Raw genomic sequence first — 55,808 nt, 5'->3', positions numbered from 1 at the left:
GGCGGCCTCGTCGTCGGCCAGCGGCACCCCGCCGGGTCCGAGCATGTCCGGGTGCCAGGACGAAATGCGGCTGAAGATGGCGCGCGCAGTCTGGTCCTGCGCCTGCGTCTGCAGTTCCTGCCAGACCCGCCTCAGCAGGTATCGCCCGACCTGCCGGGCGTTCTCGATCACCGGCCACAACCCTTGCGGGTCGAACACCGTCAGCATCAGGTTGATGCGCCCGCTGCCCTGCTCCAGCGTGGACGGCTCGCGGCCGTCCAGCAGCACGCGGATCATGTTGCGATAGGCCTGGTTCGCGTCGAGCATATTCCAGAACCGGTCCAGCACCACCGCCGGATAAGGCTCCTGCTTGCTGAGGATCAGCGCCACCGCCTGCTGCACCATCTGCAGCGCAGGCGCGCCGAGGCCGTGCTCGCTATAAGCGGGGGCAAAGCCGCCCGCCAGCAGCAGGCGGTTGCGCTGGCGCAGCGGCACGCCGAGGCGGTCCGCCAGCGACAGCACCATCTCGCGGCTCGGCCGCGCGCGGCCGGATTCGAGGAAGCTGATATGGCGCTGCGACACCCCTGCCGCCAGCGACAGCGCGAGCTGGCTGTAGCCGCGCCTGGCACGCCAGTAGCGCAAGAGCCCGGGGAAGTCGGTTGCGGTCTCGGAGCTGGGGGTCAAGGTATCCATGACGGCATTACAGCACGGCCGCCGCCACGCAGCCATTACCTGCAAGGTAATCGTCGCCGGGCGCGCTACGGCGACACGCTCGTCCACAGGCGCTGCGCCGGCACTGGCACCCATGATAATCTTCGTTATTTATCAATGTGTTATATCGACAATTTCAAGTAGAACACCGACTTCAGGAGGCGGGTCCGTCCGAAATCCGAAGGGCGCAAACGTCCGGATTCCGGATGCGGCGCGGCCGTGCCGCATCGGCACATGGCCCTGGCTGAAAGAGAAGGAAGGGGCATGAAGGACAGCATGCAGCACACCGGCCCGGTCTGAAGCAGTGCGGACACACAGCAATGTTATGCTTTGGGCCTCGATAACTCCTGCGCGCACAGGGCGCGCACCCTGATGGAAATTGCCATAATACTGGCGCTGATTTTGCTCAACGGCCTGTTCGCCATGTCGGAGATCGCCTTGGTGACAGCCCGCAAGGCCCGTCTGCAAAAGCAGATCGAGGAGGGCGACCGCGGCGCCATCGAGGCGATCAAGCTGGGCGAAGATCCCACCCGCTTTCTGTCGACCGTCCAGATCGGCATCACCTCCATCGGCGTGCTCAACGGCGTGGTCGGCGAGTCCACGCTGGCGCAGCCGCTCGGCATGTGGCTTCAGGGCTTTGGCATGCAGGTGTCCACCGCCGGCTATGTGGCGACCGCCATCGTGGTGGCGGGCCTGACGTATTTTTCCATCGTGCTGGGTGAGCTGGTTCCCAAGCGACTCGGCCAGATGGCCCCCGAGAGCATTGCGCGCCTGGCGTCGCGCCCCATTGCCTTCCTGGCGGTGGCCTCGACGCCGTTCGTCAAGCTCCTGTCCAGCTCGACGCGCCTGGTGCTGCGCCTGCTCGGTGTGAAGAGCGGCCGTGGCCCGGCGGTGACCGAGGRAGAAATCCACGCGCTGCTGGTGGAAGGCTCGGAAGCGGGCGTCATCGAGCAGCACGAGCACACCATGGTGCGCAACGTGTTCCGCCTCGACGACCGCCAGCTCACATCGCTGATGGTGCCACGCGGCGACGTCGTGTGCCTGGACGTGGAAGTGCCGCTGGAAGAAAACCTGCGCCGCATCGAGGAATCCGACCATTCGCGCTTCCCGGTGGTGCGCGGCGGCATGCACGACATGCTGGGCGTGGTCAGCGCGCGCCAGTTGCTGGCCCGCCGCCTGCGCGGCGAGCCCACCGATCTGACCGCCGTGCTGCAGTCCCCTGTGTTTGTGCCGGAGAGCGTGACCGGCATGGAGTTGCTGGAGAACTTCCGCGCCTCGGGCGGCCAGATGGCCTTCGTCATCGACGAGTACGGCGAAGTGCTGGGCATCGTGACGTTGCAGGATCTGGTCGAAGCCATCACCGGCGAGTTCAAGCCGGACAGCGCTGGCGAGGAATGGGCCGTGCAGCGCGAAGACGGCTCGTGGCTGCTCGATGGCCTGATTCCGATCCCCGAGCTGAAAGACCGTCTCGGCCTGCGCCACGTGCCGGAGGAATCCAAGGAACGCTATCACACGCTGTCCGGCATGCTGCTGCTGTTGCTGGGCCGGCTGCCGCAGACTGGCGACACGGTCCGCTGGGGCGACTGGAAGTACGAGATCGTCGACATGGACGGCAAGCGCATCGACAAGGTGCTCGCCTCCCAGGTGCCGCCCGAGGACGGCGCCGACGCGGAAACCACGGGCTGACACCCCGCCTTGCCCGGCGCGCGGCAGGCGCCCTGCCGCGCGGCCTGCCCTGCCCGCCCCCGCCTGCTGCGCCCGGTCCGCCACCGCGGGCCGCCGGGCCTTCGAAACTTGATCTCCGTCAAGTCCTCGCATCTCCGCACAATCCCTGTATCCCGCGCGCTTCGGGGCGTGCCCGGTCTACCGTATGATCGGGTCTGATGCCGTGCCGCCCACGGGCGCCGCGCGGCAAGACAGCGCTATACGCCATACACAGGGACCCCCCAATGCATCCAGACGCAGACGGCACCGTCGGCACACCGGAGGTGGACCCGCTCGAAACCGGTGATTTCGCCGCCATGCTGGCGGCACGGCGACAGCAGGCGCATGCCACCCAGCGCTTCGCGGTGCTGATGATCCACCTGGACAGGTTTACCCACGCCAGCGAGTTGCTCGGCCCGCAACTGGCGGGCGGCGTGCGCGCGCAGGCGGCCGCGCGCGTCGCCGCCCACGCGCAGCCTGCCGATCTGGCCTGGCTCGGCAACGCTGATATCGGCGCCATCGTGGCGCTGCCGCCGGGGGCCGACGCGCCGGAAGCGGCGCTGCGCCTGGCTCGCGGCATCGCCACCGTGCTGGCGCGGCAGTTCCGGCAGAACGGCTTCGAGCTCTTCTTGTCGTGCAGTGTCGGCGTGGCGCTGGACGATCCCCACAAGCCTGCCGAGCGCAGTGTGCACGAGGCCTTTGACGCCATGCTGCGCGTGCGCAAGCGCGGCGGTGACGGCGTTGCCGGCTGCGCGGTTGCCGCGCCCGCGCCGCTATCCTCCCCGCTGCTGGCGGCCTTGCCGCAAGCGCTGGCGCGCGGCCAGCTCACGCTGAACCTGCAGGCGCGCGCCTCGCTGCACACCGCCCAGGTTTCCGGCTACACCGTCCGGCTGCGCTGGCAGAGCCCGGAGTTCGGCCGCGTGGCCCCGCACGACTTCCTGCCCGCGCTCGAAGCGCTGGGACTGATGGGCGACGTGGCGCGCTGGATGATGGAAACCGCGCTGCCGCTGCTCGATTGTCCCGGCATCGCCGATCCTGTCCAGCTGGGCTTCCTCGTCTCGAGCAATCAGCTGCACGGCACACCTTTGATCGACACCCTGCTGCGCACGCTCGAGCGCCAGCATCTCGACCCCACCCGGGTCTGCATGGAGATTCCCGCCGCAGCCGTGCCCGAGGGTGACGCCGTGGCCGCCGGCAAGCTCCACACCCTGCGCCGCGCCGGGCTGCGCTTTGTCCTGAGCGACTTTGCCGGCGGCCCGGGCGAAAGCGCCAGCCGCGCAACCCTGGAGCGGCTGCAGCCCGACCTGGTGACGTTCAACGCGCGCAGCATCGGCATCAGCGACCGCCCCGACCACGAGAACGCCGCCGTGGCGCGCTTGCAGGCCGCCTGCGAACTGGCAAACCGGCTTGGCGTGCCGGTCTGCGCCAAGGGCATCGAAACCCGCCGCCAGCTGGCCGAGGTGCGCCGCTGGGGTTGCAGCAGCATGCAGGGCTACCTGCTCGCGCAGCCCTTTCCCGTTCAATGGCTGGCGCAGACGCATGCGGCCATCTGCGCACGCGCGCGCGAATTGATGGACCAGTCGTAGGCCGTATTTTCGGCGTTACCCCGACTGCGTTGCGCAGCGAAAAAGTTACAAAAAGCCATGCAAGGCACTGGGATGCTTCGCCGCAACAACTGTAGAATTGCGGCGAACAAATCGACCGAAAGGAGTCTGGCGTGAAAAAAGGATGGATCTTCTGCGTTCTGTTTGCCACCCTGCTTGCTGGCTGCAATACCATGGCCGGCCTAGGACAGGATATTCAGAAGGGCGGCCAGAAGCTCGAAGGCGCGGCTGACCGCAGCAAGTAAGCCAAGCGACAGCGCGCAGGCGCCCGCATGGTCGCCTGGCGGCAAAAGGCCGGCGTCAGTGCACGCCGGCCTTTTTTTGCATGCGGGCCCGGGACCGCACGCCCTTCACAGAAGCTCTTCGGGTGTAAACGGCCCCATCACATCGATCCACAGCCGCCTGGACCAACTGGTATCCGGCTCGGTGTCCAGCACCACCATCTTGTCCCCCCTGCCATCGACCCATTGCACCGCGCCCGCATCGGACAAGCGCAGCAGGTAGCTGTTGTCGTCGATCGCGCCGGCAAACAGCTGCGCCACTTGCTGCGCCAGCCGCGGACTGTGGATGATCAGGCCGGTTTCGGTATTCTGGCTGGCCGAGCGGGGATCGAAATTCATCGAACCCACGAACAGGTTGCTGCGGTCCGCCACTGCGGCCTTTACGTGCAGGCTGGCCTGCGATGAAGAAAAGTCCCCAACGGCTTTCTGCGGCCGGCCAGGGTGCGCCTTCAGTTCGTGCAATTCCACGCCGGCGCGCAACATGGGTTCGCGGTAGCGCTTGTAGCCCACGTGAACGATCGGCGCATCGGTGGCGGCCAGCGAATTGGTCAGCACCCTTACCTTCACACCCTGCCTGACGAGCTTGGCCATCCATGCCACGCCGGCATCGCCAGGCACGAAGTAGGGCGAGATCAGGATGATCTCCTGGCGTGCATCGCTGAGCATGCGTCCCAGCTCCTCCACCATGGTATCGGTGCCTTCGGGCGCCTGATCGGGCGAGGCCTTGTTCGGGGTATCCACCATCACGCTGGCGGCGGCCCACTCCAGCGGCAGCTTGCCGCCCCCGGCGAGCTGGCGGCCCAGGAAGCTGGCGCGCGCATCGATGCGGCCCGGGGGCGTCATGCCCTGGGCCTCGAAGCGCTTGCGTTCCGTTTCTTCGTCGACCAGGGCTTGCTCGGGCCTGGCCGCGCCCGCTGCGCTACCCGCGCCGGAAGCCGCTGCGGCGCCGGTGCCCGTGGATGGCTGCGATGCTGCCGCCAGCTCCTCGCTTGAGGCCAGTTCCTCCACCGGCACCGCCAGCGGGCTGTTCCAGTAGCTGTCGAACGCCGCCGACAGCCGCCGCACGGCCGGCCCGGCGGCGATCACGTCCAGGTCGACGAAATTGGCGTCAGGCGCGCGCAGGAAATACGCGTTGCCGATATTGCGCCCGCCCGTCATGGCCAGCGCGTTGTCTGCGATAAAGGCCTTGTTGTGCATGCGCCGGTTGATGCGGCGGATATCCCCCGCGGACGACAGCATCCGCGTGAACTTGGAAAACCGTCCGGCCGGGAATGGATTGAACATCCGGACTTCGATATTCCGGTGACGCGCGAAACGAAGGAAGGCGCGATCCTTGCCGTCGCTGTGCAGGTCGTCGACCAGCATGCGCACCCGCACGCCGCGTTCAGCCGCGGCGCGCACACGGCGCAGGATCTCGCGCGAGGATTCGTCGGCATCGATGATGTAGTACTGCAGGTCCAGCGTGCGCGTGGCGCGGTCCGCCAGCGTGATGAGGGTGCCGTACGCTTCCTCGCCGGAGACGACCACGTGGAAGCCGGACAGCGCCGGGTCGGGCGAGCTCTGCGCCACCAGCCGGCCCAGCGCCGTGCCGCCGGAATCGGCCAAGGCAGCGCTCTGCTGGCGCGGCACGTCTTGCGGCAGGCTGGCGCAGCCCTGGGCGAACAACGCCAGTGCGCAGGCCAGGGCGCGGCCGAAGCGGCGTACCCATGCGGCGCCAGGCCGCAGGCCGCAGGCCGCGCGCTCTTTATCCGGAGCCGTTGCCGCCGCCGTCACCGCAAAACGCGCCAGCATGCTGACTCCGGCTGTCGGGATACCCCAAGCTTAGAGCCTGGCGCGGCGCGCGGCTATCCGCCTTTGTCCGACGCAGGGGACAAAGGGAGTGAGCGCACCGGCCCGTTCTTGCGCCCCGGGCCTGCTCAGGCTGCCTTGCGCAGTGCGGCGGCCTCGCGCGCCAGGGTACGCACGCGTTCCCAGTCGCCCTTGGCCACGGCGTCCTTCGGCACCACCCACGAGCCGCCCACGCACACCACGTTCGGCAGGGCCAGGTAGGACGGCGCCCGTGCCGCGTCGATGCCGCCGGTGGGGCAGAAGCGCAGTTGCGACAGCGGGCCATACAGTGACTTGAGCATCGGGATGCCGCCCGCGGCCTCGGCCGGGAAGAACTTCAGGAACTGAAAACCGCTTTCCAGCGCGGCCATGGCCTCGCTGGCGGTAGCCACGCCCGGCAGCAGCGCCACGCCGGCGCCTTGCGCGGCCACGGCAAGCGCCGGCGTCAGCCCCGGCGACACGGCGAACTTCGCACCCGCCTCGCCCACGGCCTGGAGCTGGGCCGGCGTGAGCACCGTGCCCGCGCCGACCACGGCGTCAGGGAAGGCAGCAGCGACCGCCTTGAGGGCTTCCATGGCCACTGGCGTACGCAGCGTGATCTCCAGCACGGGCAGGCCGCCGCCGATCAGCGCTTCGCTGACGTGCAGCGCTTCATCGACGGAAGAGAATTCGAGCACCGGGATCACCGGCACACCAGCGAAACGTTCGATCAGCGGAGAGGATTGAGTTGGCTTCGGGTACTTCGGGTACTTCGGGTACTTCGGGTACTTCGGGTACTTCGGGTACTTCGGGTACTTCGGGTACTTCGGGTACTTCGGGTACTTCGGGTACTTCGGGTACTTCGGGTACTTCGGGTATCTCAGGTCGGTCAGCGAGCAGGTCAGCCGCCGCGCGCGGACCATGCCGGCGCAGGCATCACGCGATCACCGATACCGATTGCGCCAGCCGCGCCAGCACGGTGTCGGTGGTCGGGATCGGCTCCACCGCGCCATAGCCCGTGGTGGAAAGCGCCGCCGCCACGTTGGCATAACGCGCGGCCTCGAAGGGATCGTCGCCGGCCGCCAGGCGCGCCACGAAGCTGCCGCCGAAGCAGTCGCCCGCGCCGGTGGCATCGAGCGGGCGCACCGGGTATGGGGCCACCAGCGTGCGCGCTTCGGGCGTCGCCACGTAGGCGCCCTCCTCGCCCAGCTTGAGCGCGACCAGGCCAATACCGCAGCCCAGCAGGTAATCGACGATCGCATCGCGGTCGTTGAGGCCGGTCAGCACGGTGATGTCGTCCCAGCTCGGCAGGCACACGTCGGTCAGCGCGAAGGCCTCGCGCATGATGCCGCGCGCCCGCGCCAGCGTCCACAGGCGCAGCCGCAGATTGGTGTCCAGCGTCACCCGCACGCCGGCCTTGCGCGCGTGTTCCATGGCCGCCAGGCCGGCGTCGCAGGCATGGGTGCTGATGGCCAGGCTGATGCCGGACACATGCAGGTAGCGCGCCTCGGCGATGGCATGGTGCGGCAGGTTTTCGTGGCTGTAGCGGCTGGCCGCCGAACCGTTGCGCAGGTAGTCGAAGCGGTGTCCATGCGCATCGTGGGTAACGAAATACACGCCGGTCGGCGCACCCGCATCGATGCGCACATGGCGGGTATCGACGCGTTCCTGCGTCCACAAGGCCAGCAGGCGCTCGCCGAAGGTGTCTGCTCCTACCGCGCTGATATAGCCGGTGCGGGCACCCTGGCGCGCCGCGGCAATGCAGAAGTTGGAAGTGTCGCCGCCAAAGCCCTGCAGGTAGCGGGTGGGATCGTCGGGCTGCTGGTTGAATTCCACCAGCGCCTCGCCGAAAGCGAGAATGTCGATGCTCATGGTGCAGGCGTCCCCTTGGGTTTGCGTTGTTCCGTTCGCGCTGGCCGGGTTCAGAAGAAGGTCTGGACGATGTCGGTCACCCGCAGGCTGCCGTCCAGCACCGGGATGTGGCGCCATTTGTCGAAGGTCAGGCACGGATGCGAGATGTCGAAGGCGACCATGTCGCCCACCTTGATGTCATCGCCCGCACGGATCTGCAGGTAGGCGTGCTGGTCCATCATGCCGGTCACTTCCCAGTGCGCCGGCACCGCGGCCGGCGCCGCCGTGCCAGGCCGGTAGACCTGGGCCGGGATCGGCATGCCGGCGTCGAAGGCCGCGTCGCGCTTGCCCATGCCGATGATCGCGCGGTCCGGCTCGGGAATCGACTGCACGTACGCCCACAGCTGCAGTGCCGGCAGCAGGCCTTCGCGCATCTTCTGCGCGACCGGGTTGCTGGCCAGGATGCGTTGCTGCGCGGCGCGGTAGATGCCCACGTCATGCGTCAGGTAGCAGCCAGGGCGCAGCACGATATCGATCGGCGCGCCGATCTCGGTGCGCGCGAACTCCTCCGCCACCACGTCGTACCAGGCCGAACCGGCACCCGACATCACAACCGGGCTGCGGCCGAAGCGCCCGGCTCCAGCAAGACCTGGAGCGCCTGTCCGCGGCTGCTGAAGTAGGCGCCGAGCTGGTCCACCAGCTCGGCCGAATCCACCAGCGTGAAGAACTCGAAATCCGGGTCGCGCAGCAGGTCGGCAACGATCTCCATATTGCGGCGGCCCACCAGCTGGTTGGCCATCAGCACGCGGCGCACGCCGTGCGCGTAGGCTGCGGCGGTCTGGTGCGCGGTAGCCAGCGTGATGCCCCAGGCGCCGGCCGCCAGCTGGCGCGCGAACAGCTTGGGCGCCATGGTCGTCTTGCCATGCGGCGCCAGCTGCACGCCATATTCGTGCATGAAACGACGCATCCATTCCAGGTTATGCGCCAGGCGTTCTTCATACAGTACCGCCGCCGGCAGGCTCAGGTCCTCGCTCAGCAGTTGCCAGCCGACCTGGCCTGCCGCGTCGGGCGCCAGCGGCGTCTCCAGCTTGCCCAGCGCCTTGTTGAGCGGATCGATCGTGCCGGCTTGGTACTTTATTTCATGCATGTCTGTCATCGCTGTGAAAAATTCCGATTGACGTAATGATAGCCTTGAAATTACGATATTTCATCCTTGTTATAAAGTAACATCCAAAGCCGGCGACGCAGTTCATTACCCGGCCCACGACCTCACGACCTCACGCCCGCCTGCCCATGTCCGCGCCCTTCGACATCCTGTCCCGCATCGCCGAACGTGGCCCCACGCTGCGCCTGGCCGAGCAGAAGGTCGCCCAGGTGATCCTGGAGGATCTTGCCGGCGCCGCCGCCACCAGCATCAACGAACTGGCGCGCAAGGCCGGCGTCAGCGAAGCCAGCGTGACGCGCTTCGCCAAGGCCATCGGCTGCCGCGACGTGCGCGATCTCAAGCTGCGCCTGGCGCAGGCCACTGCCGTGGGCCAGCGTTTCCTGCAGGCGCAGGGCGCCCGCACGGCCGAGCCGGCTCCGGCCACGCTGGCCGACAGCATCCATGCGGATATCCTGGACTCACTCGAGGTCAACCGCAAGCTGATCGATCCCGCCCATATCGAGCGCGCCGCGCGCCTGTTGCTCGATGCGCGCATGGTCTACGCTTTTGGCATGGGTGGCGGCTCGTCCTTCATGGCCGACGAGGCGCGTTACCGCCTGGCCCGCCTGGGCCGTCCCGTGGCCAGCTACCAGGATGCGCTGCTGCAGAAGATGGTGGCTGCCACCCTGCACAAGGACGATGTCGTGCTCGCCTTCTCAGCCACCGGCAGCGTGCCCGAGATGATCGCCAGCTGCGACATCGCCCGCGAATACGGTGCGCGCCTGGTGGCGGTCACCGCGCTGGGCTCGCCGCTGGCCGCGCGCGCGGACGTGCTGCTGCCGGTGCGCACGCTCGAAACCGATTTCATATTCAAGCCCTCGGCCTCGCGCTACGCGATGCTGCTGGTGATGGACGTGCTGTCCACCCAGCTTGCCTTGCTGCAGCAGGACCAGAGCCAGGACCAGCTGCGCCGGCTCAAGCTCGTGCTCGACACGCACCGCGGCAGCGTCGCCGCGGACAGCCGCCAGCCGCTCGGAGACTGACATGCCCGAACTGTTCGACACCCTCATCCGCGGCGCCACCGTGCTGGACGGGTCCGGCGCCGAAGCGCGCCTGGCCGACGTGGCGCTGCGCGCCGGGCGCATCGCGCGCATCGCCATGCTGGAAGACGGCGCCGATGGCATCGACCCCGGCAGCGCCGCGCACGTGGTGCAGGCCGATGGCCTCGTGCTCGCCCCCGGCTTCATCGACGTGCATACCCACGACGACACCAATGTGGTCCGCCAGCCCGAGATGACGCCCAAGCTCTCGCAGGGCGTCACCACGGTAATCGTCGGCAACTGCGGCATCAGCGCCGCGCCGGTCACGCTGCGCGGCGATCCGCCCGACCCCATGAACCTGCTCGGCAGCGCCGACGCGTTCCGCTACCCGGATTTCGGCGCCTACGTGCGGGCCGTGCAAGACGCGCAACCCGCCGTCAACGTGGCGGCGCTGGTCGGACATACCGCGCTGCGCAGCAATCATATGGACCGGCTCGACCGCACCGCCACGCCGGAGGAAACCGCGGCCATGCGCGCGCAGCTCGAGGATGCGCTGGCGCACGGCGCGCTGGGCCTGTCCACCGGGCTGGCCTACGCCAATGCGTTTTCCGCCACCACCGACGAAGTGCTGGCGCTGTCCGAACCGCTGGCCCGCGCCGGCGCACTCTATGCCACCCACCTGCGCAGCGAGTTTGCCGAGATCCTCGAGGCCATGGACGAAGCGTTCCGCATCGGCCGCCATGCGCGCGTGCCGGTGGTGATCTCGCACCTGAAATGCGCCGGCCTGGACAACTGGGGCCGCAGCGCGGAAGTGCTGGACGCGCTGGAGCGCGCGCAGCGCTGGCAGCCGGTGGGCTGCGACTGCTATCCCTACACCGCCAGTTCCTCCACGCTCGACCTCAAGCAGGTCACCGGCGACTTCGACATCCAGGTCACCTGGTCCGAGCCGCACCCCGACATGGGCGGCCGCCTGCTGGCCGACATCGCCGCCGAATGGGAGACGAGCCTGGAAGACGCCGCGCGTCGCCTGCAGCCTGCCGGCGCGGTCTATCACTGCATGGAAGACGCGGACGTGGACCGCATCCTCAGCCACCCCGCCACGGTGGTCGGCTCGGACGGCCTGCCCAACGACCCGCTGCCCCACCCGCGCCTGTGGGGCGCGTTTCCCCGCGTGCTCGGCCACTACGCGCGCGACCGCGAGCTGTTCCCGCTGGCGGTGGCCGTCAACAAGATGACCGGCCTGTCGGCCGAGCGTTTCGGCCTGGCGCAGCGTGGCTTCGTGCGCGAAGGCTACTGGGCCGACCTGGTCCTGTTCGACGCCGCCACCATCCGCGACGCGGCCAGCTTCACCGACCCCATGCAGCCGGCCGAAGGGATCGCCGCGGTGTGGGTCAACGGCGAACTGTCGTGGCAGCAGCGCAAGGCAACCGGCGTGCGCGCCGGCCGCTTCCTGGCCCGCGCCAGGCCCGCCGGCGAGGACGCCCCGACCGCGCACTGACGGCGCACTGACGGCGCACCGACAGCCCGCAGGCGACCCGACACCCGGTCAATCAACCATCACCGATCAACGATCAGATTCAGGAGTTTCCATGGAAATCAAGCGCTTCGGCGTCGAAGGCGGCACCGGCACCGGTGGCCAGCACATGCCCTTTGCCCGCGCGGTAGCCGCCGACGGCTGGCTCTACGTCTCCGGCCAGGTGCCGATGGTGGCCGGCGAGGTCATCGACGGCGGCATCGTGCCCCAGACCCACCAGGCCATCAAGAACGTGCTGGCCATCCTGGCCGAGGCCGGCTACGGCCCCGAGCACGTGGTGCGCTGCGGCGTGTGGCTGGACGACGCGCGCGATTTCGCCTCGTTCAACAGGATCTTCAAGGAATACTTCGGTGCCAACCCGCCGGCGCGCGCCTGCGTGCAGTCCAGCATGGTGGTGGACTGCAAGGTCGAGGTGGACTGCATCGCCTACAAGAAGCCGGTGGCCTGAGACCGGCCAAGCGCAAGCAAAACACTAAACCGGCCGCCACGCGGCCATTTTCATAGCGGACGCGGGTGAGCCCCGCCGGGCTCGCCGGCGGACCCCGCACACAGGAGACAACATGGGCGCCGTAACAGGAACCACACTATTGCTGTATGCGCTGATCGCCGTGATCGCACTGGTCGTGCTGATCGCGAAGTTCAAGCTCAACCCCTTCATCACCCTGGTGGTCGTCTCGGTACTGCTCGGCTTTGCCGTGGGCATGCCGATGGGCGACATCGTGAAATCGTTCGAAGCCGGGGTCGGCGGCACGCTCGGGCACATTGCGCTGGTCATCGGCCTGGGCACCATGCTCGGCRAGATGATGGCGGAATCCGGCGGCGCCGAGCGCATCGCGCGCACCCTGATCGATTTCTTCGGCGAGAAGAACGTGCACTGGGCCATGGTCACCATCGCCTTCATCGTCGGCCTGCCGGTGTTCTTCGAAGTCGGCTTCGTGCTGCTGGTGCCGATCGCCTTCAACGTCGCCAAGCGCACCGGCACCTCCATGGTGCTGGTCGGCATCCCGATGGTGGCCGGCCTGTCGGTCGTGCACGGGCTGATCCCGCCGCACCCGGCAGCGCTGCTGGCCGTGACGGCCTACGGCGCCGACATCGGCAAGACCATCATGTACGCGCTGATCGTGGGCATTCCCACCGCCATCCTCGCCGGCCCGCTGTTCGCGCGCCTGATGGACCGCTACGTCAAGCTGCCCGATGTCAATCCGCTGGCCGCGCAGTTCACCGAGGAAGACAGCCCCGGCACGCACGACCTGCCGAGCTTCGGCATCACGGTGTTCACCATCCTGCTGCCGGTGGCGCTGATGCTGATCGGTAGCTGGGCAGACCTGTTCACCACGCCGAAGACCTTCGCCAACGACTTCTTCAAGCTCATCGGCAACTCGGTGATGGCCCTGCTGATCGCTGCGCTGGTCAGCTTCTACACCTTCGGCAAGGCCCGCGGCTTCACCCGCGAGAGCATCCTCAAGTTCACCAACGAATGCGTGGCGCCCACCGCCATCATCACGCTGGTGGTCGGCGCCGGCGGCGGCTTCGGCCGCGTGCTGCGCGACTCCGGCATCTCCAACGCCATCGTCGACGTCGCCACCGGCGCGCATGTCTCGGTGCTGATGCTGGGCTGGCTGGTCGCCGTGCTGATCCGCATCGCCACCGGCTCGGCCACCGTGGCCATGACCACGGCCGCGGGCATCGTCGCGCCAATCGCGGCCAGCGTGCCGGGCACGCGCCCCGAACTGCTGGTGCTGACCACTGGCGCCGGTTCGCTGATCCTGTCGCACGTCAACGACGGCGGCTTCTGGCTGGTGAAGGAGTACTTCAACATGACCGTGGCCCAGACTTTCAAGACGTGGTCGGTTTGCGAGACGATCATCTCCGTGGTGGCGCTGTTGCTGACGCTGGCGCTGGCTACCGTGGTCTGATTGGCGTTATCCGCGGTGGGGCGCGCGCCCCGCCTCGGCTTCGCGGCCSGGGTCGTGACCGGGCCGCCACCTCCCTCCTCCCATCACGAAGACGTTCCTGCGATCGCCGGCGGCAGACGCCGCGCACCCCAAGAGCGCCACCTAGGAAAGAACGGCAGCGCCATCCCGGCGTCGCCGTTGGTGTGCCCTGCCCTTTACAGCATCGCCTGCACCCGGTTCACGGCCACGTCGAGCTGCGCCTTGAGTGGCGCAAGCAGGCAGTGCACCTCGTGACCGGGGGCGGACAAATCGCCGTCCGCTTCGAGCAGCCGCAGCACTGCGCCAATCCCTGCACTGACACGCAGCAATGCATCACAGCCGTCCTGCGCGGCGCACTGGATGCTGCTGCGAGCTTCGTCAAGTTGACAGGCCAGTTCCTGCACCCGCAGTCGCTCCGGGGTATCCGCAGGAAAGGTGACTTGAATCAGTTCTGCTATCAGATCAGCTTGCCGGGGAAKAGCGAACGCTGGTGGATCGATATGAGTGGATGGCTCAGAACGAGCAAAAGTACTAGGCATGACGGCCTCCAGTGACTTCATGGACGGCCCGCCGCTCATTTCCACGTGAGGGTGGCGGGCCCGCAGCGGAGGTGGAAATACCGGCGTCACAAGCTCCGGCCAGCCCGAGAGCTGCCCCGCCCGGCCCGCCATAGGAAAGCTATAGGCGCGCGCGAACGCAACGGACGAAAAAAATGCCGCAGATAGCGGCAGTCCGCTTGTGACGAATTTCGGGTTTCCACGCCCGGCCACCCTTGTTTGGGGTGACGTGTGGGATTCTCCAGCAGCCGCACGCCCATGTCAAATCCGGACTTCCGCCCTAATCTCGGCCACCCACATTCCCGCCCACCGGCGCATTCGCCTCGAACTTGGCCCGATGCGTGGAGAAGAACGTGCGCACGTTGCGGACGTTCGAAGCCCCGGCGAACAGCCGGCGTGCGAACGCGTCGTAGGCAGCCATGTCGGCCAGTTCCACCGTGACGACGAAATCCGGGCCGGGCGATACCCGGTAGCACTGGGTGACCGCCGCCTCGGCACAGATATAGGCTTCGAAGGCGTCGTGGTCCTCGGCGGTCTGGCGGTCCAGGYTGATCTCGATGATCGCGGTCAGCGGCGTGCCGGTCTTGTGGTGGTCCAGCACGGCGATCTCCCGCTGGATGACGCCGCTCTCCTTGAGCCTGCGCACCCGCCGCAGGCATGTCGGCGCGGACGCATGCACACGCTCGGCAAGCTCGGTGTTCGAGATCGCCGAATCCGTTTGCAGGATCCTGAGGATGCGCAGATCGAGATCGTCCAGGGGCACGCCAGTCACGAATACTCCATATCAAGCCGCATTGAGATGAAAGAAAATTTCACCATGAATACTAGTAGCTCGATTATTTCATTGGCCTTTAAATAATGAAAGAAAATTACATAACACCCACCCTACCATCCTGACCACTGCCAGTTAGGCTGATCACGAAAGGGAAGCAATATGTGCGGAATCGTTGGCGCCGTCGCGCAGCGGGATATCGTCCCGAATCTTGTCGAGGGCCTGAAGCGGCTGGAGTACCGCGGATACGACTCGTGCGGTGTCGCGCTGCATTCGGATCGCAAGCTGGTGCGCGCGCGCAGCGTGGACCGGGTCGCCGCCCTGCAGGCGGACATCGCCCGGCAGGGCTTGCAGGGGTACACCGGCATCGCCCACACGCGCTGGGCAACCCACGGCAAGCCGGTCACCGACAATGCCCATCCGCACTTCTCGCCGCGCGAGGATGCGGCGCGTATCGCGCTCTCGCACAACGGCATCATCGAGAACCACGAGGAGCTGCGCGCCAGCCTGGAGAGCAGCGGTTATGTCTTCGCCAGCCAGACCGATACCGAGGTGATCGCGCACCTGGTCGATCAGCTCTATGACGGCGACCTGTTCGAGGCGGTGAAGGCGGCGGTGCCCGGCTGCGCGGCAGCTTTGCCATCGCGGTGCTGTGCCGCGACGAGCCGCACCGCCTGGTGGGCGCCCGCAACGGCATGCCGCTGGTGGTGGGCGTGGGCGAAGGCGAGAACTTCCTGGCCTCCGATGCCATGGCGCTGGCCAATGTCACGGACCGGATCGTCTACCTGGAAAACGGCGACGTGGTGGATGTGCAGCTGCATCGCTACTGGATCGTCGACGCGGCCGGCCAGCGCGCGGAGCGCCCCGTGCAGCAGGTGGCGGCGCACGGCAGCAGCGCCGAGCTGGGCCCCTACCGCTACTACATGCAGAAGGAGATCTTCGAGCAGCCGCAGGCCGTTGCCGACACCTTGCAGGATGTCACCGCCATCATGCCGGAGCTGTTCGGCGACAAGGCGTGGCGCGTGTTCAATGGCGTGGATTCGGTGCTGCTGCTGGCCTGCGGCGGCAGCTACCATGCCGCGCTGACCGCCAAGTACTGGATCGAAAGCCTGGCCGGACTGCCGGTCAGCGTCGAGATCGCCAGCGAGTACCGCTATCGCGAGAGCGTGCCCAACCCGCGCACCCTCGTGGTCGCGGTATCGCAGAGCGGCGAGACGGCCGACGTCCTCGGCGCGGTCGAAGTCGCCAGGCGGCAAGGCATGCAGCACACGCTGGCGATCTGCAACGTTCCCACCAGCGCGCTGGTGCGCGAATGCGCCCTGACCTTCATCACGCGCGCGGGGGTCGAGATCGGCGTGGCGTCCACCAAGGCGTTCACCACGCAGCTGGTCGCGCTATTCCTGCTGGCGTTGACGCTGGCACAGATCCGCCAGCGCCTCTCCGAGCACGACGAGCAGCAGCACCTGCGGGCGCTGCGCCACCTGCCGGACGCCATAGGCAAGGTGCTGGCCCTCGAGCCGCAGATCATGGCGTGGTCGGAGCTCCTGGCAGGCCGGGAGAACATGCTCTTCCTCGGCCGGGGCATGCATTATCCGGTGGCCATGGAGGGGGCGCTGAAGATGAAGGAGATTTCGTACATTCATGCCGAGGCCTATCCTGCCGGGGAACTCAAGCACGGCCCGCTGGCGCTGGTCAGCAACGAGATGCCGGTGGTGGCGGTCGCGCCCAACGACCGCCTGCTGGAAAAACTCAAGTCGAACATGCACGAAGTCAGCGCGCGCAGCGGACGCTTGTTCGTGTTCGCGGACAGCGACTGCGGCATCGCGCCAAGCCCCGGCATCGAAGTGCTTCGCCTCACCGAGTACTACGGGCCGCTGTCACCGATCCTGCATACGATTCCCATGCAGCTGCTTGCGTACCATACCGCGCTGGCCCGCGGCACCGACATCGACAAGCCCCGCAACCTGGCCAAGTCCGTGACGGTCGAGTAGGCGCTTTCCGGTGCCGGAAGCCTGTTCTATGCTTAGCTACGAAGTGCGTGGCGTCGGGGAAGTGCCGCCGCACGGCCCCCGATGAAGCCCCCGTTCATCGGCTGCGTACCGACGAGTCGGATCGGTGAGACAAATGCGCGCCGTGGTCTTCTGCGCTGTGCAATTCCTGCTTGCGGTCACGTGGACGCTCTACCTCGCGTTCCTGCCGCAGCTGGCGGCGCAAGCTGGCATTGCGAAGCAGCATATCGCCTGGATCCTGCTGATGGACCAGGCGATCTTCGTCGCGACGGATTGCGCGCTTGGCATCGCGGCGGACCGCGTCGCGAATGCCATGCGGCATCTGGGCGGCTGGATCCTGGCCCTGAGCGTAGCCTCGGGCGCTGCCTTTGTCCTGCTGCCCAGGACGACTTCACCCATCCTCCTGATCGGACTGACCGCGCTATGGGCCGCGACATCGTCCGCGCTGCGCGCGCCGCCGATGGTGATCATCGCCAGGAGGACACACCGGTCGGCGGCACCCTTCCTTGTGGCGTGCTCGCTCCTGGGCTTGGGCGTGGCTGCCGCGCTGGCGCCCATGCTGACCATATGGATGCGCCACGTTTCGCCGACCTTGCCGTTTGCCGTGGCAAGCGCGGGGCTGGTCGCCGCCGTCATGGCGTTGCGCTGGCTCGATCATCTGCCCGAGCCCGGTGCCGCCGACAGGCAAGGCGCGCCTGGCGAGAAAATCCGCGCCGCCTGGCTGTTCTTTGCTGCCGTGTGGAGCCTGGCGCTGGGATTCCAGGTCCACACCGCCGTCAATTCGGCGCCGGCCTACATGCGCTTCGCGCCGGCTGCCGATCTGGCGCGTTTCATGCCGGCCTTCTGGATCGGCTTTGCCGTCTGCGTGTTGCTGCCGCGCGCGGCGGTCTTCAGGCGATGCCCCGCGCACGTGCTGCTGCTGGCGGCCACCGCGCTCGGCGCGCTCGCGCTTTGCGGATTCACCGCCGCGCCATCGCTCGCCTGGGTGCTGGTCATGCAATGCGCCGCGGGCGGCTTATGGGGCGTGATCTTCGGCACGGCCGCCAATGCGGCCCTGGATGCCGGCCGTGTCGGGCGCGAAGGCAGGTTTACCGGCCTGGTCTTCGCGCTGTCCGCGCTGGCGGCCTTCATGCGCATCGCCATGATGGCCGCCGGCGCGGGCAGGCACCCGGACGTCGCCGCCGTGCTGCCGTGGCTGCCGCCGCTGGCCTGGGGCATCGCGGCGATGCTGCTTGCGCTGTTCTTCGCGGGCAACCTTGCCTATTTCAACGGGCAGGCGCGTCTGGCTGGCAACGTACCGGGTGCCGGATGAGCAACAGGCGTGACGAGGTCAATCTTCGATGTTGGAGCACCGCCACGCAGGCCGCCCCGCCATGCGGCGCATCAGGCGCCGCAATGCGCGCGGATGTGCACGATGCGCTGTTGCAACAGTGTTTTTGAGCAATCGCTCCAATCCGGGTATTGGATTCGGTACACCTAGGGTTTATACTAGCCCCTGTCTCCTCCTTGTCTCCAAGACATGGATTCAACCCGCCCCTCGTGGGCGGGTTTTTTTTCATCCGTAGGTCGCCGGCCCCGGCGATGACAGCATGAAACGTTTCGCCGTATTTGCCGTGGCAAGCTGGTCCGCTGCCGCACTGGTCTATTTCGGGCAACACTCGTCGGCCATGCTGGCGCTTAGCTGCATCGTGGTGCTCGCCGGACTCGACATCGCTACCGGACTCTGACCGGACCACCCCAGGCCTGCCCCTTGCGGCCGGCCTTGCGCCTGGCGTCACATTCCCGGTGGCGCCTTGACTGCCGCCCATTTGTGAAGGTAACCTTCACAGACACCCTTCACATCTCCCTCCCACCATGAACGCTCCACACAGCGATTCCGACACGGCGCATGCCCTGGCGGCGGAGCTGCGGGTCGTACTCGGCAAACTGACCCGGCGCTTGCGCGAAAAGTCGCATTTCAGCCATCTGAGCTGGACCCAGCTGCGCGTACTGCTGCGACTGGAGCGCGACGGGCCGGCCACGGTGTCGGCCCTCGCACGCGCCGAGGGCATGCGCCCGCAATCCATGGGCGAAACCGTATCCGCCCTGAAGAGCGCCGGACTCGTCAGCGGCGCGCCGGACCCCACGGACGGGCGGCAAACCGTCCTGTCCCTCACGCCGGCCTGCGTGGAAGCAGTCAGGGCCGGCCGCGCGGCGCGCGAGGACTGGCTGTTCCACGCCATCGAAACCAAGCTCGCCCCGGCAGAGCAAGAACAGCTCGCGGGGGTCGTCGGACTGCTCGCGCGGCTGGTGGAGTCCTGACTCCCGGCAAGCCGCTTGCGCACAACCACCATCGCCCTGATCACCGCAAGGAAGACAGCATGACAACGACCACGCTCGACCCCAGGACCGCCCTCATCGTCATCGACCTGCAACAGGGCATCGTGTCATACCCCACCGTGCATCCGGTGGGCGGGATCGTGGAGAACGCCAGCGCACTGGCCAGCGCCTTCCGCGGCCACGGCCTGCCGGTAGTACTCGTGAACGTGGCCGGCGGCGCCCCGGGCCGGGCCGAACAGGCCCGCAACCTCGGGCAGCTGCCGCCCGGGTGGACCGACCTGGTCCCCGAACTGAACCGGCAGCCCGCGGACCACCTTGTGACGAAGCGGACCTGGGGCGCGTTCACCGGCACAGGCCTTGAGGCGCATCTCAGGAGCCTGGGCGTCACGCAGGTCGTGATTGCCGGCATCGCCACCAGCATCGGCGTCGAATCGACCGCGCGCCAGGCGCAGGAACTCGGCTTCAACGTTACCCTGGCCGTGGATGCCATGACCGACATGAACCCCGACGCCCATGCCAACAGCGTCACGCGCATCTTCCCGCGGCTGGGCGAGACCGGCACCACGCAGGAAATCATCGCACTGCTAGGCCGAACCCGCGCATGACCGGCCCCGCCCGCACGACCGCGAACCGGGGCACACCATAGTGGCCAGCACCTTCCGTTCACTGCGCACCTTCAACTACCGCGTCTGGGCCGGCGGCGCCATCGTATCCAACATCGGCACATGGATGCAGCGCACCGCCCAGGACTGGATCGTCCTCACCCATCTCACGCGCCACAACGCGACCGCCGTGGGCATCGTCATGTCGCTCCAGTTCGGGCCGCAGATGCTCTTGCTGCCGCTCACCGGCTACGCGGCAGATCACCTCGACCGGCGCAAGCTCCTGTTCGCGACGCAGGCCACCATGGGCGCGCTGGCGCTGGGGCTGGGCATCCTCACCGTCACCGGGCTGGTGCAGCCCTGGCATGTTTACCTGTTCGCCTTCCTGCTGGGCTGCGTCACCGCGTTCGACGCGCCGGCGCGCCAGACCTTCGTCTCGGAACTGGTCGGCGAGGCGGACCTGTCCAATGCCGTGGCGCTGAACTCCACGTCCTTCAACGCCGCGCGGATGATCGGCCCGGCCATCGCCGGCGGCCTGATCTCGGCGGTGGGCTCGGGCTGGGTGTTCCTGATCAACGCGGCATCCTTCGCGGCGGTGATCGGCTCGCTGAGCCGCCTGCGCCTGCACGAGCTGCACCGGAAAGAGAAGACGCCCCACAGCCGCGCGGGCCTCGCCGACGGCTTCCGTTATGTCTGGAAGCGTCCCGACCTGAAGGCGGTACTGCTGATGCTTTTCCTGATCGGCACGTTCGGCCTCAACTTCCCGATCTTCATCTCCACCATGTCGGTGGGCGTCTTCCACGCCGGCGCCGGCCAGTACGGCCTGCTGTCATCGACCATGGCCATCGGCTCCGTCACCGGGGCGCTCCTGGCGGCCCGGCGCGCGAAACCCAAGGTCACGCTGCTGGCGAGTGCCTGCGCCGTGTTCGGGATCGGCTGCACGCTGGCCGCGGTCATGCCCGGCTATGCGTTGTTCGGTGCCGCACTCGTCATCATCGGCATGTCCGCCCAGACCATCACCACCTCGACCAACAGCCTGGTCCAGCTCTCCACCGAACCGGCCATGCGCGGGCGCGTGGTGGCGATCCTGCTCGCCATCGTGCTGGGTGGCACGCCGCTCGGCGCGCCGGTCGTCGGCTGGGTGGCGGACCGCTTCGGCCCGCGCTGGGCGCTTGGCATCGGCGCCGCGGCAGGTTTCTCGGCGGCGCTGGTGGGCATCTGGTATCTCAGGAAATACGGCAACCTGCGCGTGCGCATGATGGCCGCACGCTTGCGCGCCGACGACGGCGGCCCCGAACCCGCCGTGGCAGCCCGGCGATCCGGGCAACAGGCCGGCGAACAAGAAGCCCGGTAGCCGAAAGCACGGCCACCGCGTATGCTCCGCATGCGGTCCGCTGCGGTCCGCATGCCAGTGCCTGCGGGCGCGCATCACAGCCAAGCAAGGACAACGCGCGATGAACTGCGTGGACCTCGTGCGCAATCTCGATCCCGGCCGCGCCAACCGTCCGCCGCGCGAGCAGGGACGGCGGCGCCCGCGTGCAATGTGCCAAGCCGCGCTTTATGACAGTTGTCATAATCTCTTCATACTGGGAAGCAGGAAGCCTCTCCTCCCGGACGATAGAATCAAATCCTAACTGGAGGAAAAAAATGCCAAAAAAGCCAAGGAAAGCCGAGGAGTCGATCCCGGCCACGACCACGGCGCAAGGCCTGATCGCCCTGCTTGACCACATTGCCAACGCCACCGCGCAAGGCCAGCTCGATCCCGAGTTCAGCCGCAAGCTCGGCAAGCGCGCACGCAAGGAAGCCGACACCCTGATTGAAAGCGAGGCGCTCTCCCCCGCCCATGGCACGGCCGTCAAGGCTGCCCTGGCCACGCTGGAAGAATCGATCGCGAACAGCGAAGGCGGTCTGCTGGGCAAGGCAGTCAAGCGCCTGCGTGACGCCGACAAGCGCGCGTCGGAAGCCCCCGAGACGTAAAACCGAACGGCACGGGACGGGCTCCGGCCCGGACCGGCGCGCTGCGTCGCCAGCGCAACGGCAGGCAGCAACCAGATGCATGCCTGATTCAGCGGCCAGGTCGCTGGCAGTTATTTCGACATTTATTGAAATATCGAAATAACTGCCCCACGATACCGGCATGAACCCTCCCCCGGATTCTGCAAGCGCTACTCCCGATTGCACCGATTGCACCGAACGCATCACCCCCCTACACTCTGCGTCCAGTGCCCGCGCCAGCACATCCGCGGCCCGCGCGCCGCGTACCAGAGCGCAACCATCCAGGAGACATCGATGATTCTTGCCCCCTTGCTGCGCGCCCTTGCGGCCTGCGGCGCGCTTGCCGTGGCGTCCTCGCCCGCGCACGCCGCCGAGCCGGTCAAGATCGGGTTGATCGCGCCCTTTTCCGGCAGCTTTGCCGACTACGGCAAGCAGATGGAGGGCGGCGTCAAGGCGTTCCAGAAGCTCAACGGCGACACCGTGGCGGGACGCAAGGTGGTGATCATCAGCAAGGACACCACCGGCCCCGCGCCCGACGTGGCCAAGCGGCTGGCGCAGGAACTGGTGGTACGCGACAAGGTGGATGTGCTGGCCGGCTTCGGCCTCACGCCGGAGGCCCTGGCGGTGGCCCCCATCGCCGAGCAGGCCAGGAAGGCAATGGTGATCTTCAATGCGGCATCGTCTTCCATCACGACCAAGTCCGGCTACATCGCGCGGGTCTCAATGACCCTGCCGCAGATCTCGGCGCCGATGGCCACCTGGGCCATCAGGAACAAGGTACGCAAGGTGGTGACGCTGGTGGCGGACTATGCGCCGGGCATCGATGCGGAAACCGCATTCAAGACCAATTTCATCGGCGGCGGCGGACAGGTGCTCGAGTCCATCCGCGTGCCTCTGCGCAATCCCGAGTTCGCCCCCTTCATCCAGCGGATCAAGGACGCCAGGCCGGAGGCGGTGTTCCTCTTCCTGCCCGCTGGCGAACAGGGCGTGGCCTTCATGAAGGGATTCCGCGAGCGCGGCCTGGCCGAGGCCGGCATCCGCGTGATCGCCACCGGCGACCTGACCGACGACCACGTGCTGCCGGCCATGGGCGACGCCACGCTCGGCGTGATCACGTCCTTCCATTACTCCATGGCGCACGATTCGCCCGAGAACAAGGCCTTCCTGAAGGCCTTCGCCGAGACCAACCCGGGCGCGGGCAGGCCCAACTTCATGGCGGTGGCCGCCTATGACGGCATGCACGCCATCTACGACGCGCTGAAGAAGACCGGCGGCGTCACCGACGGCGACAAGCTGCTGGCCGCGCTCAAGGGCATGAAGATCGCCAGCCCGCGCGGCCCGATCACCATCGATCCGGCCACGCGCGACGTGGTGCAGTCGGTCTATATCCGCCGCGTGGAAAAAGTGGGGGGCGAGCTCTACAACGTGGAGTTCGACAAGTTCGCCGACGTCAAGGATCCGGGGAAGTAGCGCGTGCCGCGTGCCGTGCAGCCGCGCACGCGCGGGCCGGCCCCGCCGGATCCCGCTCGCCGGCGCGGCGCGCAAACGCCGGCGGCACGATGCGGGCGGGCGCCTTGCCCGCGCCGTCCGCCTGCCCGGCCTGCCCCGCCTGCGCGGCGCTGCCCGCGGCGGGCTCGCACGGCTCGGCATTCACGCGCACCTCATAGCAGACCCACATCGCGCGCTGCGGCACCTCGTTGAAATTGCCATCGCTGGCGGCCAGCACGCGCGCCCATACCTCGGGCGTGGAGCTGCGCCACACATTGCACAGCAGGCGGCGAAAGCGCGGGTCGCGCGCGGCCTGCTGCTCGATGCGCCCGATGAATGCCGGACCGTGGTACTCGATCAGGTCTTCGAGCTCGCCGGCTGCCAGCGCGGCGAGCACCCGGGCGCTGTCGGTGCGGCCCAGGACAGCCAGCACCAGTTCCCAGAGCCCCGCCGGGTCGTTGACGCAGAGCCAGTCGCAGGCCTGCCACACCCAGAACGAACGTACCTCGTGCCGGCCAATGGCCGGGTCATACCGGCTGTAACGCTTGATATAGGCGTTGACCAGACGCTTCTGCTCATGGGTTTCCATAGTCCCCCGGAACTACCCGCCTTGAAAGGAATGGGCTTGGCCCGCAGCCATGGCTCAGGCAACGCCCAGCATCCGGTCCAGCTTGCCCTTGTCCGCCAGCAACTCCGCGCTGGTCGATTCATGTACCACCCTGCCCCGGTCGAGCACCATGGCGCGCCGGGTCATGCCTAGCGCCAGGCGCGCATGCTGCTCCACCACGATCACCGCCATGCCGCCGTCTTCGATCAGCCGGCGAATCACCTGCTGCAATTCCTGAACAATGATAGGCGCCAAACCCTCCATCGGCTCATCCAGTAATAGTAGAGACGGGTTAACCATGAGCGCGCGTCCGATTGCAACCATTTGCTGCTCGCCTCCGGACAACTGGTTGCCCAGGTTGGCGCGCCGCTCCCGCAGGCGCGGGAAGACTTCGTAGACGCGCGCTACGTTCCAGTGCCCCGGGCGCGCCACCGCGGTGAGGTGCTCCTCCACGGTCAGCGAGGCGAACATGCAGCGCTCCTGCGGCACCCAGCCCAGGCCGGCCGCGGCGCGCTGGTGGGTGGCCATGCGGGCCAGGTCGCGCCCCTGCCAGTGCAGGCCGCCGCGCCGCTGCCGGGTCAGGCCCATCAGCGTCATCAGCAGCGTGCTCTTGCCCACGCCATTGCGGCCCAGCAAGGCCAGGCTTTCGCCTGCCTGCAACGTGAAGCCGATGTCGTCGATCACCACGGCGTCGCCATAGCCCGCCGCCAGGCCCTCCACCCGTAGCAGCTCAGTCATGCGCGGCCTCCCCGAGGTAGACCTCCTTCACGCGCGGGTCGGCGCCGATCTGCGCCGGCGTGCCTTCGACCAGCACGCGGCCGCCCACCAGCACCGTGATGCGCTCGGCAAAGCGGAATACCAGGTCCATGTCGTGCTCGATGAAGAGGATGGTGATATCGCGCGGCAGGGCGGCAATCACGCCGAACAGCTCCGCGCTCTCGCCGGCCGGGATGCCGGCGGCGGGTTCGTCCAGCAGCAGGATGGCCGGCCGCGTGGCCAGCGCCAGCGCAATCTCCAGCAGGCGCTGCTTGCCGTAAGGCAGGTTGCGCGTCGCGGTATCGGCGTCGGCGTCGAGACGCAGGCTGGCCAGCACGGCCATGGCTTCGTCCGCCAGCGCGCGCTGCGAGGCTACGGTGCGGCCCCAGATGCGCCAGGCGCCGCTGCGCTCGGCCACGGCCAGCACCACCGATTCCAGCACCGTCAGCCCCGGGAACAGGGTGTTGATCTGGAAGGTGCGCGTCATGCCGCGACGCACGCGCGCGTGCTGGGGCAGCCTGGTGATGTCCTCGTCGCCGAGCCAGATGCTGCCGGCGGTGGGCGGCAGCGCCCCGGTGAGCAGGTTGATGAAGGTGGTCTTGCCCGCGCCGTTCGGCCCGATCAGCGCATGGCGGGCGCCAGGCGCGAAGCGCAGGGAGATATCGCTGTTGGCGGCAAAGCCGCCCCAGGACCTGGACAGGCCTTCGGTACGCAGCATCGCGGTCATGGCTGCCCCTTGCGCGCGACGCGCCCGAGGGCGCCGCGCACCACGTCGATGGCCCCCATCAGGCCACCGCGCGCAAACAGCACGATCACCACCAGCAGCAGGCCGATCCAGAACTGCCAGTAGACCGGATCGATGCCGGCCAGCACATCCTGCGCGATCATGAAGGCCGCCGCCCCCAGCAAGGCGCCATACAGCCGCCCGGTGCCGCCCAGCACCAGCATCACCAGCAGTTCCGCCGAGCGCGGAAAGCCCAGCACGTCCATGCCGACGAACTGGGTGGTCTGCGCCAGCAGGCCGCCCGCCACGCCCGCCAGCGCCGCCGCCACGGCAAACACCGCGCCGAGCCGGCGCGGCACGTTCGCCCCCAGTGCCGGCATCCGGCGTGCCCCTTCGCGCAGGCCGCGCAGCGACAGTCCGAACGGCGACTGCACCAGCCTGCGTACCAGCACGAACAGCGCGAAGGCCACCGCCAGGCTGTAGAGATAGGCCGTCTTGCCGAACAGGTCGAACTCGAACAGGCCGAGCAGCGGCGCCATGGTCACGCCCGACAAGCCATCCACGCCGCCCGTGATGAAGGCCGCCTTGTTGGCCGCCTCGAACAGCATCAGCCCGATGCCGAGCGTCACCATCAGCCGCGTGAGGTCGCCACCGCGCACCACCAGGAAACTCGCCAGCCACCCTGCCGCACCGGCCACCGCGGCGGCGGCCAGCAATCCGCTGAGCGGCTCGCCCCAGCCATGCGCGGCCAGCAGGCCGGCGGTATAGGCGCCCAGCCCGAAGAAGGCCGCGTGCCCGAGCGACACAATGCCGGCGTAGCCCAGCAGCAGGTCCAGCGAGAGCGCGAACAGCCCGGTGATCAGCACCTGGCTGCCGAGGATCAGGTAGCCCGGCAGGAGGAAAAACGCCGCCACCGGCAGCAGCCAGAACACGATCTCGCCGGGGTGCCAGCGCCCGTCCGGCAGCCGCGTGCCGCGCGCATTGCCCTTCGTGTCCGCCACGGCGGGGGCGCGGGCCTTGTCCACGGCGCTCATGCCCGCCTCCCGTAGAGGCCGGCCGGGAACAGCACCAGCAGCAGCACCATCAGCGCATAGATGACGAAGGCGCCCACCGCGGGCACGTAGTATTTGCCGGCCACGTCGGCCACGCCCAGCAGCAGCGCCGCCACCAGCGGCCCGCGGATGGTGCCCGCGCCGCCCACCGCCACCACCAGCAGGAAGTACACCATGTACTTGAGCGGGAAGGCGGGATCGAGGCCGAGCACATCGATGCCCAGCCCCCCGCCCAGCCCCGCCAGCGCGGAACCGAGCGCGAAGGTCAGGCTGAACACGCGCTCCACGTTGATGCCGAGCCCGCGCGCCGCCTGTTGGTTGTCGACCGCCGCGCGCACCTGCGCGCCGAAGCGCGTGCGCGCGACCAGCCAGCCCAGCGCGGCGGTGATCGCCACCACCACGCCAATCAGGAACAGCCGGTAGGCGCCAAGGTCCAGCCCGCCGAGGCGCACCTGCCCGCGCAGGAAGCCCGGCAGTTCCACCGGCTGCTGCCCGGGCCCGAACAGGTAGGTGGCGCCGGCGATCGACATGAAGGTCAGCCCGATCGAAAACAGCACCTGGTCGAGATGACTGGCGCGGTAAAGCCGCCGGTACAGGGTGCGCTCCAGCACCCAGCCCACCGCCGCCGCCCCGGCGAAGGCCAGCGGCAGCGTAGCCAGGAATGGCACCCCGGCCCGGCTCATCAGCACCACCGCCACGTAGCCGCCGAACATGGCGAAGGCGCCGTGCGCCAGGTTGACGAAGTTCATCAGCCCCATGGTGACCGACAGCCCCACGCTGATCAGGAACAGCAGGCAGCCATAGGCCACGCCGTCGAACAGTACCCCGGCCAGCGTGCCGGTCATGGCCGGCCCGCCCCGGGCTGCGGTGGCTGCGATGCCGGTGTCGGTGGCGATGCGGGGCAACCGCGCTGTGTCATGAAAACCTCCTGTTGTGCTGATTGGGCCGGCTTATTCGCCCTCGATACGGGCAAACGGCAGGCCGACGTAGTTTTCCGCAAGCGCCGCGGCGGCGGCCGGCGACGCCGCAACGTACTCCAGTTCCGCGCGCTGCAGTCGCGCCATGAACGGGGTGTGATCCGGAAAGCGGTGCAGCAGCGCTGTCATCCACCACGAGAAATGCTCGGCGCGCCAGACCCGCCGCAGGCAGGTCGCGGAGTAGGCGGCGAGCAGATCTCCACGCCCGTCGCGGTAGTGCGCAGCCAGCGCATGCGCCAGCGTGCGTACGTCCGCCACCGCCAGGTTCATGCCCTTGGCGCCGGTCGGCGGCACGATATGCGCTGCGTCGCCGGCCAGGAACAGCCGTCCGTGCTGCATCGGCTCGACCACATGGCTGCGCATCGGCGTCACCCCCTTCTGCAGCACCGCCCCCTCGTTGAGGCGCCAGCCGTCGCCGGTCTCGAGGCGCGCGTGCAGCTCCTGCCAGATGCGCGCGTCCGGCCACTGCGCAAGATCCTCGTCGGGACGGCATTGCAGGTAGAGCCGCGTGATCTCGGGCGAGCGCATCGAGAACAGCGCGAAGCCGCGCTCGTGGCTGGCGTAGATCAGTTCCTGCGCGGCAGGCGCGGCCTGCGCCAGGATGCCGAGCCAGGCAAACGGGTAGCTGCGCTCGAACAGCTGCAGCGCGGCGACCGGGATGGCCTGCCGGGACACCCCGTGGAAGCCGTCGCAGCCAGCGATGTAGTCGCAATGCAGGGTGCGGCCGCGCCCGCCGTGCCGGAACGTGACGAAGGGCGCATTGCCGCCGATGTCGTGCAGCGCCACCTCGCCGGCCTCGAAGTACAAGGGCGCGCCATCCGCCAGGCGCGCGGCGATCAGGTCCTTGACCACCTCGTGCTGGCCGTACACCGTGATGGCGCGGCCGCCCGTCGGCCCGGACAGGTCGATGCGATGGCGCCTGCCGCCGAACAGGAGGTCGATGCCGTCGTGCCGCATGCCCTGGCTCTGCAGCCGCCCGCCCACGCCGGACGCCACCAGCAGGTCCACCGTGTTCTGCTCCAGCACACCGGCGCGGATGCGCGCCTCCACGTGCCGGCGGCTGCGGTCCTCCAGCACCACGGCATCGATGCCGGCGCGGCGCAGCAGATGCCCGAGCAGCAGGCCCGCCGGGCCGGCGCCGATGATCGCTACCTGGGTGCGCATGGTGGTGTCTGGTCTCCCCTGTGGCCGGGTGGCCGCGGGCCGTGGCGAAAGGCGCCCGGCCTCTGTTGCCCGGCATTGTCAGACCCAGGATTTCATTTTGCAATCGGGTGTTGCCGCTGGCGCAAAGGCGGCGGCCAAGGCAAGCACTGCGGGAACGGCGCGCGTCCGGCCGTCAACGGGGGACTGCCTTCTGTGAGAAGATGTCCGCCTGCCTTGCAGGGAGATCGCCATGTCACCCGATCGACGCCGTTTCCTTAGCCATAGCACCTGTCTCGCCGCGGCCCTCGGCCTGTCCGGCGGCGCGTGGACCGCCACCGGGCCAACGGCGCAGGGCCCGTTGCGCCGCCCGATCCCCGGCACGCGCGACACGCTCCCCGTGATCGGCATGGGCACCGCCGACACCTTCAACGTGGGCACCGAAGCCAGCGAGCGCGCGCCGCTGGCCGAGGTGCTGGCGTTGCTGCTGCAGACGCCCGGCGCGGTGATCGACACCGCGCCGAGCTACGGCAGCGCGGAACCCGTCACCGGGGACCTGTTGCAAGGCGCGCACGCGCGCGGCAAGGTGTTCCTCGCCACCAAGATCTCCACCTCGGCCGGCAGCTCGGCGCAGGCGCAGTGGGCACAATCGCTGCGCGACCTGCACAGCGACGGCGTGGACCTGCTGCAGGTACACAACCTGATCGACTGGCGCGACAATCTGCGCTTCCTGCGCCAGCTCAAGGAACAGGGCAAGACGCGCTATATCGGCATCACCCACTACCGCGAGGACACGCACGAAGCGCTGGCGCAGATCGTGCGCGCCGAGCGGCTGGATTTTGTCCAGCTCAACTACTCCCTGGCCGAGCGCAACGCCGAGCGCGCGCTGCTGCCGCTGTGCCAGGAGCGCGGCGTGGCGGTGCTGGTCAACCGCCCGTTCCAGGACGGCCGCCTGTTCCGCACCGTCAAGGACCGCGCGCTGCCGCCGCTGGCCGCCGAGATCGACTGCGCCTCCTGGGGCCAGTTGTTCCTGAAATTCATCGTCAGCCATCCGGCCGTGACCGCGGCCATCCCCGCCACGTCCAAGCCGAAGAACATGCAGGACAACCTTGGCGCCGGCCTTGGCCGCATGCCCGACGCTCGCCAGCGCGCGCAGATCGCCGCGCTGCTGGCGTGAGCGCGCCATGACCGGCACCGCGCGCGCGGCCCGCCACGGGCTAGGCATCCAGCCCGGCGAGGGCAGCGCCGTGGCAGCCGGCTTCCTGTTCTTCTTCTGCCTGTTCGCCAGCTATTTCATGTTGCGCCCGGTGCGCGAAACCATGGGCATCGCCGGCGGCGTGCAGAATCTGCAGTGGCTGTTTACCGCCACCTTCGTGGTGATGCTGGTGGCCATCCCCATCTACGGGCTGTGCAGCGCGCGCTTGCAGCGCCGCCGCTTCGTGCCGTGGGTCTACGCTTTCTTCGTGGCCAACCTGGTGGCATTCGCGCTGGCCACGCGCGCAGTACCTGACAGCATCTGGATGGCGCGGGCGTTCTACGTCTGGCTGTCGGTGTTCAACCTGTTCGTGGTGTCGGTGGCATGGAGCCTGATGGCGGACGTATTCCGTCCCGGCCAGGCACGGCGCCTGTTCGCGCTGCTGGCAGCGGGCGCCAGCGCAGGCGGGCTGGCCGGTCCGCTGCTGGGCGGCTGGCTGGTCCCGCGCATCGGCCTGACCGGGCTGATGCTGCTGTCGGCGGCGCTGCTGGCGACAACGCTGCCGGGCGCGGGCTTCCTGTTCGGCTGGCGCAAGCGCGCCGGCGCGGGCGTGGCCAGGGCGGACGATCCGGTGGTGGCGCAGGATCCGGCCAAGCCCATCGGCGGCGGGCTGTGGGCCGGACTCACGCTGGTGGCACGCTCGCGCTACCTGCTTGGCATCAGCCTGTTCGTGATCCTGCTGGCTACCGCCAGCACCTTCCTCTACTTCGAGCAGGCCAGGCTGGTGGCACAGACCTTTCCCAGCCGCACGCAGCAGACCCAGGTGTTCAGCGCCATCGACGCCATCGTGCAGGCGCTGACCATCCTGGTGCAGGTCTTCTTCTCAGGACGCATTGCGCGGCGCTATGGCGTGACCCTGCTGCTGAGCGCGGTGCCGCTTTCGGTGGCCGCCGGCTTCCTGGTACTGGCGCTGTGGCCGGCCTTCGGCGTGCTGGCCGCGGTAATGGTCCTGCGCCGCGTGGGCGAGTACGCCCTGCTGCGGCCCGGCCGCGAGATGCTGTTTACCGTGGTGGACGCCGAGACCAAGTACAAGGCCAAGAACGTGATCGACACCGCCGTCTACCGTGCCGGCGACGCGATCAGCGCCTGGATCAAGACAGCCATCGATGCCCTCTCCGGCCACCCCGCCGTGGTGGCGCTGACCGGCGCGGCGCTGGCGCTGGCCTGGGCATGGCTGGGCTGGTGGCTGGGACGGCAGCATGAAGGCCATGCCGGGGCGGCACTGCCGGCGGCCGGACAGGAACCGGCACCCGGCGGCACAGGCAGGGCATGACGCGACCGGAGCCGGGGCACGGCGGCACCCGGCACGCCTGCAAGGTTGCCAGCGCGGCAACGCCGATGCACGAATCCGCCTTCGTCCTGCATTGCACCGCCTCCGGCCCGCTGATAATGGTGACGGAATATTACTAACCAAGCACCGAGGATTCGAAGAACCACCATGCAATCACGCCTGCTTACCCTCAAGGCGGCCATGCTCGCCATGGCCCTGACCCTGGGCGGGGTCTCCCATGCCCAGCTGTCGCAACTCCCGCCGCCCCAGCCGCAGCGCGCCCAGGGCGAGCGCGCCACGCAAACCCCGCTGCCGCACCAGCCCGCGCCCCACAAGAAGCACAAGCACAAGCATCACCAGAAGAAAGCACCGCCGCCATCAGCCGGGACGGCCGAAGCGCCGCCGCCTGCGCCACCCCAATCGCCACCGCCGCCGGCTCGTCCGGCCCCCTGAAGGCAAGGCCGGAGAAACGGGCGTGCGCCGTCGCCCCGGCGTTACATCTGCTAACCGCGCCGTAATATTGCAGTGACACCTTGGGCTTAGGATGACCTCATGGCCAGCACGCTTGCGCTGGCCCCCATCAGGATCCAGGAGCCCGTCATGCGCAATCCCACTCGTGCCAACCGTGCAGTTCGTGTCCTCGGTGCGAGCCTGCTCGCCGCCTCGCTGCTCGCGGCCGGGCCAGCCTCGGCGCACGGGCGCGGCGACCGCGGCGATAGCGGCGCCGGCGCGGCAGCGCTGGCCATCGGTGCGCTGGTTGGCCTGGCCGTCGGCGCAGCCGTGATCAGCCAGCCGGTCGCCATGGCCGCGCCGGCGCCGGTCTACTCGCCGCCCCCGGGCTATTGCTACAGCAGCTACCACCGCGCCTACGTGCCGTGCGGTCCGCAGCCGGTACAGGCCGTGCCCTACTACCAGCAGCAGTATCCGCAGCCGTATCAGCAAGGCTACGAGCAAGGCTACCAGCAGCAATATCCGCAACCCTACTCCAGCTACTGAATCCTGGGCGGCCGCCCGGCCGCCCATGGCCGCGCTCCGCCGCGCGGCCGTCCACCGCGCAGGCAGGCGCGGCGCGGCAGCGAAGCCGCAGTGCAACGCCCCCCGACGCTAAGCACGCCCACTTGATCCAACGCACCGGCATCGCCCCTGCGCAACCGGCAGCGCGCACGCGCCGGCGCGCCCGCCCGCGGCGGTGCCGCGAGCCACTCCCCTCGGAGCCGCCGGGAGCCCGCGCAAAAATCCCCGGATTTTCATTCAATGAAAATTCGCAGCCATTGTTTGACGCTGCGAACCGCGCGTGAATAAGATCGTCGGCAAAAGATTTCAATCAACGAAATGCTGCGGCGCACCCGCGCACGCAGTGCCATCAGCGCGTGCCGCCGCTTCGGCGGCGCCTGCCAGGAGACAACGATGAACCGACGCGTCACCCTGCGCCTCGCCGCCATGGCCTGCGCCGCCCTGTGCGCCCAGCTCGTGCTGCCCGCGCAAACAGCGCATGCTGCCGACACCTATCCTGCCAAGCCGCTCCGGCTGGTGGTGCCATTCACGCCCGGCGGCACCACCGATATCCTCGCGCGCCTGGTTGCGCTCAAGCTCGGCGAGGCGCTCGGCCAGACCGTGGTGGTGGATAACCGGCCCGGCGCCGGCGGCAACATCGGCGCGGACGCCGTGGCCAAGGCCGCGCCGGACGGCTACACCCTGCTGATGGGCACGCTCGGCACCCAGGTGACCAACCAGTTCATCTACGCGCGCATGCCATACGACTCGGCCAGGGACTTCGCGCCGGTGACGCTGGTGGCCAACTCGCCCAATGTGCTGCTGACCAACGCCACGCTGCCGGTCAAGTCCGTGGCCGAGCTGGTCGCGCTGGCAAAGCAGCGGCCGGGCGGACTCAACTATGCGTCCACCAGCACCGGCGGCTCGCCGCATCTCTCGGGCGAACTGCTCGACAGCATGGCCGGGGTGAAGATGCAGCACGTGCCTTACAAGGGCGCCGCGCCCGCCATGACCGACCTGCTGGCGGGGCAGGTCAACCTCATGTATGACAACCTGCCGTCGGCGCTGGCGCAGATCCAGGCCGGCAAGGTGCGCGCGCTGGCGGTGACCAGCCCGCAGCGCGCGCCCGTGCTGCCCGACGTGCCCACCGTGGCGGAATCCGGCCTGCCCGGCTATGTGGTGAATTCCTGGTTCGGCCTGCTGGCACCGGCCGGCACGCCGCCTGCGCTGGTGACGCGGCTGCAGCAGGCGGTGGCGCGCATCCTCGCCACGCCGGAGGTCAGGCAGCGTATCGAGCAGCTCGGCGCGGTGCCGGGCGGCGACACGCCGGCCGCCTTCGCCGCCGTGATCCGCGCCGACACCGAGAAATGGTCGCGCGTGATCAGGAGCGCCGGCATCCAGGCCCAGTAGACACCCAACAGCGAACCAAGGATTCCCTCATGGCAGCAAAGACCATCCGCATCGGCTCGGGCTCGGGCTGGTGGGGCGACCGCGTCGAACCCGCGGCGCTCAGCGCGCAGCACGGCAAGCTCGACTTCCTCTGCTTCGAAACCATGGCCGAGGCCACGGTGTCCGCCGCGCAGGTGCGCAAGCGGCGCGACCCCGCCTTCGAAGGCTACGACACCTACCTCGACGAGCGCATGCGCGCGGTGCTGCCGCACTGCATTGCCCAGGGCACGCGCATCGTCAGCAACCAGGGCTGGATCAATCCGCTCGGCGCGGCGCGGCACATCGCCCGGCTGTGCGAGGAACTCGGCCTGCCCGGCGTGAAGATCGCCGCCGTCACCACCACGGACCTGACCGGCGGCATCTGCAGCCAGCCGCTGGAGATCCTGGAAAGCGGCGCGCCCATCGCCACGCTGCGCGACTCGCTGATTTCCGCCGAGCCTTACGAAGGAGCCGAGCCCATCGTGCGCGCGCTGGAAGCCGGCGCGCAGATCGTGGTCACCGGCCGCGTGGCCGATCCCTCCCTGTTCCTCGCGCCGATGATGCACAGCTTCGGCTGGGGCGCGCACGAGATCGAACTGCTGGCGCGCGGCAGCGCCATCGGCCACCTGCTCGAATGCGGCGCGCAGGTGACCGGCGGCTACTTCGGCGATCCCGGCTACAAGGACGTGCCCGAGCCCTGGAACCTTGCCTTCCCCATCGCCGAAGTGGATGCAGCCGGCACCGCCGTGATCTCCAAGGTGGCCGGCACCGGCGGCCGCATCGACCTGCAGACGGTGAAGGAACAGATGTTCTACGAGGTGCACGACCCGCGCCGCTACATCACGCCGGACGTGGTGGTGGATTTCACCACGGCGCAACTGGAACAGGTCGGCCCCGACCAGGTCCGCGTGAGCGGCGTCAGCGGATCGCCCCGCACGCCCACGCTCAAGGTCTCGCTGGGTTGCACCGAGGGCTTCATCGGCGAGGACATGTTCTTCTACGCCGGGCCCGGCTGCCTGGAGAAGGCGCGGCTGGCCAAGACCATCCTGGAGCACCGGTTCCGGCTGGCGGGGCTGGACGCGCAGGCGCTGCGCATCGACTTCCTTGGCGTCAATGCCATCCACGGGGATGCTTCGCCGGCGCCGGCCTGCGAGCCCAACGAGATCGCCGTGCGGGTGGCCGCGCGCACCCGCACCCGCGCCGAAGCGGCCAAGGTGGGCCGCGAGATCGACAGCATGGCGGTGTGCGGGCTGGCTTCCACCGGCAAGCGCGTGCCGCACCAGGAACGCACGCGCGAGATCATCGGCGTGTGGTCCGCGCTGGTGCCGCGCACGCAGGTCAGCTCCGAAATCCACTACTTTTGAGGTCCCCGCGATGAAGGTTTCACTACGGCGCCTGGCGCATACCCGATCCGGCGACAAGGGCGATATCTCCAACACCTCGGTGATTGCCTACGAACCCGCCTTCTATCCCTGCCTCAAGGCACAACTCACCGCGGACGCCTTCAAGGCGCTCTATGGCGGCGTGGTGACCGGCAAGGTCGAGCGCTTCGAGGCCGACGGCTTGCAGGTGCTGAATTTCGTCGCGCACGGCGCACTGGGCGGCGGCGTGTCGCGCAGCCTGGCGCTCGACAATTACGGCAAGGCCCTGGCCAGCGCGGTGCTGCGCTTCGAGGTCGAGGTGCCGGATGATCTGGCGCCGTTGCTGCGGGGGAAGGCCAGCTAGCCCGCCACCTGCCCGGGCCGCGGCTTTGGTGGCGCGCTGCCCGGCGCGCTGTGCGCTGTGCGCGCCGTGGAAAGGGCTTGAAGAAGTTGCGGTTCGCAACTAATATGGTTGCGAACCGCAACTTCCTGCTACCGCCATGGACCTGATCGAACCGCCGCCGCAATCGCGCGACGACACCATCGCCGCGCTTCGCACCTTCTCCCGCAAGCTCGTGCGGGAACTGGGCTTCATGCGATCCACGCTGGCGGACAGCCAGCTGTCGCCCTCGGCCGTGCACGCCATCATCGAGATCGGCCTGGCGCCGGGCATCCAGGCGCGCGACCTGGCCAGCCTGCTGCGGCTCGACAAGTCGAACACCAGCAGGCAACTGGCCAAGCTGGAATCAATGGGCCTGGTGACGCGCACGGCAGCGGACGACGATGCCCGCTCCGCGACCTTGCGCCTGACCGGCGCCGGCGCCCAACTGCGCGCCAGGATCGACCAGTTCGCCACCGAGCAGGTGTCGCGCGCGCTGCGCCGGCTCACGCCCGCCGACCAGCAATCGCTGGTACGCGCCGTGGCGATCTATGCCGATGCGCTCGCCGTCGACAACGCCAGCGCCGCCAATGCGGGCGATGCCAGCCCCGGTGCCGGCATCGTGGAGGGCTACCAGCCGGGATGCATCGGCGATATCGCAAGCCAGCATGCGCGCTTCTACGCGCAACTGGCCGGCTTCGGCAGCTTCTTCGAGCAAAAGGTGGCCACCGAACTTGCCGCCTTCGCGACCGCGCTGCCCTCGCCCGACAAGGGACTGTGGCTCTACCTCGAAGGCGGGCGGACGCAGGCGAGCATTGCCATCGATGGCGACCCTGCCAGCGGGCTGGCCCACCTGCGCTGGTTCATCGCCGATGCGTCGCTGCGCGGAACCGGCATCGGCCGGCAGCTGCTGGAACGTGCGCTGGCATTCGCCGATGCGCGCTACGCGCAGACCTACCTGTGGACCTTCCAGGGGCTGGACGCCGCGCGCCATCTCTATGAATCCGCGGGCTTCGCACTGGCGGACGAGGCGCCGGGCCGGCAATGGGGCGCCACCGTGCTGGAACAACGCTTCGTGCGCGACCGGGCCGGCCTGCGCAACTAAGCGGCACCAGCGCGGCCGCCACGTATCAGTCCACCAGGACCCTGCGCGCCCAGGCGCTGGTGATGCGGCGCGCTTCTTCCTTGAGCAGGCGCGCCATCCTGGCCTCGCGCGCCAGGATGCGCTCGCTCAGCGCAGCCACGCTCAACGCCCCCATGGGCCGGCCTTCGTAGTCCAGCAGCGGCACGGCGATGCCGCCCATCTTGTCCACCACCCAGTCCAGGAACAGCGCGTAGCCGCGGCCACGCGCAGCGTCGATCTGCTCGCTGATCACCTCCGGGGTCAGGCGCGGATAGCGCGCGCGCCGGGTCTTGCCCAGGCGGGCGCGGGCGGCGCGCTCGGCGTCGGGCATCCATGCCAGCACGGCCAGGCTGCCGGCGCCCACGCCGAGCGGGCGGCGGGTGCCGATTTCCACATAGTTGGCGCGGATCGGAAAGGTGCCCAGCTCGATATCGGCCACCACCGATTCGCCCCGGCTGGCCAGGGTCAGCACCGCCGTGTCCCCGAACGCTTCCACCAGCCGCTCCAGGCTCGGCCGCGCGAGCGCGCGCAGGTCCACGCGGCGCTGCGCCACATCGGCCAGCTGGAAGATCTCCGGGCCGATGCCAAAGCGGCGGGCGCTGTCGCGCGTGACAAAGCCTTCGGCCACCAGCAACTCCAGCAGGCGCGATGCGGTGGCGGGATCAAGGCCGGTGGCGCGCGCCACGTCGGACAGGCGACGCACCTGCGGATCGGACAAGGCGCGCAGGATCCACAGGGCACGCTGCACCGGGGAGGCGCGCGAGGCGGGGGCACCGGCCGGAGGCGGTACGGTAGGCAACGTTGGGTCGTCTGGCATGGCTTGCGCATTTAAGCGGCCGCGCCCCGTCCGGTCAATCGGGGTGATTCCGGCTTCTGCCCGGGGGCACCCGCAATTCTGGCCAAACCGGAAGCGCAGAAGGCCAAATCCGCCGCTTCGGGCGTCCGCGGCCAGCCGGATGGTCGTATATTCTTCCCTGACGAAAACATCGCCTGGCGCCCGCCCTTCCCCCGAAGCCCGGCACCGGCTATGGTTGCACGCCCCGACACCGCCCCGACACCGCGCCGGCCCGCCCGACGCCGCCACCACCAAGGAAAACGATCATGAAGACCAAAGCCGCCATCGCCTGGAAAGCCGGCGCCCCCCTGACCGTGGAAGAGGTCGACCTGGACGGCCCGCGCGCCGGCGAGGTGCTGGTGGAGATCAAGGCCACCGGCATCTGCCACACCGATTACTACACCCTGTCCGGCGCCGATCCGGAAGGCATCTTCCCGGCCATCCTCGGCCATGAGGGCGCGGGCATCGTCACCGAAGTGGGCCCGGGCGTGACCTCGCTCAAGCCCGGCGACCACGTGATCCCCCTCTACACGCCGGAATGCCGCCAGTGCAAGTTCTGCCTGTCGCGCAAGACCAACCTGTGCCAGGCGATCCGCTCCACCCAGGGCAAGGGCCTGATGCCGGACGGCACCTCGCGCTTTTCCATCGACGGCAAGCCCATCTTCCACTACATGGGCACCTCCACCTTCGCCAACCACATCGTGGTGCCGGAGATCGCGCTGGCCAAGATCCGCCCCGACGCACCGTTCGACAAGGTCTGCTACATCGGCTGCGGCGTGACCACCGGCGTGGGCGCGGTGCTGTTCACCGCCAAGGTGGAAGCGGGTGCGAACGTGGTGGTGTTCGGCCTCGGCGGCATCGGCCTGAACGTGATCCAGGCCGCCAGGATGGTCGGCGCCGACAAGATCATCGGCGTGGACCTGAACCCGGGCCGCGAGGCGATGGCGCGCAAGTTCGGCATGACCCATTTCATCAACCCGAACGACGTCGAGAACGTGGTGGACCATATCGTCCAGCTCACCGACGGCGGCGCCGACTATTCCTTCGAGTGCATCGGCAACACCAAGGTCATGCGCCAGGCGCTGGAGTGCTGCCACAAGGGCTGGGGCAAGTCGATCATCATCGGCGTGGCCGAAGCCGGCGCGGAAATCTCCACCCGTCCGTTCCAGCTGGTCACCGGCCGCGAATGGAAGGGCTCGGCCTTCGGTGGCGCGCGTGGCCGCACCGACGTGCCGAAGATCGTCGACTGGTACATGGAAGGCAAGCTCAATATCGACGACCTCATCACCCACACCCTGCCGCTGGAGCGCATCAACGAGGGCTTCGACCTGATGAAGCGCGGCGAGTCGATCCGCTCGGTCGTGCTGTACTGAGCCGGGGCGCGCCATGCTCGAACTGCTCTCCGAACACGGCTGCTTCGGCGGCGTCCAGCGCTTCTACCGGCACGCCTCGGGCACCATCGGCCTGCCGATGCGCTTCTCGGTGTTCCTGCCGCCGGCGGCCCTGGCCACGCCGGCGCGGCGCCTGCCCGCGCTGTTCTACCTGGCGGGCCTGACCTGCACCGAGGAAACCTTCATGATCAAGGCCGGCGCCCAGCGTGCCGCCGCCGAGCACGGCCTGATCCTGGTGGCGCCCGATACCAGCCCGCGCGACACCGGCATCGCCGGCGAGGCCGAGTCATGGGATTTCGGCGCCGGCGCCGGTTTCTACGTCGACGCCACGCAGGCGCCCTGGCGCCAGCACTGGCGCATGGAAAGCTACCTCACGCAGGAACTGTTCGGCATCGCCTGCACCGAGCTGCCGGCCGACCCGGAACGGGTCGGCGTGTTCGGCCACTCCATGGGCGGACACGGCGCGCTGGTGCTCGCGCAGCGCCATCCGGAGCGTTTCCGCTCGGTCTCCGCCTTCGCGCCCATCGCCGCGCCGACGCGCTGCCCCTGGGGCGAGAAGGCGTTCAGCCGCTACCTGGGCGAAGACCGTGCGGCCTGGGCCCGCTACGACGCCTCGGCGCTGATGTCGGGCCAGGCGCAGGCGCCGTTCCCGCGCGGCATCCTAGTCGACCAGGGCCTGGCCGACAAATTCCTCGCCGGGCAGCTCCACCCGGAAGCCTTCGAAGCGGCCTGCGCCGCGGCGGGCCAGCCGCTCACGCTGCGCCGGCACGAGGGCTACGACCACGGCTACTACTTCATCTCGACCTTCATCGAAGACCATATCCGGCACCACGCGGCGCAGCTCTGAGCGCTGGCCCGCGCAACCCTCGCGTACCCTGGAGCAACATGGCCAACCTGACCGCCACCGAACTCAAGGCCTTCGTGCCCGCGCGCGACTTTGCCCTGTCCCGGCAGTTCTACCAGGACCTCGGCTTTGCCTCGCCCTGGCATGACGACACGCTGGCCTACCTGCACCACGGCAATTGCAGCTTCCTGCTGCAGAACTTCTATGTGCGGGAGTTCGCCGAGAACCTGATGATGCACCTGCTGGTGGAAGACGTGGAGGCATGGTGGCAGAAGGTGCAGCAACAGGATATCGGCGGGCGCTACGGCGTCAGGCTGGTACCGCCGCAGGACCAGCCGTGGAAGATGCGCGACTTCGTGCTGATCGATCCGTCCGGCGTGCTGTGGCGCATCGGGCAGAACATCGGCTAGGCGCGGGCAGCCGGCGCCGCTTGGTAATACGTTGAAACAAGCCCGCGCCGAATGAAACGCAAAGCCGCGCCCGCCGGCCTTGCCGCCCATGCGGGCGCAGGCTAGCATCGGCCGGATCGCCTGTCCGCCCGGAGAACGCCGCCATGCCCCGCCCCATCCTTCCGTTCAGAATGCTTCCCCTGATGGCCGTGCTGTGCCTGCCGGCCGCCGTGCTGGCGCAAGGCTCGCCTACCGGGGGCGACGAGGCCATGAACGCGATCAACAGCAACTTCGCGCGCATGACGCCGTCGCCGCGCACGGTGGACAGCATCAACCAGGAATTGCGGCAGAACCACGCCACGCCGGCTGGCGGCAGCGGCATGCGCGGCGGCGGCCGCGGGCGCGGCAGGCAGCGGACGCAGGATAGTTCCGCAGACGCGAATGCGCCGGCCAGCCCGGATGGCGGCTTGCATACGAGCCTGCCGGGGACCAGCGGCGCTGCCGGCGCGCCGGCCCCTGCCGTTACCCAAGTTACCCAATAGCAGGCAAGCACCGCCACTGCGCCCCCGCGCCTCTGCGCGTCTCCCCCGGCGTCTTCCTCCGCTTCTTCCCCCCTTCTCCCCCCGCTTCTTCCTGAGCGCCGTCTCGCCTCTCACCGGGAAGCCGGCCGGCTCCCCGGCCGCCCCGGCGCCTCCCCGCGCTCCCCCCCGTTTTCCCTCCCCCTCCTCGTTCTCCGATATCCGGCGTGAATCGCCCGCGCGCAAATGGATATTGGACGTCCATGCCACGCCCTCCCTACACTGGGCTGCAAAACCAGAAGGCACGCAAACGCGGTTGCCTCAACGCAAGGAGACAGATCTATGCGCAAGGCGCTCGGCCACATCAAGGTGCTCGACCTGACGCGTGTGCTGGCGGGCCCGTGGGCCACCCAGAACCTTTCCGACATGGGCGCGGAGGTGATCAAGGTGGAGCGTCCCGGCACCGGCGACGACACCCGCGCGTGGGGACCGCCGTTCCTCAAGGACGCCGACGGCCGCGAGACGGCCGATTCCTCGTATTTCCTCAGCGCCAACCGCGGCAAGAAGTCCATCACCGTCGACCTGGCCGCGCCCGAGGGGCAAGAGATCATCCGCGAGCTGGCMCGCGACGCCGACGTGGTGGTGGAGAACTACAAGGTAGGCACGCTGGCGCGCTACGGCCTGGGCTACGAGGACCTGCGCAAGCTGAACCCGCGGCTGGTCTACTGCTCGATCACGGGGTTCGGCCAGTCCGGGCCCTATGCCGCGCTGCCCGGCTATGACTTCGTCTTCCAGGGCATGGGCGGGCTGATGAGCATCACCGGCCTGCCCGACGGCGAGCCCGGCGGCGGCCCGGTCAAGTCCGGCATCGCCATCAGCGACCTGCTGACCGGCATGTACGCGAGCACCGCGATCCTGGCCGCACTGGAGCACCGCAATATCAGCGGCGAGGGCCAGTACATCGACATGGCGCTGCTGGACTGCGTGGTGACGATCAACTCCTACCAGGCGATCAATTATTTCCTTTCGGGCAAGGTGCCGCAGCGCATGGGCAATGCGCATTCGAACATGGTGCCTTACCAGGTGTTCCGCTGCGCCGAGGGCGACGTCATCGTGGCGGTGGGCAACGACACGCAGTACGCGGCGCTGTGCAGGGTGATCGGCCGCCCCGATCTGGCCGACGACGCACGCTTCGCCAGCGCCGGGCAACGCAACCGCAACCGCGACGCGCTGATCCCGCAGATCGCGCAGGCCATGCTGGCGCGGACCATGGCCGACTGGGTCGAGCGCATGGAGGCTGCCAACGTGCCGTGCGGCCCGATCTACAACATGCAGCAGGTCTTCGAAGACCCGCAGGTCAGGCACCGCGCGATGCAAGTCTCGCTGCCGCACGGCGCCGGTGTCGAGGCTCCGGGCCTGGCCAACCCGATCCGCTTCTCGGGCACGCCGATCGCGTACGAACGCGCCGCGCCCACGCTGGGCGAGCATACCGAGGCGGTGCTGGCCGGGCACCTCGGCCTGCCGCCGGAACGCATCGCCGCACTGCGCGGCAAGGGAGTGATCTGACCGGCCTCGCGGGCCGCCGACTGATTTGCCGACATCCGAAAACAACGGCCCGAAGCAGGCCAACACGGAGGAGACAACCATGCGAAACATCACCCCCGCGGCCGTGGCCGCGGCGATTGCCGCCGCCACGGCTGCCGCGCTGCCGGCGGCGGCCCACGCCCAGGCCCAGCCGCTGTCCCGCGCGCAACCGATCCGCTTCGTCGTGCCTTACCCGCCCGGCGGCGCGGCGGACCAGATCACGCGCCTGGTCGCGCACGACGCCGCGGCGGCGCTCGGCACGACCATCGTCATCGACAACAAGGCCGGCGCCGCCGGCATGATCGCCGCGGAGACCGTGGCACGGGCCGAGCCGGACGGGCGCACCTTCTTCGTCGGCTCCAACGCCCCGCTGGTGATCAACAGCGCGCTCTACAGCAAGATGCCCTACGACCCGGACAAAGACTTCATTCCGGTGGCCGGCCTCGGCAAGGCACCGCTGATGCTGTCGGTGCGGCCTGAGCTGGGCGTCAGGTCGGCCCGGGAGCTGGCGGCGCTCGGCAAGAAGGAGCCGGGCAAGCTGACCATGGGCTCGGCCAGCAGCGGCAATATCACCCACCTGGCCGGCGAATACGCGTCGAGCAGGCTGGGCTTCACGGTGACGCACGTGCCCTTCGCCGGCAGCGCGCCGGCCATCATCAGCCTGATCGGCGGCAATATCGACCTGATCTACGACGCGCTGCCGTCGTCGATGCAGCAGGCCCGCGCCGGCAAGATCCGGGCGCTGGCGATCCTGGACAACAACCGCTTTCCCCTGCTGCCGGACGTACCGACGATGAAGGAACTCGGCATCGCCGGCACCGAGGCCAGCGCATGGTTCGGCGTGGTGGCGCCCGCCCGGACGCGCCCGGCGGTGGTCGCGGAGCTGAACAAGGCCGTCAACGACGCGCTGGCGCGCCCGGACCTGGTGGAAAAACTGCGCGCCATCGGCGCCCAGCCCATGCCCGGCAGCCCCGCGGACTTCGGCCGCTTTATCCAGGACGAGCGTGCCCGCTGGATCCCCGTGGCGAAATCGCTCGGCGTGAAGGCGGAGTAAGCGCCGGCAGGTGCCGGCGGGACAACGCGCGGCACTGCCTGCCGATGCTCTATGATGAGCGCTTCTTTTCCGACCCGCCCCGGTACGTGGCCGCCTCGCGGCGCGGCCGGGCAAAGCCATGACCGCCAACGACAACAAGGCGCCGCCGATGAACGTGAAGACGGCGCTGCGCGTGCTCGAGATCATCGAAACGTTCGCGCGCGAGCGGCGCGCGCTCTCGCTCTCGGAACTGGCCCGCTTGCTGGCGGTGCCGGCGTCGAGCTGCCTGGCGCTGATCCGCACCCTCACCTCGCTGGGCTATCTGTACGAAACCGGCCGCCGCCAGGGTTACTACCCGACCGGGCGCCTGCTGGCCATGGCGCAGCAGATCGCGCGCCACGATCCGGTGCTGGATCGCGTGCACGGCACCATGCACGAGCTGCGCGCCGCCACCGGCGAGACCGTGGTGATCGGCAAGCTGCATGAGGGACGGTGGGTGGTGTACCTGGACGTGCTGGAGTCCCCGCACGCCATCCGCTACATCGCCACGGCCGGCGAGCGGCGCGACCTGCATGCCAACTCGATCGGCAAGGCGCTCTTGTCGGTGATGCCGGAGGACGAGCGCCAGGCGCTGATCCGACAGCTCAGCTTCGAGCGGTTCACGCCGCGCACGGTGGCGGACGCCGCCCAGCTCGAGGCCGAGCTGAAAGCCTCCGCCGAGCAGGGTTGCTTTATCAACCTGGGCGAATCCCTGCCCGATGTGGGGGCGCTCGCCTGGCCGGTGAGGCTGTCGGGGGAATGCTACGGAATCTCGATCGCCGGGCCGGTCTACCGCATCGAACCGGCGCTGACGCGCTTCTCGGCCATGCTGCGCACCGCCTGCTCCACGCTGGAGCGCGACGAGCGCAACCGGTTCTCCAAGTAGCGCGCCCCGCAGCCGGGTGGCCAGCCGTCAGGCCGGCCGCCCGCCTCAGCCGTGGCGCGGCGTCAGGTCTCCCCCGTTCTCGCGCARCAATTCGCGCAGCTCGTTGATGACCGGGAACACCTCGTGGTTCCAGTCCGCTCCCTGCGCATCGTGCGCGGCCTGCTCCATCTCGACGATCTCGCGGTCTTCCTTGAAGATCCGTTCGGTAAACCACACCAGCAGCGGCCACGCCAGGTCCAGCGCGCCGGGGATGCCCGGCTTCTTGATCGACAGCAGGCCGAAGGTGCGGTTGGTGCGCTGCTCGGCATCGAGCGGCACGTAGACGATCCACAGGTCCATCACCAGCGTGCCTTCCGAGGTGCGGATCTGCAGCGTCTGGTACGGATAGCCGGTGCGTACCGTCATCACGTCCTTGTTGTTCTGGCCGCCCTTGCCGCCGCCGAACACCAGCGCCTCGCCCACCGGCTGCTTGCCTTCCTCGCGCGAGAAGGTGTAGTCCACCTCGACCCAGCCGTCGCCGCGCCGGCGGCCCAGCGAGCGGGCGCGCATCTGTCCCATCTGCCGGCGGTGCAGGAACTGGTGGTTCATGTCCATCAGGTTCTCGTGCATGAACGAGTAGTGGCACTTGACCTCGCGGCCGAAGCGGCGGGTCTTGTATGCCTTGTTCGATACCGAGCCCAGCGCGGGCAGCGGGGTTTCGTCGGCCAGCACGGCGCTGCCCGGGAAAACGAAGATCAGGCCTTCGACCTCGCGGCAGGGGTAGGAGCGCACGCCGTTGGGCAGCCGTTCGCGGCCCAGGTAGGGCACGTCGATGCAGCGGCCGGTGCAATCGTAGGTCCAGCCGTGATAGCAGCAGCGAATCGACTCCCCCGCGACCACGCCCTCGTGCAGCGGCACCTGCCGATGCGCGCAGCGGTCCTCCAGCGCGAACACGGCGCCGGATTCGGTGCGTACCAGCACGATCGGCTCGCCCGCGAAGCGCACGCCATGCGCCTTGCCGCGCTTGACTTCGCGCGACCAGGCCAGCGGATACCAGTGATCCGGATGGATGGCGACGCGCCGCAGGTCGCGCAGGGGGGCTTCGGTGGGACTATCGGTGGGACTGTCGTTGGCACTGCTGTTGGCACCGCTGTCAAGCAATGGGACTGCATGCATGGGGGACATTCTCCTCGCGTATTCGGGAATCTCGGTGAGCCGGCTGCATGGGGCGGAGGCGCTCGCAGTACCCAGTCTACCCGAAGGCGCGCGTGCACGATGTAGGCGCGTCTCCGACGCACGGCAAAGCCTTGCCGGCAGCGTGACCGTCAGGCCGCTTGCCCGACCGCCGCGAGATGCCAGTAGCGGATGCCGTCGGGCAAGGCCCCGGCGAGCGTGGCGGGCGGACCGGCGCTGAGCGCCAGCATGGCATCGCCGTGGCGCCAGGTGCAGGCGTTGGCGGCATGGGCGCTTGCGCCGGCGGCCGGCGACACGGCCACGGACTGGCCGAGCATGGTCTGGAACAGGGCGCCGCCCGTACGCTTGAGCCAGGCTTCCTTCAGGGTCCAGAGCCGGAAGAAGGCGTCGAGCCGCGCCGGCTCGTCGCTGGCGGCGAGCAAGGCCGGCATGGCGGCGCGCTCGGCTTCGCTGCTGACCGCCGCGATCAGTGCGTCGAGCCCCTTGCGCGGCTGCACGCGTTCGAGGTCGAGCCCGAGCGGGGCATCGCCGACGGCGCAGGCGACCAGCCCGCCGGCATGGGAAATGGAAAGAAACGCCGCCGCCGGCCCGCTGGCCTGCGGCGGGCCGTCCGGCGCCGCGCCGAGCGTCCAGTCCTGCCAGGCGCCGCCGCAGGCCTGCGCCAGCAGCGCCCGCGCCAGCCAGCGCCCGGCAACGAACTGGGCGGCGCGCTGGCCGGCCCGCAGCGAGCCGAGCCGGCTTGTCTCCTGCGCGCTCATCCACTGGCCGGGCGGCGGCGCCTGCCCGGCCATGGCGGCCACGTCGGCCACCCGTACGTAAACGAGCCCGGGCTGCATGGCGCGCTTCAGCCGCGGCTGGCCAGGCAGGTCACCGGGCCGCGACCCTGGCGTAGATGCCCTTGAGCGCAACGCCGGCCACCACGGCGCCGGCATGGCATTCGTACTCGGTCGGGCTGGCGACTTCCGCCTTCTTGTAGTAGCTCACCACATCGACCACGGCATTGACGCCCAGCGACCTGGCCTTGTCCTGGAAGGCGATTAGCGCGGACAGCGCGGCCCAGCGGCAGGCTTCCTCGTCGCTCTTGCCGAAGCTGTTGGTCTTGCGGTTGGACACGTCGCCCTCCCCGGTTTCCAGGACCTTGGGTTTCGCCTGGCCGGCCAGGAAGAACTTGACCGTGCCATCGAGCTTGTCCCGCGCCTCGGGCATGTCGAGGACTTCCTGGAACGGCAGCATGTACTTGGTGTCGCGCGCCGCGGCGGGCGTGGACAGCAGCATGCCGGCCGCAGCGGTGGCTGCCAGGATCGAGAGAGCGTGTTTCATTGACCTTCCTTTCTTGGTTTTGTTGATAAGGAAAAACGCGGATGGCCCTGGAGCGGCTCGCCCGGGAGCGGCTCCAGGCCGGCTAGTGGCCCCAGCGACGGAACACCAGCGAGGTATTGATGCCGCCGAACGCGAAATTGTTGCTCATGGCGTAGTCGACGTCGAGCCGGCGGCCTTCGCCCATGATGTGGTCGAGCGGCGCGCAGCGCAGGTCAGGCGTGGCCAGGTTGATGGTGGGCGCAAACCAGCCTTCGCGCATCATCTCGATGGTCATCCATGCCTCGAGCGCACCGCAGGCGCCCAGCGTATGGCCCATGTAGCTCTTGAGCGAGCTGACCGGCACCGCGCCGCCCAGCACCGCGTGGGTGGCTTGCGACTCGGCGATGTCGCCCTGGTCGGTGGCCGTGCCGTGCGCGTTGACGTAGCCGATGGCCGAAGCGTCGAGCCCCGCGTCCTCGAGCGCCAGGCGCATGGCCTGCGCCATGGTGCCGGCCTGGGGCTGGGTCACGTGAGCGCCGTCGCTGTTGGTGCCGAAGCCGACGATCTCCGCCAGGATGCGCGCGCCRCGCGCGCGGGCGTGCTCCAGCTCCTCCAGCACCAGCGTGCCGGCGCCCTCGCCCAGCACCAGCCCGTCGCGCTCGCTGTCGAACGGGCGCGGCGTGGTGTGGGGCGCATCGTTGCAGGTGCTGGTGGCGAACAGCGTATCGAACACGGCGGCTTCGGTCGGGTCGAGTTCTTCCGCGCCGCCGGCCAGCATCGCCACCTGGCGCCCGCTGCGGATGGTCTCGTAGGCGTAGCCGATGCCCTGGCTGCCCGAGGTGCAGGCGCTGGACGTGGTGAGGATGCGCCCGGTAATGCCGAAGAACACGCCGATATTGACCGCGGTGGTATGCGGCATCATGCGGATGTAGGTGGTCGCGCTGATATCCTCGGTGCTGCGCTCGTTCATCATGCGGCCAAAATCCGCCACCGCCGACGGCGTGCCGGTGGACGAGCCGTAGGCGATGCCCAGCCTGCCGCTGGTAACCAGCGGATCGCCGGCAAGCCCCGCATCATGCAGCGCCGCCTCGCTGGCCAGCACCGACATCACCGCCACGCGCCCCATCGCGCGCGTGACCTTGCGCGTGTAGTGCGCCGGCAGCGCGAACGGCGGCACGGGTGCCGCGAGCTGCGTGTTCAGGCCCTTGAAGTCCTGCCAGCCGTGCATCTGCACGACGGCGTTGCGGCCGCTGGCCAGCCGCTCGCGCACGGTCGGCCAGTCATTGCCCAGCGAGCAAACGGCGCCGGTGCCGGTAACGACAACTCGCTTCATCCGAACATCCCTCCGTTGACCGAGATCACCTGCCGCGTGATATAGCCGGCATCGGCGGACATCAGGAACGCCACCGTGGCGGCCACCTCGTCCGGCGTGCCCATGCGACGTGCCGGGATCATGCGCAAGGCTTCCTCCAGCACGTGTTCTTCCACCATCTCGGTGTCGATCAGCCCGGGTGCGACGCAGTTGACGGTGATGTTGCGCTTGGCCAGTTCGATGGCCAGCGCCTTGGTGGCGCCGATGATGCCGGCCTTGGCCGCGCTGTAGTTSGYCTGGCCRCGATTGCCCACCAGCCCGGASACCGACGACAGCGTGACGATGCGSCCCGGCTKGCGCCGCTGCACCATSGGCATCACCACGGGGTTGAGCACGTTGTAGAAGGCATCCAGGTTGGTATGGATGACTTCGTCCCATTCCTCGCCGGTCATGGCCGGGAAGGCAGCGTCGCGCGCGATGCCAGCGTTGCACACCACGCCGTAATAGCAGCCGTGCGCCTCGATATCGGCCAGCAGCGCGGCCGCGGCCTGCTCGCGCTGGCTCACGTCGAAGCACAGCACGCGCGCGCTGCGGCCCAGCGCGCGCACGGCGTCGGCCACCGATTCGGCCTCCTCGCGCCGCGAACGGCAATGCACCACCACATCGCAGCCGTCGCGCGCCAGGCGCAGCGCGATGGCGCGGCCGATGCCGCGCGATGATCCTGTGACGAGCACGGTCCGGTTCGTCATGGTTGTTGTCCTTGCAAGAAAGCCTGCGCGTCGGCAGGCTGGAAAACGGAAACATTGGCGCGCGCCACTTCGCGCCCGTCGAGCGACAGGGCGCAGGCGAACATGCCGAGCCCGTTGTCGCCGGTGAGCTCGGCGCGGGCCCGCACGGTCAGCACGCTGCCGACCGGAAACGCCGCCAGGTCGCACTCGTAGCGGCGCGAGCCGAGCAGGAAGCCGATGCCGGGCTTGCGGCCCGCGCGCAGGTCGCGCACGCCGGCCCAGGCGGCGATGGTCTGCGCCATGTATTCGATGCCGACCCAGCCGGGCATGCCGGACTCGTCGACGAACAGCTGCGTGGCGCGCACCGTGGTGCGCGCCACCGCCTGCTCGTCGTCGGCGCCGAGCAGTTCGTCCAGCAGGCGCATGGCGCCGGCATGCGGCACCACCTCGCCGATCGCCGGCAAGGTGGCCGGGCCGGCCATGTTCGGGGTCACGCTCATGGTCAGCCGGCCCCCAGGATCACGGCGCTGTTGCTGCCGCCGAACGCGAAGGAATTGCTCATCACGTAGCGCGGCGCATGGCCCAGCGTCTCGCCGGGCGCCACCACGTGCAGGGGCGGCAGCGCCGGGTCCGGCACGCCGTCCCACCAGTGCGCGGGCAGGCGGCCTTGCGCGTTGCCGGACAACGTCAGCCACATCAGCGCTGCCTCGATCGCGCCGGCGGCGCCCAGCGCATGGCCGGTCATCGGCTTGGTCGAGCTCAGCGGCACGCCGTCGCCAAACAATGCGGCGCAGGCCAGCGCCTCCATGGCATCGTTCTGCGGCGTGGCGGTGCCGTGCAGGTTAAGGTAGTCGATGGCTGCGGGTGCCAGGCCGGCACGCGCCAGGGCCTGCCGCATGGCGGCCTGCGCGCCGGCGCCGCTGGGATCGGGCGCCGACATGTGATGCGCGTCCGAGGTCTCGCCCCAGCCTGCCAGGCGCACCTCGCCGGGCTCGGCCGAGAGCAGGAAGACGGCGGCACCCTCGCCCAGGTTGATGCCGGCGCGGTTGGCCGAGAGCGGGTTGCAGCGCGCGGCCGAGACCGAGTCCAGCGCGCTGAAGCCGGCGACGGTGAAGGGGCACAAGGTATCGGCGCCGCCCGCGATCACCACGTCGGCGATGCCGCTGCGCAGCAGCCGGGCGCCCGCGGCCAGCGCCTTGGCGCTCGACGAGCAGGCCGTGGACAGCGTATACGCCACGCCGGTCACGCCGAGCGCGCCGGCCAGGAACTGCGCGGGCGAGCCCAGCTCCTGCTGACCGTAGTGGAAGCCTTCTGGCCAATTGCCGCTGGCACGGCGCCCGGTCACCGCCTCGCCGCCTTCGGCGATGCCCGAGGTGCTGGTGCCCATCACGACCGCCACGCGCGCCGGGCCCACCCGGGCAATGGCCGCCTGCACCTGCGCCAGGCACTGCAGTGCGGCGTGGTACAGCATGGCGTTGTTGCGCGTGCGATGCACCAGCGGCGTCGTGTCCGGCACCGCCAGCGCCGCGCCGACGGTGCCGAGGTGCAGCGGCCGGCCTGCGCTGTAGCGCTGCGTGACCTCGCCGCCCGGCGGGCCGTCGGTGCGCCAAAGCGCCGCGCGCACGGCATCGGCGCCGTCGCCCAGGGCACAGGTCACGCCCAGCGCATTGATGAAGATATGGTTCATTTCGGCCCTCCTTGCGTGGCCGCCGGCAGCGTGCGGATGGTCAGCCGGTAGCCGTCGCGGTACTGCTCGAACTCGATGGTCTGCGGGTCCGGGTAGCGAATCTCGGCCACTACCTCGCCACCGGCGCGCAGCACGCGGCGCCCGGCCTCGGCATCGAGCCGCCAGCCGGGCGGCAAGGCCGCGGCAATGGCTTGCACCGGCCACAGCGACAACTGCATTTCACTCAGGATACGCTCCGGCACCAACTCGGCCGGCGCCCACGGCGAACGCACCACGCGCAGGTCCTGTCCGTCCCAGTCCAGGCGCGCCAGTACCTGCCCGCCGGCCAGCGCGGCCAGCCGCGTATGAGCCGCATTGGCTTCGAGCAGCGCCTGGATCTCGCGGCGCTCCTCGCCACGCGGCGTGCGGTACACCACCGTGATCTGCTGCTGCAGCATCAGCTCGCGGCCAAGCGAAGCCGGCGGCAGGCGCAGCAGCGGCACCGCCTCGCGGCTGGCCGCCGGCGCGCCAGCCTCGGGGGTGCCGGGCGCGGGCGTGCCGGGCGCCGCGCAGCCGGCCAGCAGCAGCGCTATCGCGGCAACGGCCAGCAGCGCGGCCGGCGCCGCGTCGAAGCGGGAAGCGATCAGACGCAAAGCTGCTCCAGCACGGCCAGGCGCCGGCGCGATTCGGTGACGAAGGGGTTGCCGCGGTCCCATGCGTAACCGGCCAGGATGGCCGAGATCATGCGGCGGATTTCCGGCGTGGCGTCAGGATGGAAAATCAGCTTCTGGAAGCGTCCTTCGTACCACGCCTCGACAAAGGTGCGGAAGCAATCCACGCCTTCCTTGAGCGGCTGCCCGTACTCCGCCTGCCAGTCCACGGTCTCGCCGGCGAACTGCCGCGCCAGGCAGGCCGTGGCGAGGCTGGCCGACTTGAAGGCGATGGTCACGCCCGAGGAGAACACCGGGTCGAGAAACTCGCCGGCATTGCCGAGCAGCGCATAGCCCTTGCCCCACAGCGACTTCACATTGGCCGAATAGCCGGCGATCTGCCGGGCCGGCGTATCCCACCTGGCATTGGCCAGCAGCCTGGCCAGGCCCGGCTCTTCGCCGACCAGCGCCTTGAGGCGCTCGGTCTCGGTGCCGGTGTACTGGTCGAGGAAGCGCTTCTCCGCCACCACCCCCTGCGAGCAGCGCCCATCGGAAAACGGGATGGTCCAGTACCAGACATCCACGTGCTCGGGATGCACGCTCACGCGGATCTTGTTGCGGTCGAAGGTGCCGGGCGGAATGCGGTCTTCCACGTGGGTGAAGATGGCGCTGCGCACAGGGAAGTTGGACGGCGACTCCAGGTCCAGCAGGCGCGGCAGCACGCGGCCGAAGCCGGAGGCATCCAGCAGGAAGCGCGCCTGCACGCGGTAGACGCTGCCCTCGGCGTCGCGGACGGTGACGCTGGGCTGCTCGCCCTCCACGTCGACGGCGGTAACCTGGTGCGAGAAGCGGACTTCGGCGCCCTGCTTCTGCGCCTCGCCGATCAGCACGTGGTCGAAGCGCGCGCGCTGGACCTGGTAGGTGGTGCCCCAGCCGGYGGAGAACTTGTCGCGGAAATCGAAATCGGTATAGCGGTCGCCGCGCGCGAAGGCGGCGCCGTTCTTGTACTGGAAGCCGGCTTCGACCACGGCCTGCAGCATGCCCGCTTCCTCGATGTACGCCATGCTYTGCGGCAGCAGGCTYTCMCCGATCGARAAGCGCGGGAAGGTTTCCTTCTCSAKCACCAGCACSYSGATGCCGCGCTTGCGCAAGAGCCCTGCCGCCACGGAGCCTGCCGGACCCGCGCCGATGATAAGGACGTCCACCTGTTCGGTATTCATTTCGTAACCCTGTTCCTGTCGTTCGATCTGTCGATCTTGTTGGTCTTGTTTGTTGTTATCGGCTCTGGTGCCGCATTGCTTCAGCCCCCTGCGCCTGCGGCCGGAACCACGGCGACAGCAGCCACACCGCGCCGACCCCCGACAGCATGGTCATGCCGAAGGCGTGCAGCGCGGGCGTGGACGACAGTGCGAGCAGGCCGAACGCCAGCAGCGTGCTGGCCGCGCCCAGCACGATCGCCGTCCACGACTCGCCGTCGCCGGGATGCTCGAGCAGGAAGATGCCGTAGTCCACCCCCACGCCGAGCAGCAGCGCCAGCGCCAGCACCGAGAACAATTGCAGCGGCACCTGCAGCCAGCCCAGCAGGGCCACGCTGAACAGCGCCGCCAACAGGGTCGGCACCAGCGCGCGCCAGGCGCCGCGGCCATAGCGCCACATCAGCAGCAGCGCCACGCCGGCCGCGCCGGCGGCCAGCAGCCAGGTCATCAGCACGCGGTAGTGCCTGAGCAGCGAGGACAGGTCCGCCACGCGGTCGACCCATTCCACGCCCGGCACCTTGGCCGCCGCCGCTTCGATCAGCGCGATGGTGGCGGGCTTGTCCAGCCCGCGCAGCAGCATGACGCTGGCATAGCCGTCGCCCTCGCGGTCCAGCCACAGGTGGCGCAGCGTGTCCGAGACCGGACTGGCCAGCCACGCCGGCAAGGTCAGCACCTGGCCGGCCGCCGCCGCGTTGGGCGCACCCACCGCGCCCCCGACCGCGCGCGCCACGCGCTCGCGCACGGCGCTTTCCAGGCCGCCGCTCAGGGCCGCGTCGGCACGCTGGCGCGCTGCCGACGGCACCCAGTCGGAGATCGCCACGAAGCCGGCAAGGTCGCCATGCGCGACCACGCCCGCCAGGGCTTGCTTGACCGCCTCCTCGCGCGCCAGCACTTCGTCGGGCGTGCCGCCGCGCACCAGCAGGAACTGCGCCGGGCTGGGCGTGCCCAGCAGGCGCCCGGCGCTACGCTGGGCCTCGATCAGCGCCGGCGGCGAGCTTTGCAACTGCCGCACGTCGTCCGCCACATGGACCTGCCACAAACCCGGCACCACGAACAAGGCCAGCAGGCCGAGCAGCAGCAAGGATGCGCGGTCCGCGCCCACGCGCGGCCAGCGCGCCAGGCTGGCGGTCAGCCAGGCCGACAGGCGCGTCTCGCGCAGCTGGCCGCGGTCGAGCAGGGGAAACCAGAACACCACGGTCAGGAAGGCCGCCACCAGGCCCACGGCCGAGAACAGCGCCATCTGCCGCAGCCCGGGGAACGGCGCGATGCCGAGCGCCAGGTAGGCCACCGCACTGGTCGACAGCGCCAGCGCCATGCCCGGCAGCAGCCGGCGCATCACCTGCGGCGGCGTGGCCCCGGGACTGGCCTGGCGCGAGACGAAATAGTGGATGCCGTAGTCTTCCGCCACGCCCACCAGGCTGGCGCCGAACACCAGGGTGATCAGGTGCACGCGGTCGAACACCAGCGCCGTGGCCGAGACCGCCGCCGCGGTGCCGACCAGCAACGACAGGCCCACCAGGATGATCGGGCGCAGCGAGCGGAAGGCCAGCCACACCAGCAGCAACACCGCCGCCAGCGAGCCCCAGCCGATCACGTTCATTTCCAGGCTGGCCTGCGCGGCGGCGGCCTCGGCGTGCAGCGGAATTCCCGCCGCCACCACCTGCACGCCGCCGCCCTGCTCCGCGGCGCGCGTGGCGAGCTTGAGCAGGTCGGAGTAGTCGGTATCGCCGCTTACCGAGAACGCCGGCTTGCTGATGCGGTAGGTCAGCAGCACCCACTCCTTGCCCTCGGCGCTGAGCGCGGCCAGGCCATCGCGCTCGTGCACGCGCGTCATGGCCGCGCGCGACAGCCACCAGTCCTGCCACAGGCCGAGCGGGTCGGCTGCCCAGTCGGTCAGGCGCGGGCCGGTGGATAGCTGGTAGAGGCGGGTCAGCGCCTGCCGGGCCAGGGTATCCGCGTCGGCCTGGCCCAGCATGGCGCGCTGGCTGTCGGTCAGCAGGCGGTCGCGGTACGGCCGGTAGAAGGCCAGCGCCGCGTCCAGGTCGAAGCTGGCGATGCGGTCCACCGGCTGCAGCAGCCCCGCCTGCGGCCGGGTTGCCGCGCTGAAGCGCTGCGCCGCGGCGCGCGCGCGCGTCCAGTCCGGGGCGCCGACCAGCACCACGATCTCGCGCGATACACCGTCGGCCAGGCGGCGCAGCACGCGGTCGGCGGTGGCGGTACGCTGGCTGGTCGGCAGCAAGGCCATCACATCGGTATCGAGCCGCGAGGCGCGCCAGAACTGCAACTGGTGCGCCGCCAGGGCGATCACCAGCAACAGCCACGCCACGGCCAGCACCCGCTCCAGGGTACTGAGGCCGTGCAAGGACTTGCCGGTGGCCAGGCCCGCGTTACTCAAAGCGCTGCTCCTCGTCGGCGGCCAGGCGCGTGGCCGCGCTCGGGTCGATCAGCTTCACGTGCGTGCTGTCGCCGCCGGCTTCTTCCAGGCGCACATCGCGCACGAAGCGGTCGCCGGCCAGCTCGATACGCGCGAACACGCGGTGCATGGCGGCATCCTTCGGCGTCAGCGTCAGGGTCCATCCGCTCTTGCCGACCAGCTTGCCGGCCACCTCGAAACGCGCCGACAAGGCACGCAGGTCGCCGCGCAGCACCGCGATCACCGACTCGCCCACTACCCGCATGGCGGGCTGGGCATCGGCCTGCATCTGCTGCTGCACGCGCCCGTCGGCACCGCGCATCACCAGCCGCTCAGGTGTCACCAGCAGGCTCGAGGCGAACGGCTCGCGCGTGCTCCACACCACGCCGCGCTCGCGCGCCAGCACGAAGTCGCCGCGCGAAACCAGCGGATTGGCAAAGCCGGACAGGCGGCGCGTCTGCTCGAAACGGCCGTGGATCACCGGCGCATCGGACAAGCGCCCCGCCACCGAGGCCAGCAGGTCGGGCGCCGCCGCGCCGGCCAGGCGCGGGACGGCCAGCACGGCGCCGCACAGGGCCAGCAAGACGCCGCGGCGCTTCATTGCCCGTCCTCCGCGCGCGCCACGCCTTCGCCGGCCGCCACGCCGAGCCGCTCCCACAACACCGGCGGGCACACGTAGCACATCTCGCCATTGCGCATGTCCACCGCCACCTGGATGGTGTAGCCCTTGGTCAGGCGCCGGCCGGTGGCCGCGTCGCGCACCAGGTATTCGATCTTCAGGCGGTTCTCCCACTCGACGATGGCCGCGCGGATGACGAAGGGCTGGCCGTAGGTCAGCGGGCCGACATACTTCACCCGCATGTCCACCACCGGCCAGGCATAGCCCGAGTCGCGCATGGCCGGATAGTCGTAGTGATAGCGTTCGAGCAGCGCGCAGCGCGCCTGCTCGAAATAGCGCACGTAGTTGCCGTGCCACACCACATTCATCGGGTCGAGGTCGTGGAAGGCGGGACTGAGCGTGATCTCGTGGCTGAAGTCTTGAGACATAGGAGTTGCCGTGTGCGGTGTGCGGGGAGCCGGCCGTCAGTCGCCGCGCGGCGCCGGCGCGCCGTGCGGTGTGGCATGTGGCGCGCCGGCGCGCGCGGCTTCGGGCACGCCGCCGCCCTGCCCCCAGAAATCGTAGAAGTTGAACCAGTCGTAGGGCGACTCCGCCAGCAGTTGCGACAGCCATTGCGCGTAGTCCGTGGCATGCCCCGTGAGGATGGCGTCGCGGCGCGCGCGCGGCAGGCGCACCTCGCGCGCCAGCTCGGTGAAGCGCAGCAGGTGGCCATTGCCCGAGCGCACGCAGCCCATGGCGAACAAGGGGCATTCCAGCAGCGCGGCCAGCACGTAGGGGC

The 55,808-nt window shown here is 69.1% G+C and carries 55 protein-coding genes and 2 pseudogenes (2 of these 57 cut by a window edge); 30 read left to right on the top strand and 27 right to left on the bottom strand.

All coding sequences use genetic code 11. The features are described from left to right. A protein-coding gene (locus AC1DK4_RS16210; protein WP_441615156.1) for a helix-turn-helix domain-containing protein crosses the window boundary here: on the bottom strand, positions 1-672 show its 5' portion. It extends 243 nt beyond the left edge of the window; 672 of the gene's 915 nt are visible here — the first part of the coding sequence; the start codon lies at positions 670-672; the stop codon falls past the left edge of the window. A 390-nt stretch (positions 673-1,062) separates the two neighbouring features. On the opposite strand from AC1DK4_RS16210, the gene AC1DK4_RS16205 reads away from it, so the two are divergent. The 3 genes from AC1DK4_RS16205 to AC1DK4_RS16195 all read left to right on the top strand — a co-directional run bounded on the left by AC1DK4_RS16205 (position 1,063) and on the right by AC1DK4_RS16195 (position 4,243). Beyond that, a complete protein-coding gene (locus tag AC1DK4_RS16205; protein ID WP_477131638.1) occupies positions 1,063-2,376 on the top strand; it encodes a hemolysin family protein in 1,314 nt (437 codons plus the stop codon). 263 nt (positions 2,377-2,639) lie between these two features. After that, a complete protein-coding gene (locus AC1DK4_RS16200; protein ID WP_441615153.1) occupies positions 2,640-3,980 on the top strand; it encodes a GGDEF domain-containing phosphodiesterase in 1,341 nt (446 codons plus the stop codon). 131 nt (positions 3,981-4,111) lie between these two features. After that, the gene (locus tag AC1DK4_RS16195) at positions 4,112-4,243 is read left to right on the top strand and encodes an entericidin A/B family lipoprotein (protein ID WP_006163387.1); all 132 of its coding nucleotides are present in this window, start codon (positions 4,112-4,114) and stop codon (positions 4,241-4,243) included. 105 nt (positions 4,244-4,348) lie between these two features. On the opposite strand, the gene AC1DK4_RS16190 is transcribed toward AC1DK4_RS16195, so the two are convergent. From AC1DK4_RS16190 to AC1DK4_RS16175, 4 genes and pseudogenes are all read right to left on the bottom strand, one after another. After that, complete coding sequence (locus AC1DK4_RS16190) at positions 4,349-6,070, bottom strand: phospholipase D family protein (protein WP_441615151.1); 1,722 nt, start codon at positions 6,068-6,070, stop codon at positions 4,349-4,351. A 125-nt stretch (positions 6,071-6,195) separates the two neighbouring features. After that, positions 6,196-6,819, bottom strand: a complete 624-nt coding sequence (locus AC1DK4_RS16185) for a bifunctional 4-hydroxy-2-oxoglutarate aldolase/2-dehydro-3-deoxy-phosphogluconate aldolase (RefSeq protein WP_477131643.1) — start codon at positions 6,817-6,819, stop codon at positions 6,196-6,198. 202 nt (positions 6,820-7,021) lie between these two features. Beyond that, positions 7,022-7,957 carry a sugar kinase gene (locus AC1DK4_RS16180; protein WP_441615147.1) on the bottom strand — a complete coding sequence of 312 codons (936 nt, stop codon included), beginning with the start codon at positions 7,955-7,957 and terminating at the stop codon, positions 7,022-7,024. Positions 7,958-8,007: 50 nt separating this feature from the next. Beyond that, positions 8,008-9,083: pseudogene (locus AC1DK4_RS16175) on the bottom strand (type III PLP-dependent enzyme domain-containing protein). Positions 9,084-9,229: 146 nt separating this feature from the next. Between AC1DK4_RS16175 and AC1DK4_RS16170 the strand changes: the two are divergent. From AC1DK4_RS16170 to AC1DK4_RS16155, 4 genes are all read left to right on the top strand, one after another. Further along, positions 9,230-10,123 carry a MurR/RpiR family transcriptional regulator gene (locus AC1DK4_RS16170; RefSeq protein WP_441615143.1) on the top strand — a complete coding sequence of 298 codons (894 nt, stop codon included), beginning with the start codon at positions 9,230-9,232 and terminating at the stop codon, positions 10,121-10,123. Between the two features lies 1 nt (position 10,124). Beyond that, a complete protein-coding gene (locus AC1DK4_RS16165) occupies positions 10,125-11,618 on the top strand; it encodes an N-acyl-D-amino-acid deacylase family protein (protein WP_441615141.1) in 1,494 nt (497 codons plus the stop codon). 91 nt (positions 11,619-11,709) lie between these two features. Continuing rightward, on the top strand, positions 11,710-12,102 hold the full coding sequence (locus AC1DK4_RS16160; RefSeq protein ID WP_441615139.1) for a RidA family protein: 393 nt from the start codon (positions 11,710-11,712) through the stop codon (positions 12,100-12,102). A gap of 112 nt (positions 12,103-12,214) precedes the next feature. Continuing rightward, positions 12,215-13,570, top strand: a complete 1,356-nt coding sequence (locus AC1DK4_RS16155; RefSeq protein ID WP_477131637.1) for a GntP family permease — start codon at positions 12,215-12,217, stop codon at positions 13,568-13,570. A gap of 194 nt (positions 13,571-13,764) precedes the next feature. On the opposite strand, the gene AC1DK4_RS16150 is transcribed toward AC1DK4_RS16155, so the two are convergent. Continuing rightward, the gene (locus tag AC1DK4_RS16150) at positions 13,765-14,148 is read right to left on the bottom strand and encodes a DUF1484 family protein (RefSeq protein ID WP_477131636.1); all 384 of its coding nucleotides are present in this window, start codon (positions 14,146-14,148) and stop codon (positions 13,765-13,767) included. 277 nt (positions 14,149-14,425) lie between these two features. Then, the gene (locus AC1DK4_RS16145) at positions 14,426-14,917 is read right to left on the bottom strand and encodes an Lrp/AsnC family transcriptional regulator (protein WP_477131635.1); all 492 of its coding nucleotides are present in this window, start codon (positions 14,915-14,917) and stop codon (positions 14,426-14,428) included. Between the two features lie 162 nt (positions 14,918-15,079). Between AC1DK4_RS16145 and glmS the strand changes: the two are divergent. The 8 genes and pseudogenes from glmS to AC1DK4_RS16105 all read left to right on the top strand — a co-directional run bounded on the left by glmS (position 15,080) and on the right by AC1DK4_RS16105 (position 23,312). Further along, a pseudogene (gene glmS / locus AC1DK4_RS16140) lies at positions 15,080-16,908 on the top strand (glutamine--fructose-6-phosphate transaminase (isomerizing)). 133 nt (positions 16,909-17,041) lie between these two features. Then, positions 17,042-18,238, top strand: coding sequence for an MFS transporter (locus tag AC1DK4_RS16135; RefSeq protein WP_441615131.1), 1,197 nt, complete (start codon positions 17,042-17,044; stop codon positions 18,236-18,238). 277 nt (positions 18,239-18,515) lie between these two features. After that, positions 18,516-18,653, top strand: a complete 138-nt coding sequence (locus AC1DK4_RS16130; RefSeq protein ID WP_441615129.1) for a hypothetical protein — start codon at positions 18,516-18,518, stop codon at positions 18,651-18,653. Between the two features lie 127 nt (positions 18,654-18,780). Next, entirely contained in the window at positions 18,781-19,227 is a 447-nt protein-coding gene (locus AC1DK4_RS16125) for a MarR family winged helix-turn-helix transcriptional regulator (RefSeq protein WP_441615127.1), read from the top strand. A 59-nt stretch (positions 19,228-19,286) separates the two neighbouring features. Further along, positions 19,287-19,850 (top strand): isochorismatase family protein, encoded by a 564-nt coding sequence (locus tag AC1DK4_RS16120; RefSeq protein WP_441615125.1) that lies wholly within the window; start codon positions 19,287-19,289, stop codon positions 19,848-19,850. Positions 19,851-19,890: 40 nt separating this feature from the next. Further along, positions 19,891-21,201 (top strand): MFS transporter, encoded by a 1,311-nt coding sequence (locus tag AC1DK4_RS16115; RefSeq protein ID WP_477131634.1) that lies wholly within the window; start codon positions 19,891-19,893, stop codon positions 21,199-21,201. Between the two features lie 293 nt (positions 21,202-21,494). After that, positions 21,495-21,824 carry a hypothetical protein gene (locus AC1DK4_RS16110; RefSeq protein WP_441615121.1) on the top strand — a complete coding sequence of 110 codons (330 nt, stop codon included), beginning with the start codon at positions 21,495-21,497 and terminating at the stop codon, positions 21,822-21,824. 312 nt (positions 21,825-22,136) lie between these two features. Continuing rightward, a complete protein-coding gene (locus AC1DK4_RS16105; protein ID WP_441615119.1) occupies positions 22,137-23,312 on the top strand; it encodes an ABC transporter substrate-binding protein in 1,176 nt (391 codons plus the stop codon). On the opposite strand, the gene AC1DK4_RS16100 is transcribed toward AC1DK4_RS16105, so the two are convergent. The 6 genes from AC1DK4_RS16100 to pobA all read right to left on the bottom strand — a co-directional run bounded on the left by AC1DK4_RS16100 (position 23,293) and on the right by pobA (position 28,610). Beyond that, on the bottom strand, positions 23,293-23,919 hold the full coding sequence (locus AC1DK4_RS16100; RefSeq protein ID WP_477131633.1) for a DUF6869 domain-containing protein: 627 nt from the start codon (positions 23,917-23,919) through the stop codon (positions 23,293-23,295). The two genes, AC1DK4_RS16105 and AC1DK4_RS16100, sit on opposite strands and share 20 nt — an antisense overlap. A 54-nt stretch (positions 23,920-23,973) precedes the next feature. Next, positions 23,974-24,675 carry an ABC transporter ATP-binding protein gene (locus AC1DK4_RS16095; protein WP_441623959.1) on the bottom strand — a complete coding sequence of 234 codons (702 nt, stop codon included), beginning with the start codon at positions 24,673-24,675 and terminating at the stop codon, positions 23,974-23,976. Continuing rightward, entirely contained in the window at positions 24,668-25,420 is a 753-nt protein-coding gene (locus tag AC1DK4_RS16090) for an ABC transporter ATP-binding protein (RefSeq protein ID WP_441623957.1), read from the bottom strand. Before AC1DK4_RS16090 ends, AC1DK4_RS16095 begins: the two co-directional genes overlap by 8 nt. Next, positions 25,417-26,451, bottom strand: a complete 1,035-nt coding sequence (locus AC1DK4_RS16085; RefSeq protein ID WP_441623955.1) for a branched-chain amino acid ABC transporter permease — start codon at positions 26,449-26,451, stop codon at positions 25,417-25,419. The genes AC1DK4_RS16090 and AC1DK4_RS16085 overlap by 4 nt, the downstream gene beginning before the upstream one ends. Continuing rightward, complete coding sequence (locus AC1DK4_RS16080) at positions 26,448-27,314, bottom strand: branched-chain amino acid ABC transporter permease (protein WP_441623965.1); 867 nt, start codon at positions 27,312-27,314, stop codon at positions 26,448-26,450. Before AC1DK4_RS16080 ends, AC1DK4_RS16085 begins: the two co-directional genes overlap by 4 nt. A gap of 105 nt (positions 27,315-27,419) precedes the next feature. Beyond that, a complete protein-coding gene (gene pobA, locus AC1DK4_RS16075; RefSeq protein WP_441623953.1) occupies positions 27,420-28,610 on the bottom strand; it encodes a 4-hydroxybenzoate 3-monooxygenase in 1,191 nt (396 codons plus the stop codon). Positions 28,611-28,839: 229 nt separating this feature from the next. Between pobA and AC1DK4_RS16070 the strand changes: the two genes are divergently transcribed. The 8 genes from AC1DK4_RS16070 (at position 28,840) to AC1DK4_RS16035 (ending at position 36,377) form a co-directional block, all read left to right on the top strand. Continuing rightward, positions 28,840-29,763 (top strand): aldo/keto reductase, encoded by a 924-nt coding sequence (locus AC1DK4_RS16070; protein WP_441623951.1) that lies wholly within the window; start codon positions 28,840-28,842, stop codon positions 29,761-29,763. A gap of 7 nt (positions 29,764-29,770) precedes the next feature. Continuing rightward, positions 29,771-31,114: an NTP/NDP exchange transporter gene (locus AC1DK4_RS16065; RefSeq protein ID WP_441623949.1), complete on the top strand. Its 1,344-nt coding sequence runs from the start codon at positions 29,771-29,773 to the stop codon at positions 31,112-31,114. Between the two features lie 165 nt (positions 31,115-31,279). After that, on the top strand, positions 31,280-31,564 hold the full coding sequence (locus AC1DK4_RS16060; protein ID WP_441623947.1) for a hypothetical protein: 285 nt from the start codon (positions 31,280-31,282) through the stop codon (positions 31,562-31,564). A gap of 147 nt (positions 31,565-31,711) precedes the next feature. Beyond that, complete coding sequence (locus tag AC1DK4_RS16055) at positions 31,712-32,107, top strand: mechanosensitive ion channel protein MscS (RefSeq protein WP_441623945.1); 396 nt, start codon at positions 31,712-31,714, stop codon at positions 32,105-32,107. A gap of 411 nt (positions 32,108-32,518) precedes the next feature. Then, on the top strand, positions 32,519-33,514 hold the full coding sequence (locus tag AC1DK4_RS16050) for a Bug family tripartite tricarboxylate transporter substrate binding protein (protein WP_441623944.1): 996 nt from the start codon (positions 32,519-32,521) through the stop codon (positions 33,512-33,514). A gap of 29 nt (positions 33,515-33,543) precedes the next feature. Then, positions 33,544-34,896: an acyclic terpene utilization AtuA family protein gene (locus AC1DK4_RS16045; protein WP_441623942.1), complete on the top strand. Its 1,353-nt coding sequence runs from the start codon at positions 33,544-33,546 to the stop codon at positions 34,894-34,896. A gap of 10 nt (positions 34,897-34,906) precedes the next feature. Beyond that, entirely contained in the window at positions 34,907-35,257 is a 351-nt protein-coding gene (locus tag AC1DK4_RS16040; protein ID WP_441623940.1) for an AtuA-related protein, read from the top strand. A 136-nt stretch (positions 35,258-35,393) separates the two neighbouring features. Beyond that, positions 35,394-36,377, top strand: coding sequence for a bifunctional helix-turn-helix transcriptional regulator/GNAT family N-acetyltransferase (locus AC1DK4_RS16035; RefSeq protein WP_441623938.1), 984 nt, complete (start codon positions 35,394-35,396; stop codon positions 36,375-36,377). 25 nt (positions 36,378-36,402) lie between these two features. Here the strand turns inward: AC1DK4_RS16035 and AC1DK4_RS16030 are convergent, their stop codons facing one another. Then, complete coding sequence (locus tag AC1DK4_RS16030) at positions 36,403-37,212, bottom strand: IclR family transcriptional regulator (RefSeq protein WP_441623936.1); 810 nt, start codon at positions 37,210-37,212, stop codon at positions 36,403-36,405. Positions 37,213-37,496: 284 nt separating this feature from the next. On the opposite strand from AC1DK4_RS16030, the gene AC1DK4_RS16025 reads away from it, so the two are divergent. From AC1DK4_RS16025 to AC1DK4_RS15995, 7 genes are all read left to right on the top strand, one after another. After that, positions 37,497-38,603, top strand: coding sequence for an S-(hydroxymethyl)glutathione dehydrogenase/class III alcohol dehydrogenase (locus AC1DK4_RS16025; RefSeq protein WP_441623934.1), 1,107 nt, complete (start codon positions 37,497-37,499; stop codon positions 38,601-38,603). A gap of 13 nt (positions 38,604-38,616) precedes the next feature. Beyond that, positions 38,617-39,468: an S-formylglutathione hydrolase gene (gene fghA, locus AC1DK4_RS16020; RefSeq protein ID WP_441623932.1), complete on the top strand. Its 852-nt coding sequence runs from the start codon at positions 38,617-38,619 to the stop codon at positions 39,466-39,468. A 38-nt stretch (positions 39,469-39,506) separates the two neighbouring features. Next, the gene (locus tag AC1DK4_RS16015; RefSeq protein ID WP_441623930.1) at positions 39,507-39,875 is read left to right on the top strand and encodes a VOC family protein; all 369 of its coding nucleotides are present in this window, start codon (positions 39,507-39,509) and stop codon (positions 39,873-39,875) included. Between the two features lie 143 nt (positions 39,876-40,018). Then, the gene (locus tag AC1DK4_RS16010; protein ID WP_441623929.1) at positions 40,019-40,396 is read left to right on the top strand and encodes a hypothetical protein; all 378 of its coding nucleotides are present in this window, start codon (positions 40,019-40,021) and stop codon (positions 40,394-40,396) included. 318 nt (positions 40,397-40,714) lie between these two features. Further along, entirely contained in the window at positions 40,715-41,938 is a 1,224-nt protein-coding gene (locus AC1DK4_RS16005; RefSeq protein ID WP_441623927.1) for a CaiB/BaiF CoA transferase family protein, read from the top strand. A 79-nt stretch (positions 41,939-42,017) separates the two neighbouring features. After that, positions 42,018-43,010 (top strand): Bug family tripartite tricarboxylate transporter substrate binding protein, encoded by a 993-nt coding sequence (locus tag AC1DK4_RS16000; protein ID WP_441623925.1) that lies wholly within the window; start codon positions 42,018-42,020, stop codon positions 43,008-43,010. A gap of 148 nt (positions 43,011-43,158) precedes the next feature. Next, on the top strand, positions 43,159-43,914 hold the full coding sequence (locus AC1DK4_RS15995) for an IclR family transcriptional regulator (RefSeq protein ID WP_441623963.1): 756 nt from the start codon (positions 43,159-43,161) through the stop codon (positions 43,912-43,914). A gap of 45 nt (positions 43,915-43,959) precedes the next feature. On the opposite strand, the gene AC1DK4_RS15990 is transcribed toward AC1DK4_RS15995, so the two are convergent. The 13 genes from AC1DK4_RS15990 to AC1DK4_RS15930 form a co-directional block, all read right to left on the bottom strand. Next, on the bottom strand, positions 43,960-45,069 hold the full coding sequence (locus AC1DK4_RS15990) for a Rieske 2Fe-2S domain-containing protein (RefSeq protein WP_441623923.1): 1,110 nt from the start codon (positions 45,067-45,069) through the stop codon (positions 43,960-43,962). Positions 45,070-45,218: 149 nt separating this feature from the next. Next, positions 45,219-45,923, bottom strand: a complete 705-nt coding sequence (locus tag AC1DK4_RS15985; protein WP_441643488.1) for a 4'-phosphopantetheinyl transferase family protein — start codon at positions 45,921-45,923, stop codon at positions 45,219-45,221. Between the two features lie 31 nt (positions 45,924-45,954). Next, the gene (locus AC1DK4_RS15980) at positions 45,955-46,407 is read right to left on the bottom strand and encodes an excinuclease ATPase subunit (RefSeq protein WP_441621328.1); all 453 of its coding nucleotides are present in this window, start codon (positions 46,405-46,407) and stop codon (positions 45,955-45,957) included. Positions 46,408-46,489: 82 nt separating this feature from the next. Continuing rightward, positions 46,490-47,719 carry a beta-ketoacyl-ACP synthase gene (locus AC1DK4_RS15975; protein WP_441621330.1) on the bottom strand — a complete coding sequence of 410 codons (1,230 nt, stop codon included), beginning with the start codon at positions 47,717-47,719 and terminating at the stop codon, positions 46,490-46,492. Next, positions 47,716-48,447, bottom strand: a complete 732-nt coding sequence (gene fabG / locus AC1DK4_RS15970; RefSeq protein WP_477131632.1) for a 3-oxoacyl-ACP reductase FabG — start codon at positions 48,445-48,447, stop codon at positions 47,716-47,718. Before fabG ends, AC1DK4_RS15975 begins: the two co-directional genes overlap by 4 nt. Further along, the gene (locus tag AC1DK4_RS15965; RefSeq protein WP_441643489.1) at positions 48,444-48,926 is read right to left on the bottom strand and encodes a hotdog family protein; all 483 of its coding nucleotides are present in this window, start codon (positions 48,924-48,926) and stop codon (positions 48,444-48,446) included. The genes fabG and AC1DK4_RS15965 overlap by 4 nt, the downstream gene beginning before the upstream one ends. A 2-nt stretch (positions 48,927-48,928) precedes the next feature. Further along, positions 48,929-50,113 carry a beta-ketoacyl-ACP synthase gene (locus AC1DK4_RS15960; RefSeq protein ID WP_441621336.1) on the bottom strand — a complete coding sequence of 395 codons (1,185 nt, stop codon included), beginning with the start codon at positions 50,111-50,113 and terminating at the stop codon, positions 48,929-48,931. Continuing rightward, positions 50,110-50,745 carry a DUF3261 domain-containing protein gene (locus AC1DK4_RS15955; protein ID WP_441621338.1) on the bottom strand — a complete coding sequence of 212 codons (636 nt, stop codon included), beginning with the start codon at positions 50,743-50,745 and terminating at the stop codon, positions 50,110-50,112. The genes AC1DK4_RS15960 and AC1DK4_RS15955 overlap by 4 nt, the downstream gene beginning before the upstream one ends. After that, a complete protein-coding gene (locus AC1DK4_RS15950; RefSeq protein WP_477131631.1) occupies positions 50,736-51,962 on the bottom strand; it encodes an NAD(P)/FAD-dependent oxidoreductase in 1,227 nt (408 codons plus the stop codon). Before AC1DK4_RS15950 ends, AC1DK4_RS15955 begins: the two co-directional genes overlap by 10 nt. A gap of 55 nt (positions 51,963-52,017) precedes the next feature. Continuing rightward, on the bottom strand, positions 52,018-54,393 hold the full coding sequence (locus tag AC1DK4_RS15945; protein ID WP_441621342.1) for an MMPL family transporter: 2,376 nt from the start codon (positions 54,391-54,393) through the stop codon (positions 52,018-52,020). Continuing rightward, positions 54,386-55,012 (bottom strand): LolA family protein, encoded by a 627-nt coding sequence (locus tag AC1DK4_RS15940; protein ID WP_441621344.1) that lies wholly within the window; start codon positions 55,010-55,012, stop codon positions 54,386-54,388. Before AC1DK4_RS15940 ends, AC1DK4_RS15945 begins: the two co-directional genes overlap by 8 nt. Further along, positions 55,009-55,458 carry an acyl-CoA thioesterase gene (locus AC1DK4_RS15935; protein WP_441621346.1) on the bottom strand — a complete coding sequence of 150 codons (450 nt, stop codon included), beginning with the start codon at positions 55,456-55,458 and terminating at the stop codon, positions 55,009-55,011. Before AC1DK4_RS15935 ends, AC1DK4_RS15940 begins: the two co-directional genes overlap by 4 nt. Positions 55,459-55,494: 36 nt before the next feature. Beyond that, positions 55,495-55,808: the 3' portion of an LpxL/LpxP family acyltransferase gene (locus tag AC1DK4_RS15930; RefSeq protein WP_441621348.1), read on the bottom strand. The gene runs 748 nt beyond the window's last position; the window shows 314 of its 1,062 coding nt (coding positions 749-1,062); its start codon lies beyond the right edge, outside the window; it ends in the stop codon at positions 55,495-55,497.

This window comes from Cupriavidus sp. 05N38 (assembly GCF_056397345.1).
Note: the sequence above shows the minus strand (reverse complement) of the source record. Positions and strands in the feature narration are given on the sequence as shown.

What these genes read in the sequence shown, in the direction of transcription:
- AC1DK4_RS16200 (WP_441615153.1), top strand. Translation starts at nt 2,640, where the DNA reads ATGCATCCAGACGCAGACGGCACCGTCGGCACACCGGAGGTGGACCCG.
- AC1DK4_RS16190 (WP_441615151.1), bottom strand. Translation starts at nt 6,070, where the DNA reads ATGCTGGCGCGTTTTGCGGTGACGGCGGCGGCAACGGCTCCGGATAAA.
- AC1DK4_RS16180 (WP_441615147.1), bottom strand. Translation starts at nt 7,957, where the DNA reads ATGAGCATCGACATTCTCGCTTTCGGCGAGGCGCTGGTGGAATTCAAC.
- AC1DK4_RS16170 (WP_441615143.1), top strand. Translation starts at nt 9,230, where the DNA reads ATGTCCGCGCCCTTCGACATCCTGTCCCGCATCGCCGAACGTGGCCCC.
- AC1DK4_RS16165 (WP_441615141.1), top strand. Translation starts at nt 10,125, where the DNA reads ATGCCCGAACTGTTCGACACCCTCATCCGCGGCGCCACCGTGCTGGAC.
- AC1DK4_RS16160 (WP_441615139.1), top strand. Translation starts at nt 11,710, where the DNA reads ATGGAAATCAAGCGCTTCGGCGTCGAAGGCGGCACCGGCACCGGTGGC.
- AC1DK4_RS16135 (WP_441615131.1), top strand. Translation starts at nt 17,042, where the DNA reads ATGCGCGCCGTGGTCTTCTGCGCTGTGCAATTCCTGCTTGCGGTCACG.
- AC1DK4_RS16130 (WP_441615129.1), top strand. Translation starts at nt 18,516, where the DNA reads ATGAAACGTTTCGCCGTATTTGCCGTGGCAAGCTGGTCCGCTGCCGCA.
- AC1DK4_RS16125 (WP_441615127.1), top strand. Translation starts at nt 18,781, where the DNA reads ATGAACGCTCCACACAGCGATTCCGACACGGCGCATGCCCTGGCGGCG.
- AC1DK4_RS16120 (WP_441615125.1), top strand. Translation starts at nt 19,287, where the DNA reads ATGACAACGACCACGCTCGACCCCAGGACCGCCCTCATCGTCATCGAC.
- AC1DK4_RS16110 (WP_441615121.1), top strand. Translation starts at nt 21,495, where the DNA reads ATGCCAAAAAAGCCAAGGAAAGCCGAGGAGTCGATCCCGGCCACGACC.
- AC1DK4_RS16105 (WP_441615119.1), top strand. Translation starts at nt 22,137, where the DNA reads ATGATTCTTGCCCCCTTGCTGCGCGCCCTTGCGGCCTGCGGCGCGCTT.
- AC1DK4_RS16100 (WP_477131633.1), bottom strand. Translation starts at nt 23,919, where the DNA reads ATGGAAACCCATGAGCAGAAGCGTCTGGTCAACGCCTATATCAAGCGT.
- AC1DK4_RS16095 (WP_441623959.1), bottom strand. Translation starts at nt 24,675, where the DNA reads ATGACTGAGCTGCTACGGGTGGAGGGCCTGGCGGCGGGCTATGGCGAC.
- AC1DK4_RS16090 (WP_441623957.1), bottom strand. Translation starts at nt 25,420, where the DNA reads ATGACCGCGATGCTGCGTACCGAAGGCCTGTCCAGGTCCTGGGGCGGC.
- AC1DK4_RS16085 (WP_441623955.1), bottom strand. Translation starts at nt 26,451, where the DNA reads ATGAGCGCCGTGGACAAGGCCCGCGCCCCCGCCGTGGCGGACACGAAG.
- AC1DK4_RS16080 (WP_441623965.1), bottom strand. Translation starts at nt 27,314, where the DNA reads ATGACCGGCACGCTGGCCGGGGTACTGTTCGACGGCGTGGCCTATGGC.
- pobA (WP_441623953.1), bottom strand. Translation starts at nt 28,610, where the DNA reads ATGCGCACCCAGGTAGCGATCATCGGCGCCGGCCCGGCGGGCCTGCTG.
- AC1DK4_RS16070 (WP_441623951.1), top strand. Translation starts at nt 28,840, where the DNA reads ATGTCACCCGATCGACGCCGTTTCCTTAGCCATAGCACCTGTCTCGCC.
- AC1DK4_RS16065 (WP_441623949.1), top strand. Translation starts at nt 29,771, where the DNA reads ATGACCGGCACCGCGCGCGCGGCCCGCCACGGGCTAGGCATCCAGCCC.
- AC1DK4_RS16060 (WP_441623947.1), top strand. Translation starts at nt 31,280, where the DNA reads ATGCAATCACGCCTGCTTACCCTCAAGGCGGCCATGCTCGCCATGGCC.
- AC1DK4_RS16055 (WP_441623945.1), top strand. Translation starts at nt 31,712, where the DNA reads ATGCGCAATCCCACTCGTGCCAACCGTGCAGTTCGTGTCCTCGGTGCG.
- AC1DK4_RS16050 (WP_441623944.1), top strand. Translation starts at nt 32,519, where the DNA reads ATGAACCGACGCGTCACCCTGCGCCTCGCCGCCATGGCCTGCGCCGCC.
- AC1DK4_RS16045 (WP_441623942.1), top strand. Translation starts at nt 33,544, where the DNA reads ATGGCAGCAAAGACCATCCGCATCGGCTCGGGCTCGGGCTGGTGGGGC.
- AC1DK4_RS16040 (WP_441623940.1), top strand. Translation starts at nt 34,907, where the DNA reads ATGAAGGTTTCACTACGGCGCCTGGCGCATACCCGATCCGGCGACAAG.
- AC1DK4_RS16035 (WP_441623938.1), top strand. Translation starts at nt 35,394, where the DNA reads ATGGACCTGATCGAACCGCCGCCGCAATCGCGCGACGACACCATCGCC.
- AC1DK4_RS16030 (WP_441623936.1), bottom strand. Translation starts at nt 37,212, where the DNA reads ATGCCAGACGACCCAACGTTGCCTACCGTACCGCCTCCGGCCGGTGCC.
- AC1DK4_RS16025 (WP_441623934.1), top strand. Translation starts at nt 37,497, where the DNA reads ATGAAGACCAAAGCCGCCATCGCCTGGAAAGCCGGCGCCCCCCTGACC.
- fghA (WP_441623932.1), top strand. Translation starts at nt 38,617, where the DNA reads ATGCTCGAACTGCTCTCCGAACACGGCTGCTTCGGCGGCGTCCAGCGC.
- AC1DK4_RS16015 (WP_441623930.1), top strand. Translation starts at nt 39,507, where the DNA reads ATGGCCAACCTGACCGCCACCGAACTCAAGGCCTTCGTGCCCGCGCGC.
- AC1DK4_RS16010 (WP_441623929.1), top strand. Translation starts at nt 40,019, where the DNA reads ATGCCCCGCCCCATCCTTCCGTTCAGAATGCTTCCCCTGATGGCCGTG.
- AC1DK4_RS16000 (WP_441623925.1), top strand. Translation starts at nt 42,018, where the DNA reads ATGCGAAACATCACCCCCGCGGCCGTGGCCGCGGCGATTGCCGCCGCC.
- AC1DK4_RS15995 (WP_441623963.1), top strand. Translation starts at nt 43,159, where the DNA reads ATGAACGTGAAGACGGCGCTGCGCGTGCTCGAGATCATCGAAACGTTC.
- AC1DK4_RS15985 (WP_441643488.1), bottom strand. Translation starts at nt 45,923, where the DNA reads ATGCAGCCCGGGCTCGTTTACGTACGGGTGGCCGACGTGGCCGCCATG.
- AC1DK4_RS15980 (WP_441621328.1), bottom strand. Translation starts at nt 46,407, where the DNA reads ATGAAACACGCTCTCTCGATCCTGGCAGCCACCGCTGCGGCCGGCATG.
- AC1DK4_RS15965 (WP_441643489.1), bottom strand. Translation starts at nt 48,926, where the DNA reads ATGAGCGTGACCCCGAACATGGCCGGCCCGGCCACCTTGCCGGCGATC.
- AC1DK4_RS15960 (WP_441621336.1), bottom strand. Translation starts at nt 50,113, where the DNA reads ATGAACCATATCTTCATCAATGCGCTGGGCGTGACCTGTGCCCTGGGC.
- AC1DK4_RS15940 (WP_441621344.1), bottom strand. Translation starts at nt 55,012, where the DNA reads ATGAAGCGCCGCGGCGTCTTGCTGGCCCTGTGCGGCGCCGTGCTGGCC.
- AC1DK4_RS15935 (WP_441621346.1), bottom strand. Translation starts at nt 55,458, where the DNA reads ATGTCTCAAGACTTCAGCCACGAGATCACGCTCAGTCCCGCCTTCCAC.